Annotated in this window: 57 protein-coding genes (2 of these 57 running past the window's edge); 39 read left to right on the forward strand and 18 right to left on the reverse strand. The window is 56.7% G+C overall.

The annotated features are described in order from the left end of the window. The 4 genes from QGM61_RS11140 to rpoH form a co-directional block, all read right to left on the reverse strand. A protein-coding gene (locus QGM61_RS11140; protein ID WP_281133025.1) for a thiazole synthase crosses the window boundary here: on the reverse strand, positions 1-359 show its 5' end (the start). The gene continues 430 nt to the left of window position 1, outside the view; 359 of the gene's 789 nt are visible here — the first part of the coding sequence; the start codon lies at positions 357-359; its stop codon lies off the left edge, out of view. 20 nt (positions 360-379) lie between these two features. Then, positions 380-580, reverse strand: a complete 201-nt coding sequence (thiS, locus tag QGM61_RS11145; RefSeq protein WP_237132661.1) for a sulfur carrier protein ThiS — start codon at positions 578-580, stop codon at positions 380-382. Beyond that, complete coding sequence (locus QGM61_RS11150; protein ID WP_237132662.1) at positions 580-957, reverse strand: DUF423 domain-containing protein; 378 nt, start codon at positions 955-957, stop codon at positions 580-582. Before QGM61_RS11150 ends, thiS begins: the two co-directional genes overlap by 1 nt. 120 nt (positions 958-1,077) lie before the next feature. Then, positions 1,078-1,938: an RNA polymerase sigma factor RpoH gene (gene rpoH, locus QGM61_RS11155; RefSeq protein ID WP_237133411.1), complete on the reverse strand. Its 861-nt coding sequence runs from the start codon at positions 1,936-1,938 to the stop codon at positions 1,078-1,080. A gap of 191 nt (positions 1,939-2,129) precedes the next feature. Here rpoH and QGM61_RS11160 point away from each other — a divergent pair, with 191 nt between their 5' ends. After that, positions 2,130-4,238 carry a M13 family metallopeptidase gene (locus QGM61_RS11160; RefSeq protein ID WP_237132663.1) on the forward strand — a complete coding sequence of 703 codons (2,109 nt, stop codon included), beginning with the start codon at positions 2,130-2,132 and terminating at the stop codon, positions 4,236-4,238. Here the strand turns inward: QGM61_RS11160 and ftsX are convergent. Genes ftsX through ftsY form a run of 3 tightly spaced genes read right to left on the reverse strand, consistent with a single transcriptional unit; the run spans position 4,225 to position 6,989 of the window. Then, on the reverse strand, positions 4,225-5,190 hold the full coding sequence (ftsX, locus tag QGM61_RS11165) for a permease-like cell division protein FtsX (protein ID WP_281133026.1): 966 nt from the start codon (positions 5,188-5,190) through the stop codon (positions 4,225-4,227). The genes QGM61_RS11160 and ftsX overlap by 14 nt on opposite strands. Continuing rightward, the gene (ftsE, locus tag QGM61_RS11170; RefSeq protein ID WP_281133027.1) at positions 5,187-5,879 is read right to left on the reverse strand and encodes a cell division ATP-binding protein FtsE; all 693 of its coding nucleotides are present in this window, start codon (positions 5,877-5,879) and stop codon (positions 5,187-5,189) included. Before ftsE ends, ftsX begins: the two co-directional genes overlap by 4 nt. Continuing rightward, positions 5,880-6,989: a signal recognition particle-docking protein FtsY gene (gene ftsY / locus QGM61_RS11175; protein WP_281133028.1), complete on the reverse strand. Its 1,110-nt coding sequence runs from the start codon at positions 6,987-6,989 to the stop codon at positions 5,880-5,882. It lies immediately after the preceding gene. 218 nt (positions 6,990-7,207) lie between these two features. Here ftsY and rsmD point away from each other — a divergent pair, with 218 nt between their 5' ends. From rsmD to coaD, 3 genes are all read left to right on the forward strand, one after another. Then, positions 7,208-7,858, forward strand: a complete 651-nt coding sequence (gene rsmD, locus QGM61_RS11180; RefSeq protein ID WP_281133029.1) for a 16S rRNA (guanine(966)-N(2))-methyltransferase RsmD — start codon at positions 7,208-7,210, stop codon at positions 7,856-7,858. Then, positions 7,855-8,901 (forward strand): YheT family hydrolase, encoded by a 1,047-nt coding sequence (locus QGM61_RS11185; protein WP_281133030.1) that lies wholly within the window; start codon positions 7,855-7,857, stop codon positions 8,899-8,901. Before rsmD ends, QGM61_RS11185 begins: the two co-directional genes overlap by 4 nt. Before the next feature lie 79 nt (positions 8,902-8,980). After that, a complete protein-coding gene (gene coaD, locus QGM61_RS11190) occupies positions 8,981-9,469 on the forward strand; it encodes a pantetheine-phosphate adenylyltransferase (protein ID WP_237132669.1) in 489 nt (162 codons plus the stop codon). Here the strand turns inward: coaD and mutM are convergent. Continuing rightward, positions 9,466-10,281 (reverse strand): bifunctional DNA-formamidopyrimidine glycosylase/DNA-(apurinic or apyrimidinic site) lyase, encoded by an 816-nt coding sequence (gene mutM / locus QGM61_RS11195; protein WP_281133031.1) that lies wholly within the window; start codon positions 10,279-10,281, stop codon positions 9,466-9,468. The two genes, coaD and mutM, sit on opposite strands and share 4 nt — an antisense overlap. Before the next feature lie 90 nt (positions 10,282-10,371). Between mutM and QGM61_RS11200 the strand changes: the two genes are divergently transcribed. After that, entirely contained in the window at positions 10,372-11,775 is a 1,404-nt protein-coding gene (locus QGM61_RS11200; protein ID WP_281133032.1) for a hypothetical protein, read from the forward strand. A gap of 18 nt (positions 11,776-11,793) precedes the next feature. Here the strand turns inward: QGM61_RS11200 and QGM61_RS11205 are convergent, their stop codons facing one another. Beyond that, positions 11,794-12,183 (reverse strand): hypothetical protein, encoded by a 390-nt coding sequence (locus QGM61_RS11205; RefSeq protein ID WP_281133033.1) that lies wholly within the window; start codon positions 12,181-12,183, stop codon positions 11,794-11,796. On the opposite strand from QGM61_RS11205, the gene QGM61_RS11210 reads away from it, so the two are divergent. From QGM61_RS11210 to QGM61_RS11270, 13 genes are all read left to right on the forward strand, one after another. Continuing rightward, positions 12,170-13,336, forward strand: coding sequence for a hypothetical protein (locus QGM61_RS11210; RefSeq protein WP_281133034.1), 1,167 nt, complete (start codon positions 12,170-12,172; stop codon positions 13,334-13,336). The genes QGM61_RS11205 and QGM61_RS11210 overlap by 14 nt on opposite strands. A gap of 17 nt (positions 13,337-13,353) precedes the next feature. Continuing rightward, entirely contained in the window at positions 13,354-14,535 is a 1,182-nt protein-coding gene (locus QGM61_RS11215) for a hypothetical protein (protein WP_237132674.1), read from the forward strand. Then, positions 14,535-16,022, forward strand: a complete 1,488-nt coding sequence (locus QGM61_RS11220; RefSeq protein ID WP_237132675.1) for a hypothetical protein — start codon at positions 14,535-14,537, stop codon at positions 16,020-16,022. The genes QGM61_RS11215 and QGM61_RS11220 overlap by 1 nt, the downstream gene beginning before the upstream one ends. Positions 16,023-16,036: 14 nt before the next feature. Further along, positions 16,037-18,133, forward strand: coding sequence for a PEGA domain-containing protein (locus QGM61_RS11225; RefSeq protein ID WP_237132676.1), 2,097 nt, complete (start codon positions 16,037-16,039; stop codon positions 18,131-18,133). Beyond that, positions 18,130-18,426: a hypothetical protein gene (locus QGM61_RS11230; protein ID WP_237132677.1), complete on the forward strand. Its 297-nt coding sequence runs from the start codon at positions 18,130-18,132 to the stop codon at positions 18,424-18,426. Before QGM61_RS11225 ends, QGM61_RS11230 begins: the two co-directional genes overlap by 4 nt. Before the next feature lie 19 nt (positions 18,427-18,445). Further along, complete coding sequence (locus QGM61_RS11235) at positions 18,446-19,294, forward strand: MotA/TolQ/ExbB proton channel family protein (protein WP_237132678.1); 849 nt, start codon at positions 18,446-18,448, stop codon at positions 19,292-19,294. Then, positions 19,291-20,508: a hypothetical protein gene (locus tag QGM61_RS11240; RefSeq protein ID WP_281133035.1), complete on the forward strand. Its 1,218-nt coding sequence runs from the start codon at positions 19,291-19,293 to the stop codon at positions 20,506-20,508. The genes QGM61_RS11235 and QGM61_RS11240 overlap by 4 nt, the downstream gene beginning before the upstream one ends. Beyond that, positions 20,498-21,595 (forward strand): vWA domain-containing protein, encoded by a 1,098-nt coding sequence (locus QGM61_RS11245; protein WP_281133036.1) that lies wholly within the window; start codon positions 20,498-20,500, stop codon positions 21,593-21,595. Before QGM61_RS11240 ends, QGM61_RS11245 begins: the two co-directional genes overlap by 11 nt. Beyond that, a complete protein-coding gene (locus QGM61_RS11250) occupies positions 21,592-22,599 on the forward strand; it encodes a VWA domain-containing protein (RefSeq protein ID WP_237132681.1) in 1,008 nt (335 codons plus the stop codon). Before QGM61_RS11245 ends, QGM61_RS11250 begins: the two co-directional genes overlap by 4 nt. 83 nt (positions 22,600-22,682) lie before the next feature. After that, positions 22,683-23,297, forward strand: coding sequence for a hypothetical protein (locus QGM61_RS11255; RefSeq protein WP_237132682.1), 615 nt, complete (start codon positions 22,683-22,685; stop codon positions 23,295-23,297). 30 nt (positions 23,298-23,327) lie between these two features. Beyond that, entirely contained in the window at positions 23,328-24,017 is a 690-nt protein-coding gene (locus QGM61_RS11260) for a hypothetical protein (protein ID WP_281133037.1), read from the forward strand. Between the two features lie 37 nt (positions 24,018-24,054). Continuing rightward, positions 24,055-25,533, forward strand: coding sequence for a M48 family metalloprotease (locus QGM61_RS11265; protein WP_281133038.1), 1,479 nt, complete (start codon positions 24,055-24,057; stop codon positions 25,531-25,533). A 30-nt stretch (positions 25,534-25,563) separates the two neighbouring features. Continuing rightward, positions 25,564-26,661, forward strand: a complete 1,098-nt coding sequence (locus tag QGM61_RS11270) for an MBL fold metallo-hydrolase (protein WP_281133039.1) — start codon at positions 25,564-25,566, stop codon at positions 26,659-26,661. Positions 26,662-26,746: 85 nt separating this feature from the next. Here QGM61_RS11270 and QGM61_RS11275 read toward each other — a convergent pair whose 3' ends face one another. Continuing rightward, a complete protein-coding gene (locus tag QGM61_RS11275; RefSeq protein ID WP_281133040.1) occupies positions 26,747-27,739 on the reverse strand; it encodes a cytochrome d ubiquinol oxidase subunit II in 993 nt (330 codons plus the stop codon). Between the two features lies 1 nt (position 27,740). Next, positions 27,741-29,108, reverse strand: a complete 1,368-nt coding sequence (locus tag QGM61_RS11280; protein ID WP_281133041.1) for a cytochrome ubiquinol oxidase subunit I — start codon at positions 29,106-29,108, stop codon at positions 27,741-27,743. Positions 29,109-29,318: 210 nt separating this feature from the next. Between QGM61_RS11280 and QGM61_RS11285 the strand changes: the two genes are divergently transcribed. Continuing rightward, the gene (locus QGM61_RS11285) at positions 29,319-29,966 is read left to right on the forward strand and encodes a DNA-3-methyladenine glycosylase family protein (RefSeq protein ID WP_281133042.1); all 648 of its coding nucleotides are present in this window, start codon (positions 29,319-29,321) and stop codon (positions 29,964-29,966) included. A gap of 42 nt (positions 29,967-30,008) precedes the next feature. Here QGM61_RS11285 and QGM61_RS11290 read toward each other — a convergent pair whose 3' ends face one another. After that, positions 30,009-30,686, reverse strand: coding sequence for a class I SAM-dependent methyltransferase (locus QGM61_RS11290; RefSeq protein ID WP_281133043.1), 678 nt, complete (start codon positions 30,684-30,686; stop codon positions 30,009-30,011). 59 nt (positions 30,687-30,745) lie between these two features. On the opposite strand from QGM61_RS11290, the gene QGM61_RS11295 reads away from it, so the two are divergent. From QGM61_RS11295 to QGM61_RS11305, 3 genes are all read left to right on the forward strand, one after another. After that, a complete protein-coding gene (locus QGM61_RS11295) occupies positions 30,746-31,972 on the forward strand; it encodes an SGNH/GDSL hydrolase family protein (protein ID WP_281133044.1) in 1,227 nt (408 codons plus the stop codon). A gap of 146 nt (positions 31,973-32,118) precedes the next feature. Then, positions 32,119-33,627, forward strand: a complete 1,509-nt coding sequence (locus QGM61_RS11300; RefSeq protein WP_281133045.1) for a serine hydrolase domain-containing protein — start codon at positions 32,119-32,121, stop codon at positions 33,625-33,627. A 2-nt stretch (positions 33,628-33,629) separates the two neighbouring features. Continuing rightward, positions 33,630-35,264 (forward strand): hypothetical protein, encoded by a 1,635-nt coding sequence (locus QGM61_RS11305; RefSeq protein WP_281133046.1) that lies wholly within the window; start codon positions 33,630-33,632, stop codon positions 35,262-35,264. Here QGM61_RS11305 and QGM61_RS11310 read toward each other — a convergent pair. Both QGM61_RS11310 and QGM61_RS11315 read right to left on the reverse strand, forming a co-directional pair. Then, positions 35,261-36,223, reverse strand: coding sequence for a homoserine kinase (locus tag QGM61_RS11310; protein WP_281133047.1), 963 nt, complete (start codon positions 36,221-36,223; stop codon positions 35,261-35,263). The two genes, QGM61_RS11305 and QGM61_RS11310, sit on opposite strands and share 4 nt — an antisense overlap. Positions 36,224-36,232: 9 nt before the next feature. Next, the gene (locus QGM61_RS11315) at positions 36,233-36,928 is read right to left on the reverse strand and encodes a GDSL-type esterase/lipase family protein (RefSeq protein ID WP_237132694.1); all 696 of its coding nucleotides are present in this window, start codon (positions 36,926-36,928) and stop codon (positions 36,233-36,235) included. 205 nt (positions 36,929-37,133) lie between these two features. Between QGM61_RS11315 and QGM61_RS11320 the strand changes: the two genes are divergently transcribed. After that, positions 37,134-38,012: an alpha/beta hydrolase family esterase gene (locus QGM61_RS11320; RefSeq protein ID WP_237132695.1), complete on the forward strand. Its 879-nt coding sequence runs from the start codon at positions 37,134-37,136 to the stop codon at positions 38,010-38,012. Positions 38,013-38,034: 22 nt separating this feature from the next. On the opposite strand, the gene QGM61_RS11325 is transcribed toward QGM61_RS11320, so the two are convergent. Further along, entirely contained in the window at positions 38,035-39,411 is a 1,377-nt protein-coding gene (locus QGM61_RS11325; RefSeq protein ID WP_237132696.1) for an MFS transporter, read from the reverse strand. Positions 39,412-39,547: 136 nt separating this feature from the next. Between QGM61_RS11325 and QGM61_RS11330 the strand changes: the two genes are divergently transcribed. The 8 genes from QGM61_RS11330 (at position 39,548) to QGM61_RS11365 (ending at position 47,326) form a co-directional block, all read left to right on the forward strand. Beyond that, complete coding sequence (locus QGM61_RS11330) at positions 39,548-40,009, forward strand: GNAT family N-acetyltransferase (RefSeq protein WP_237132697.1); 462 nt, start codon at positions 39,548-39,550, stop codon at positions 40,007-40,009. Between the two features lie 44 nt (positions 40,010-40,053). Beyond that, a complete protein-coding gene (locus QGM61_RS11335) occupies positions 40,054-41,331 on the forward strand; it encodes an RNA polymerase sigma factor (RefSeq protein ID WP_281133048.1) in 1,278 nt (425 codons plus the stop codon). Positions 41,332-41,419: 88 nt separating this feature from the next. Then, on the forward strand, positions 41,420-41,794 hold the full coding sequence (locus tag QGM61_RS11340) for a DUF1428 domain-containing protein (RefSeq protein WP_281133049.1): 375 nt from the start codon (positions 41,420-41,422) through the stop codon (positions 41,792-41,794). Between the two features lie 43 nt (positions 41,795-41,837). After that, complete coding sequence (locus tag QGM61_RS11345; RefSeq protein WP_281133050.1) at positions 41,838-42,638, forward strand: VOC family protein; 801 nt, start codon at positions 41,838-41,840, stop codon at positions 42,636-42,638. After that, a complete protein-coding gene (locus QGM61_RS11350; protein WP_237132701.1) occupies positions 42,635-43,003 on the forward strand; it encodes a YciI family protein in 369 nt (122 codons plus the stop codon). Before QGM61_RS11345 ends, QGM61_RS11350 begins: the two co-directional genes overlap by 4 nt. A 77-nt stretch (positions 43,004-43,080) precedes the next feature. Continuing rightward, on the forward strand, positions 43,081-44,841 hold the full coding sequence (locus tag QGM61_RS11355) for a hypothetical protein (RefSeq protein ID WP_281133051.1): 1,761 nt from the start codon (positions 43,081-43,083) through the stop codon (positions 44,839-44,841). A gap of 32 nt (positions 44,842-44,873) precedes the next feature. Next, positions 44,874-46,442: a sensor domain-containing diguanylate cyclase gene (locus QGM61_RS11360; protein ID WP_281133052.1), complete on the forward strand. Its 1,569-nt coding sequence runs from the start codon at positions 44,874-44,876 to the stop codon at positions 46,440-46,442. Positions 46,443-46,483: 41 nt separating this feature from the next. Further along, entirely contained in the window at positions 46,484-47,326 is an 843-nt protein-coding gene (locus tag QGM61_RS11365) for an alpha/beta hydrolase family protein (RefSeq protein WP_237132704.1), read from the forward strand. Positions 47,327-47,336: 10 nt separating this feature from the next. Here the strand turns inward: QGM61_RS11365 and QGM61_RS11370 are convergent, their stop codons facing one another. Further along, a complete protein-coding gene (locus tag QGM61_RS11370; protein ID WP_281133053.1) occupies positions 47,337-48,131 on the reverse strand; it encodes a DODA-type extradiol aromatic ring-opening family dioxygenase in 795 nt (264 codons plus the stop codon). A gap of 120 nt (positions 48,132-48,251) precedes the next feature. Beyond that, entirely contained in the window at positions 48,252-48,698 is a 447-nt protein-coding gene (locus QGM61_RS11375) for a DoxX family protein (RefSeq protein ID WP_281133054.1), read from the reverse strand. A 154-nt stretch (positions 48,699-48,852) separates the two neighbouring features. Here QGM61_RS11375 and QGM61_RS11380 point away from each other — a divergent pair, with 154 nt between their 5' ends. Continuing rightward, a complete protein-coding gene (locus QGM61_RS11380) occupies positions 48,853-49,731 on the forward strand; it encodes a LysR family transcriptional regulator (protein ID WP_237132707.1) in 879 nt (292 codons plus the stop codon). A 97-nt stretch (positions 49,732-49,828) separates the two neighbouring features. On the opposite strand, the gene QGM61_RS11385 is transcribed toward QGM61_RS11380, so the two are convergent. Further along, complete coding sequence (locus QGM61_RS11385; RefSeq protein ID WP_281133055.1) at positions 49,829-50,263, reverse strand: DUF4920 domain-containing protein; 435 nt, start codon at positions 50,261-50,263, stop codon at positions 49,829-49,831. A 186-nt stretch (positions 50,264-50,449) separates the two neighbouring features. Here QGM61_RS11385 and QGM61_RS11390 point away from each other — a divergent pair, with 186 nt between their 5' ends. The 7 genes from QGM61_RS11390 to QGM61_RS11420 all read left to right on the forward strand — a co-directional run. Further along, complete coding sequence (locus QGM61_RS11390; protein ID WP_281133056.1) at positions 50,450-51,712, forward strand: MgtC/SapB family protein; 1,263 nt, start codon at positions 50,450-50,452, stop codon at positions 51,710-51,712. A 50-nt stretch (positions 51,713-51,762) separates the two neighbouring features. Further along, complete coding sequence (locus QGM61_RS11395; RefSeq protein WP_281133057.1) at positions 51,763-53,220, forward strand: FG-GAP repeat domain-containing protein; 1,458 nt, start codon at positions 51,763-51,765, stop codon at positions 53,218-53,220. A 102-nt stretch (positions 53,221-53,322) separates the two neighbouring features. After that, positions 53,323-54,306 carry a MipA/OmpV family protein gene (locus tag QGM61_RS11400; RefSeq protein WP_281133058.1) on the forward strand — a complete coding sequence of 328 codons (984 nt, stop codon included), beginning with the start codon at positions 53,323-53,325 and terminating at the stop codon, positions 54,304-54,306. Between the two features lie 132 nt (positions 54,307-54,438). After that, on the forward strand, positions 54,439-54,786 hold the full coding sequence (locus QGM61_RS11405) for a DUF3019 domain-containing protein (RefSeq protein ID WP_281133059.1): 348 nt from the start codon (positions 54,439-54,441) through the stop codon (positions 54,784-54,786). Beyond that, on the forward strand, positions 54,786-55,532 hold the full coding sequence (locus tag QGM61_RS11410; RefSeq protein WP_281133060.1) for a response regulator transcription factor: 747 nt from the start codon (positions 54,786-54,788) through the stop codon (positions 55,530-55,532). The genes QGM61_RS11405 and QGM61_RS11410 overlap by 1 nt, the downstream gene beginning before the upstream one ends. 7 nt (positions 55,533-55,539) lie before the next feature. Beyond that, on the forward strand, positions 55,540-56,862 hold the full coding sequence (locus tag QGM61_RS11415; RefSeq protein WP_281133061.1) for an ATP-binding protein: 1,323 nt from the start codon (positions 55,540-55,542) through the stop codon (positions 56,860-56,862). Between the two features lie 118 nt (positions 56,863-56,980). Continuing rightward, positions 56,981-57,054, forward strand: partial view of a hypothetical protein gene (locus QGM61_RS11420; RefSeq protein ID WP_281133062.1) — the beginning only. Its footprint extends 454 nt past the window's final position; only the first 74 of its 528 coding nucleotides appear in the window; its start codon is at positions 56,981-56,983; the stop codon falls past the right edge of the window.

Raw genomic sequence — 57,054 nt, forward strand, 5'->3', positions numbered from 1 at the left:
TCAGTAACATCCGGGTACAGAGTCTTCTGGTCGCCCAGCACTTCCAGTTTCACCAGTTTGTGCCCATCCAGCAGCTCGCGGGCCATGCGGCAGGTGCGCACCGCATCGGTGGCGGTGTAGCAGCCAGCCGTATTCGGCAGGATGGTGTAACGGTCAGGAGAAATGACTTCCAGCAGGTTTGGTTGATCCTTGTGCTGGCCAAGATTGACACGCCGGATCGCCACGGTGATCATTTCCGCGCCGCTGGCTTCCAGTGCCGCCAGATTCTCTTCAAAGCTTTTGTACTTGCCGCTGCCGATGATCAGGCGCGACTGGTAGGTTTTGCCGGCAAGTGTCAGTGGCTTGTCAGTATGGGACATAAAGCGTGGTTCCTCTGTGTTCAGCCGCCGCCGATGGCGTGCACAATTTCTATAATATCGCCGTCATGCAGCTGTGTTTCCCGGTGGCTGCTGCGCGGGACAATTTCACGATTGACTTCAACCGCCACGCGTCCGGTGGCCATATCCAGGTGCACCAGCAGATCCTGAATGGTGCAGGGTGCTGTGACGTCGATAGTGTCGCCATTAACTGTCAGCTTCATCAGCTGCGCCCCATTAGCATGGCAGCAGCCAGCAACAACCAGCCTGTCAGAAAAGCGACCCCGCCTATCGGCGTGATGGCGCCCAACCAGCGGATACCGCTCAGGCTGAGGATGTACAGGCTGCCGGAGAAGATGACAATACCAACCACGAAGGCCCAGCCGCTGGCGCGTAACAGGGTGGATTCACCGTACTGCATGCACAGCAGGCCAACACCAAACAGCGCCAGGGCGTGATACATATGGTACTGCACGCCAGTCTGAAAGACTGTCAGCAGATCCTCCGGTAACCGCGCCCGCAGGCCATGGGCGGCAAATGCGCCCAGCGCAACAGCAAGAAAACCATTGATGGCCGCGATGGCTACAAAGACTGCGGGCATGCTGACTCTCCAGGAAGAAAGACGTTTCAGTTAAACGCACATCCATGCGTCATAATAAAAAAGGCCGCTGTGATTAGCAGCGGCGCCTTTTTGCGTCGGGTTGGTAACGCAGGTGGCCGGTCAGGCGGTCAATACGCCCCGGACCTTGCTCATGGCATTCTGTTCAAGCTGGCGGATACGCTCTGCTGAGACATTATATCGCGCGGCCAGTTCGTGCAGTGTTGCCTTGGGTTCGTTCAGCCAGCGACTGGTGATGATGTCACGGCTACGCTCGTCCAGTTCGCTCATGGCCAGATGCAGGCTTTGAGTCTGACGCTCTTCCCACTCGTTTTCTTCCAGTTCGCGAGCCATATCGGAGCTGCTGTCTTCGAGGTAATACGCCGGCGACATGTAGGCGTCGTCATCATCGGCGTCCGGGTCTGCATCAAAGGCTTTGTCGTAGCCGCTCATGCGACCTTCCATCTGACGGACTACCGCAGCATCCACGCCCAGGTCATCGGCCACCGCCTGCGCTTCGTCATTGCTCAACCAGCCCAGGCTCTTTTTGGCGCTGCGCAGGTTAAAGAACAGTTTTCGCTGTGCCTTGGTGGTTGCGATTTTGACGATGCGCCAGTTACGCAGAATGAATTCGTGCATTTCGGCCTTGATCCAGTGCACGGCAAAGGATACCAGTCGTACACCCATTTCCGGGTTAAAGCGTTTTACGGCCTTCATCAGGCCCACATTGCCTTCCTGAATCAGATCCGCCTGGGACAGGCCGTAACCGGAATAGCTGCGAGCCAGGTGCACAACAAAACGCAGGTGCGCCAGTACCAGCTGGCGAGCCGCTTCAAGATTGTTCTCGTAGTAGTACTGGTTGGCCAGCTCGAGCTCCTGCTCGGCAGTCAGCACCGGGATGCTGTTAACAGACGCAACGTAGGCCGTAAGGTCACGCCCCGGGACGGCCGGGCCGACCAGTTGTAAACTTCTTCCTGTCGTCATATTCTCTGTACTCATATACGTTCAGTAGATCCTTGAGTAAATCCTGAGAGTCATCTGAATCAATGGCTGGATGATCGCACTGGCGTAGTGACCTGCAGTGGTAAAACGCTTGCGGCGATCACCTCGCCCTTGTCCGATCATCCTACTTCAGACCCTATTTTAGCACTATTTATTGCATGAGTGATGTCCCTATGTCCAGCCTCACATTAACACGCGCCATCCGTCTTGCCACACTGGGCATGGGCCTTGCCCTGTCGGCGGCAGCCTGCACACCAGAGTCAGGCGATACCCCCGCCAGTCAGGCGTCTGCTCCTGCCGAATCGGCAACTGTCGAGAGTTCACAGGCCGAGCTGGGTCTGGGCGTCAATCTCGATAACCTGGATCCTACGATGCGGCCCCAGGATGATTTCTACCGTTATGTGAATGGAGGTTGGGACGACCGCACTGAAATTCCAGCTGACCGTTCACGGTGGGGCAGTTTTGACGAATTACGCGAGACAGCCGAACAGCGCGTTCTCGACATCATTGCTGATGTAACCGCACCTGGTGGTGCGCAGACTGAAGAACAACAGAAAGTCGCCGACATTTACCAGTCTTTCATGAATCAGGCGCGTATCGAAGAGCTTGGTTTGCAGCCACTGCAGGATGACCTGGATGTTATCAGCGCCATCAGCAGTCATGAAGAGCTGATCGATTACTGGGCCCAGGCGCCGGCTGAAGGCCTGAATGCACCATTTGTATTTGGTGTAGGGCAGGACCAGCGTCAGTCAGATCAGTACATCACAACCATGTTCCAGGCTGGTCTGGGTATGCCGGACCGGGACTATTACCTCAGTGAGGATGCCCGTTTTGCCGAGATTCGCGCCTTGTACCGTGATTATATCGCCCAGTTGCTGGAGCTGGCCGGGCACGCCGATCCCGCGGGTGCCGCTGACCGCATAATCACGACAGAAACGCGACTGGCTGAGGTGCAGTGGACCCGCATCCAGAATCGCGATCGCAACGCCACCTATAACCGCATGACACCACAAGAGTTGAATCTGGCGGCTCCCGGTATTGACTGGCTACGCTATTTTTCAAGTTCAGATCTGCCTGAGATCGAGGCGCTGGTGGTTCGACAGCCTGCCTACCTGGAGGCCGTCGCCGATATGTATCAGGATGTCAGCATAGAAGCCTGGCGCGATTACCACACCTTCCAGCTGCTGAGTTCAGCCGCACCTTATCTGAGCGAAGATTTTGTGCAGGCACATTTTGACTTCTTTGGACAGGAACTGAGCGGCCAGCCAGAGCTGCGCGCCCGCGATCGACGCGCAGTTGACACCGTGCAGTCGCTGATGGGGTTTGCGGTTGGCAAAGTCTACGTGGAGCGGCACTTCCAGCAGGAGTCCAAGGACCGTATGGATGCGCTGGTGCGCAATCTGCTGGCGCAGTTTGAGGTGGCTATCAATGAACTGGAGTGGATGAGCGCCGAGACTAAAGTAGAGGCTCAGGACAAACTCTCCAAGCTCAATACAAAAATTGCCTACCCGGATGTCTGGCGTGATTATGAGTGCCTGGAAACGGCCGCTGACGATCTGGTTGGCAACATCATCCGCGCCACCCGCTGTGAATTCCAACGGGACATGGAGCGACTGGGTGGTGAGGTGGATCGCGACGAATGGTTCATGACACCGCAGACCGTCAACGCCTACTACTCGCCAACCATGAATGAAATCGTGTTCCCGGCGGGCATCCTGCAGCCGCCATTTTTTAACGTAGAGGCGGATGATGCCGTCAACTATGGCGCTATTGGCGCCGTGATCGGCCATGAGATCACTCACGCCTTTGACGACCAGGGGCGTCGTTCCGACGGAGAGGGCAACCTGCGCGACTGGTGGGAAGAAAGTGACGAAGAGCAGTTCACCGAGCGTGCCCAGCGCATGATCGATCAATATGACGCCTATGAACCAATCCCGGGTATGTTCATTCAGGGCGCTCTGTCACTGGGTGAGAATATCGCCGACCTGGGTGGTCTGACCGTTGCATTCCAGGCCTGGCAGCGCAGTCTGGAGGGCGAGCCGGCACCGGTTATCGAAGGATTTACCGGTGAGCAGCGTTTCTTCCTGGGCTATGGCCAGATATGGCGAACGCTGTTCCGTGACGAGGCAATGCGCCGCCAGCTGACGACCGGCCCACACTCACCAGGTATGTACCGCGTGCGGGGAACACTGTCCAATATGCCGGAATTCTATGAGGCATTTGGTGTTACCGAAGGTGATGGTATGTACCGTCCAGCAGCCGTTCGGGTCAAGATCTGGTAAGGGCACGCAGGTGGCGCGAAACAGAGAGTTTTGCGCCCAGCCACCCCAGGCCGGCGCTGCCCAGCAACAGGGCGGCGGCGCCGATACCACCCAGCCCGATAAGCTGATATTGCGGTCCGTAACTGGCCAGCAGGGTACTTGCCGACTCTCGCAGCAGTAGCAGCATGCATTGCAGCAGCAGCCAGGCTGCCATTCCCCCAAACAGTCCATACCAGAGCCCCATATAAAGAAAGGGTCGCGCCATATAGCTGCGTGTTGCCCCCATCAGATCCATGACACGGATCTCTGCCTGACGATTGGCAATCAGGGTGCGTATGCTGTTGCCGGTGATAAACAGCACTGCAAACGCCAGAATGATGACCAGTGTCATCACGGTACGATCAATCAGCCTCGAAATGCCAGCAAGCCGCTCCAGCCATCGTTGATCCACCTGAATCTGGTCGACTCCGCTTAGGCCATTCAGCAGCTCTTGCAGTGACACCAGTGTTCCGTCGTCAGCGCTGGTTGGCTGGACTACAAATGCAGCTGGCAGTGGGTTGTCGGCCAGGCTATCCAGCACATCACCCAGGCCCGACCAGCGCGCAAAGTCTTCCGCTGCCTGCTTGGAAGAAATGAAGCGCAGACTGCCGACCAGTTCACTGTTGTCCAGTGCCTCGCGGATCTCGCTGATGCTTTGCTCGCTAATGTCCGGCGCCAGGTATACCGTCAGTCGATTGGTTGCCTCGAGGCGGTCTGTAAACTGCCCCAGGTTACTGCCGGCCACGTACAGCAGAGCCGGTAGCAGTAAAGCGATGCCAATAACGGCCAGGGTCATCAGGGTCGCGACGGGTTGGGCCAGCATGCGGCGGATTGTATCGAGCGCGCAATCTCTGTGATTGCTGGCCCAGGCATTGATGCGGATACGACGATCGCGCTCGCGGCGCGCCCCTTTGGTGTTGGCAGGCCTGTTCATCCGGCAGTTGCCCCGCTGCGGCTGGGGTGGTGCTCGTCACGGATCAGCTGGCCGTGGTCCAGCGTCAGAATGCGATGTCGCAGCCTGGTGATCAAGGAAAGATCGTGACTGGCAATCAGCATGCTGACACCGATCTGATTGAACTGTTCAAACAGGGCCATGATTTCGGCGGCCAGTTGCGGGTCCAGGTTGCCGGTCGGCTCATCGGCCAGCAGTATCTGCGGGCGATTCACCACTGCGCGGGCGATGCCGATGCGTTGCTGCTCCCCGCCGGACAGAATCATGGGGTTGAGTTTTTCCTTGCTGAGCAGGCCGACCTTGTCCAGCGCGGCTCTGACTCGTCGCGCGGCCTCATGCTTGTCATAGCCGTCAATCTGCAGCGGCAGCGCGACGTTGTCGTATACGCTGCGGTCAAACAGGAGCTGGTGATCCTGGAACACCACACCGATGCGACGACGATAGTAAGGGATTTTGTTGGCAGGCAATCGGTGGATATTGCGGCCACCGACCAGAATCTGTCCCTGGTTCAGTGGCTCGGAAAGCATCAGAAGTTTCAGCAGGGTGCTTTTGCCAGCGCCCGATCGACCAGTCAGGAAAACCATTTCGCCGCGATCCATGTCGAACGAGACCTGCTTCAGGGCTTCGTGCCCGCCCGGGTATCGTTTACTGACATCATCGAAGCGAATCATTTAGCGTTCGACCGGACCAAACAGAGCTGCGACAAACTCGTCTGCGTCGAAGGGACGCAGGTCTTCAGCCTGCTCGCCAATGCCGATGAACCGGATCGGCAGCTGCATGGCCTTGGCAATGGCGAATACCATACCGCCTTTGGCCGTACCATCCAGCTTGGTCAGACAAAGGCCGGTCAGATTCACTGCGTCATTGAAGGCTTTTGCCTGACTGAGAGCGTTCTGGCCTGTGGTGGCATCCAGCACCAGCATGACTTCATGTGGAAGATCGGGATCCTGCTTCTTGAGGACCCGGACAATTTTCTCCAGTTCCTGCATCAGATTGGCTTTGTTGTGCAGGCGGCCCGCCGTGTCGGCAATCAGGACATCCATGCCGCGTGCCTTGGCAGACTGGTAGGCATCAAAGATGACTGACGCGCTGTCTGAGCCGGTTGCCTGCGCGACAACCGGTACCTTGTTGCGCTCGCCCCAGGCCTGCAGCTGCTCTACTGCTGCGGCGCGGAAGGTATCCCCGGCGGCCAGCATGACCCGGTGATTCTGGTCCTGAAAACGCCTGGCCAGTTTGCCAATGGTGGTGGTCTTGCCAACGCCATTCACGCCCACGATCAGAATGACATAGGGTTTCTTGCTGGTGTCGATGACCAGCGGTGCCGTGCAGGGATCCAGCAGCGCCCGCAACTCCGCACGCAGCTGGGTCATGAGTGCATCGGCGTCACTCAGCTGCTTGCGTTTCAGCCGCGCCGTCAGGGCGGAAATGACCTGTTCGGTTGCCTCGATGCCGACGTCTGCCGTCAGCAGCTGCATCTCGATGTCATCCAGCAGATCTGCATCAATTTCCTTGCGACCGCCCACCAGGCTGGCCAGGCCTTCAGCAAGGTTGTCGCGGGTGCGGCTCAACCCGAGACGCAGGCGGCCAAAAAAGCCTTCCGTCCTGGGCGGCTCGCCAGTGTCTTTTTTGCTGTTGGCAGCCGACTCTGCCCTTACTTTGGCTGCTGTCTCGGCCGCAGGTTCGATGTCGGGCTCAATGGCAGTTGAAACCGGCTTGTCGGCTTCATCACCGTTCTGCTTTCTGTCGTCGGCGTCTTTGGATTTCTTTCCAAAACCAAACATATGTACTTCCTGAAATGCGACTGTGTGCCATACACGGCAATTCGGTGTCTGACTAATTCTTGATTCGGAGCGGCAGCTCACCGCAGCGGGGCGCCTAGTTTAGCATCCCTGTGCACATCTGTGGGCTGAGTCAGTACAATGCAGGTTTAATTGCCTGCACCTGTAAGCGTGGAAACCCCGGTGCAGTGTGGGCTGACACTGAAATGGAATAGCAGATAATGGTTCGGCAATTCGGCGGTAAACAGAGGGCACGAGGACCCAGTGTAAATGGCACGGGGTCGCTGCGCATCATTGCTGGTGTCTGGCGGGGGCGTCGTATCACGTTTGCTGATGCGCCGGGATTGCGGCCGACGCCTGACCGGGTTCGGGAGACTGTATTCAACTGGCTTCAGGCGCTGGTGTCCGCGGAAGATTGCCTGGACCTGTATGCTGGCAGCGGTGCCTGCGGGTTGGAGGCGTTATCACGGGGTGCTCGCTCGGTCACCTTCGTGGATGCCGCCCGTGTAGCAACCGATACGATCCGCCAGCATCTGGCCACGCTGGAAACTGCGCCCGGTTTCGAGGGTCGCTATCAACTCGTTAACGCGCGTGCCGAGCAATGGCTGGTGACACAGTCTGCTGCAGCGCAAGGCACCAGTTTCGGGCTAGTGTTTCTGGATCCCCCGTTTGCGGATAACGTGCTGGTCGCGCAGTGCCAGGCGCTGGAGCAATCAGGGCTGTTGAAACCCGTCAGCCATGTATACCTTGAGTCTGGCGATCCATTGCCCGCGCCCGGCATCACGGAGCAGTTTCCGGAGAACTGGCAGCTGACTAAAAGCGGTCGTGCCGGAGCTGTGCATTTTGGCCTGTATCGGCGGGAGGCACCGTGAGTCCGCTTAATGTCAGAGAGCCACTGCAGTCTTCAGATCAACGTATCGACCTTGGCGATGAGTATCAGTCACCCTGGTGGTTGCCGGGCGGTCACCTGCAGACTGTCTGGCGAAAATTCGGCGCTCAGCCGCCGCTGTCCCGGCGTCGCCAGCGTATTGAGCTGAATGACGGCGATTTCATCGATGTCGATATCGCCGAGCCGCAGCCGGGGACCGTCGGCAGGTATGCAGGTGATCTGCCGCTGGTTTTGTTGCTGCACGGACTGGCAGGTTGCTCTGGTTCTCCTTACATTCTGGCCATGCAGGCGCTTTTGCAGCAACAGGGAATTCGCAGTGTTGCCATGAATCTGCGTGGCTGCAGTGGCGAATTCAATCGCCTGCCGCAGGCTTACCACTCTGGTTGCTCGGACGATGTGGAGCAAGTGGTTACTACGCTGTTGGATCACGAAAATAATGATTGTCGGATCTGTGTTATCGGATACTCACTGGGTGCCAATGTGTTGATCAAATGGGCGAGCGAGACCCCTCTAGCATCGCGTCTGCAGGGGATGGTCAGCGTGTCCAATCCGTTCTCACTTGATACCTGCTGTAGGCGCATGGACTCGGGTCTGGCGAGTCTCTATGGACGATACTTTCTACGCCGCCTGCGCAGAGACCTGATTGCCAAGTATGAACACTTTAAGGCTCAGGGCTATCATGAACACACTGCACAGATAGATGCTCTGGGCGATCTGTCACAGTTGACGACCCTGCGTGAATTTGATGATGCGGTGACTGCGCCGCTGCACGGTTTTGACGGCGCAGAGGATTATTATGCGCGCTGCAGCAGTCGCCAGTTCCTGACGCGGATCAAAGCTCCCGTATTGCTGGTGCATGGTTTGAATGACCCGATTATCCCTCCCCAGGCGCTGCCGGATCCGCACGAACTGCCCGTCGGTGCTATGTGGGATCTGCATCCCGCCGGCGGACATGTAGGATTTGCGGTGAATCGACAGAAAGACTGGCTGGAGCGGCGCGTACTGCGATTCATTGAGCTGACATAAGTTGATACGTGGTGTACCTTATCGTCTCCATTACAGGTCGCCTTCTGAATAAGGCAGACGCAACAGGACCCGTGTCTGTATGAAAACAGCCGTTTACCCAGGAACCTTCAATCCAATCACCAATGGACACACTGATCTGGTCGAGAGAGCCTCGCGCCTGTTCGATCACGTGATTGTCGCGATTGGCGTAAACAAACAGAAAAGCACGTCACTGTCGACTGAGCGGCGGGTGGAACTGGCCCGCAAGGTGCTGGGGCATCTCGATAATGTCGAAGTATGCTCGTTTGACACACTTCTGATCGACTTTGTCCGCGAACGTGGTGCCAAAGTCATCCTGAGGGGGCTGCGCACAGTGGCGGATTTTGAGTACGAATTTCAACTGGTGGGCATGAACCGGGCACTGGATCCCAAGATCGAGACCATTTTCCTCGCCCCGGAGGAACACCTGTCCTACATTTCATCAACGCTGGTGCGCGAAATCGCGTCATACGGTGGTGATATTTCCCGCTTTGTACACCCGCTTGTCAATGAGGCGATGATCCAGCATCTTGCCGAGCAGTCCCGCTAGCGCTGGCATCGACGGCAGAACACAGTGCTGCGCTGACCGACCCGCAGTTCGGTGAGTGTCCCGCCGCAAACCAGACAGGGCTGTCCGCCGCGGCCGTAGACATTCAGGGACTGGCGAAAATAGCCTGGTTGTCCGTCCCCACCCACGAAGTCCCGCAGCGTCGTGCCGCCAACCTCAATTGCTCTGGCGATCACCAGCTTGATTTGTTCGGCCAGACGATCGCATCGCATTCGCGATAACTTGCCAGCCTCGGTCAATGGTCGTATTCCCGCCAGAAACAACGCTTCGTTGGCGTAGATGTTGCCCACCCCCACAACAACCTGACTGTCCATAATAAAGCTCTTGAGAGGAACCTTTCGGCCGCGGCTGCGTCTGTATAAATAGGCCCCGTCGAAATTTATTGACAGTGGTTCGGGTCCAAGATGGCTCAGCAGTGCGTGTTGCATTGGGTCGTCTGCGGTCCACAACATGGCACCAAAGCGTCGAGGATCGTGGTAGCGAACTGCAATGCCGTGTTCGAAAATCAGGTCTATGTGATCGTGGACACGCGGTGGTTCCTGGGGATCAACTATTCTGAGGCTGCCTGACATACCCAGATGCACAAGCAAAGTTCCCGCATCGGTATGAATCATCAGGTACTTGCCACGCCGTGAGGTGTGGGTGATCTGAAGTCCTGGCAGGACAGTGGTGATCTGTTCAGAAACAGGCCAGCGTAAACGATTCTGACGCACTACCGTGCGAATCACGCGGCGCCCACTGATGTGGGGATCGATGCCGCGGCGGCTTGTTTCAACTTCGGGCAACTCGGGCATGATGTCTACACTTGCAAATTTGACGGGACATTATAGAGTTAAGTCAGGCTTAGTCCACCGAACGCCCAACAATAAGAAACGGAGTGCATCATGGCTCACCGATATGGCTCAAAAGGTGTATTGTTAGTCGCGCTGGGCATCTGCATGCCTGGTCTTGCAGTTGCTCAGGACGAGGTCGATGCAGGACTGGCACTGGTGTCCGATCATGAACAGATGATGGCTCGCGTGGAGCAGCTGCAACAGGAGGTGTCGAATCGCGAGTTGCCAGGCAACAGCTGGAATGCAGATGTTGCAGAGGCCCTGATTACGCTCGGGCAGGCATTGCAGGAAGCCAACGATCATCAGACAGCGCTGGAACACCTGGAGCGCTCGGTTCACATCAACAGAATCAATCACGGTCTGTTCAGTCTGCAGCAGGTACCGGCGCTGACGCTGCAAATCAAAAGTCACGAGGCGCTGGGTCAGTGGGAAGATGCGGATGGCCTGCGCCAGTATGTTTTTTATGTGCAGAGCAAGTCTCATATAAACAACAACCCGGAACTTATACCCGCCCTGGTTGACTACGCGAACTGGCACCTTGATGCATTCGCTGACCGGCGCGGCACCGAACCTACCACGCGATTACTGGATGCTTACCAGTTGTACGCTGTGGCGCTGAGCACCATCGAGAAGCAGCCAAACCCTGAGGCGTATCCGAAAGAGGAATACCTGCAACAGCTGGCATTCATTTCGTGGCTGATGCATCAGACTCGCACACTCAGCCGAATGGAGCTGCTGTATCACGAAGAGCGCAAAGTAGATGACAGCTGGGCTGATCTGCGGACTGACAAGCAATACCATGGCCGCAACAACGCCTATCTGCGCGGGGAGCTGGCGCTGCAACAGATCATCGATATCAAAGCCGCTCATCTTGCCGAGGCAGATCCTGGTTCTGCCGTTCATGATGAGCTGTTGAAGCAGTACGTAGAGTCAATGCTGGACCTGGCAGACTGGAATTTGTTGTTTGAGCGACGCAATGGCGCGTCCCGTCAGTATGAGGCGGCCTGGGATGTCCTCGCAGACACGAACCCTGAGCTGGTTTCCGAGGTCTTTGATCGTGTTGTGCTGCTGCCGCGCTTTGAGCCGCGCGTCGGGCCCTCGCAGTCCCAGCCGCAGCAGGCAACAAGCAGCGTGGCGGCAGCAACAAGCAGCTATGCGTCGACCTCATTCGCGCCCACCTACAATGACGTGGTGGAAGACCGCATCGCGCAGCAGGACGAATTCGGCTACGTCACAATCGAATTCGACATTAATCGTTTTGGTCGTGCCACCAACATCTCCTTGCTGGAGTCAGATGCCAGCGACGCGGATGACGAGATCAGTCGCAGAATGGTCAACGCCCTGCGCTATAGTAAGTTGCGCCCGCGCATCCGGGACGGCAAGGCCATCTCTGTCGAGGGACTGGTCTATCGTTTCCCATACGAGATAGCAAGTGACGAGGCTGCTGCGCAATAATGGTGACAAGGCTCAGGTCTATTTAATAGTGCCTGACGATACACGTACGTCCAACTGCCTGACATGGCTGGAGTTGTAGAAGATGGACAGAACGGTGATTAAGACATTGACGACGCTTGCAGCGGCAGCATTGATTCTGAGCGCCTGCGAAACCACGCAGCAGACCCAATCGAGCATGCCGCAGATGCCCTCGATGCCATCGAGCAGTTCTTCCATGCCTTCTTCCAGTAGTTCCAGCGGTTCAAGCGGTTCCAGTGGGCCATCAATGCCTTCTTCAGGAGGTTCCAGCGGTTCCAGCAGTGCCTCGATGCCTTCAGGTGGTTCCAGTGGTTCAAGCGGATCTTCCATGCCCTCAATGCCGTCCGGCGGCGCCAGCGGCGGTGGCAGTGCCTCAATGCCCTCGGGCACAGCTGGAACATCAGGTGCCTCGTCGTCCTCCGGCTTGCCTGATTTTTCCAGCGGACGCCGCCCGGCATCGTCAGGCGGCAGTTTTCCCGGCGGACAGACTGCCGGTGGGGGTCAGGCCAGTGCCGGCGGCCAGGCAGGTTCAAGTCAGGGCGGAACCTCAGGACAGGGCAGCGGCCAGAGTGGCAGCGGGCCAACCTTCCAGGTGGGCACCAGTGGTATGGGTTTTCCTGACGTAATTGGTGGTTCCATGCCCGGCGGTGGCAGCAGCGCTGGCGGCAGCATGCCCGGTGCGTCCTCAGGCAGTGGTATGCCAGGATCAGGCTCAATGCCGGGCTCAGGCAGTATGCCTGGCGCAGGTTCAATGCCGGGTTCCGGCAGTATGCCAGGTTCCGGTTCAATGCCAGGTTCCGGCACTATGCCGGGTTCGGGGTCCATGCCAGGTGGAGTTGCAGGATCAGGCAGTAGCGGCACCAGTGGTGGCATGGGCACAGGTACCATCGCCGGCGGTGGCACCGGCAGTCGTGCAGGTTCGGGGACCGGCGCGGGCACTGTGAGTGGCACCGGACAGGGCGCAGGAACCGGCAGCAACCCGGGTTCCGGGGGTGGCACCGGCAGTTATGGTAGTGGCTCGGGAGGCTACGGCAGCGGGACAATGACTGCCAGTGAGCGAGTCGCTGTGCTCGACGGTCAGCTGGGCAGCGCCTATGAAGATTTTGACGGCATGATTCTGGCTGAGCGCGGGCGCGCTCAAAGACAAAGCAACGAAGCAGGCGCTGATCCTGCCGGCCTGTATGACGAAGGTGGGCAGGGCGCTGGCGGCGGCTCGCAGACCGGGCCTGGTGGCGGGGGACTGCCAGGTGTGGTTGCAGCCGGGCAAGGCAGCATTACAGAGGGACAGGGTGGTGTGATCGCCTCGAATGGCGGCGGCCAGGGTCCGCAGTCGGGAGGCTCCGGCGGATCGGTTGGTGGTCTGAACGGTGGCAGTGCGGGGGAGCAGGGTGAATATCCAATTCCTGACGATATACCCCCCACTGACCGTGGCGACGATGTGGTCGCGCGTCAGATTCGCGAGGCCGCGATGCGGGAGCCCGATCCGGAATTGCGCGAGGCGTTGTGGGATGAATATCGCCGCTACACAGGTATCGGCGAATAAGGGGAGAGGTAACAGCAATGCGAGCACTGAAGTCCGTTATGGCGCTTGGCGCAGTCATGATGCTGGCGCTAACTGGTTGTGCGACCACATCAGTCAAATCCACTGAGTTTGTCCCGATTGAGCAGGGCGTGCTCCCCGCCGACGACAACCTGATCATGGATGTCGCTGTCAGGGTTTTCGACCCCGGTATTGATGAAGTGGAAGAAGATGAACTCGACCGGACCAACTTTGAGATCCGCCGTGCCGAATCACGTTACGCGCCGTATTTGATGGCTGAGACACTGCAACGCTCCGGCAACTGGGGCGTGGTGCGTGTTGTGCCCACTGAGCGCAGCGTCATGGATGTCATTGTCGAGGGCCAGCTGCTGCTGTCTAACGGCGAAGGCATGATCATTGATGTCACGGTGACAGATGCGACCGGCCGGCAGTGGTACAGCCGCGAGTACGAAGAGCACATCAGCCAGTACAACTACGATCCCACGCAGCGGCAGTCACATGACCCCTTCCAGGTGATCTACAACACTATTGCCAATGACATGCTCGAGTTCCGGCGCCAGAACCTGAGTGCCGAAGAAATTCGCAATATACGCACAGTGGCCGAGTTGAAGTTTGCCGCCGAGTTTGCCCCCGAGATCTACGGTGACTATCTGGCGACTGATGAGCGCGGCATCACACGTCCGGTCCGGCTGCCAGCCGACAACGACCCAAACATGGCGCGTATCCGCGACATCCGTGAGAGGGACAATCTCTTTGTTGACACAATTCAGGACTACTATGCCACTTACGTGCGCGAGATGCGTGGCCCATACGATGCCTGGCGTGAAGTCAGTTACCGGGAAACGCTGGCGCTGGAAGAAACCGAACGCTCTGCACGACGTCGCTTTCTGCTGGGTGCCGCTGCCATAGCCGGTGGTATTGCGGGGGTCAGCCAGAACAGCGCTGCGGCCCAGACAGCCGGCATCGTTGGCGTGGGTGCAGGAGCCTATCTGGTTCGTAGTGGTTTTGATCGCTCAGCCGAGGCCAGCATGCACATTGCGGCCTTGCAGGAGATTGGTGAATCGCTGCAGAATGAAGTGGCACCCAAGGTGATCGAACTGGACGACCGCACTGTGATGCTGAATGGCACTGTTGAAGAGCAATATGAACAGTGGCAGGACATCCTGATGGAGATTTATCGAACGGAGACAGGCGGGATCTGATGGCAGTAACGAACAAGGATAGAATTTCCCCCTGGGTGTGGGTCGCTCTTGCAGTCCTGTTCCTCCTGGCACTTGCCGTTATTTTTGTTCTACCCAGAGTTGTCGAACAGTACGAGCTGCCGCTGACCGCGCGAGTGGAGCAGACGGCTGCTCCTGCGCCCGCCAACGCCCCGTCACGTCCTGCCGGAACCAATGTTTCCCCCTTCGAGGAAGCGCAGCTGGCGCGACAGCGCCGCGAAGCGCAGGACATTCTGGCTGAATTACTGCGCAAACAATCCGAACTCGAAATGCTGGGCGTCGAACAATGGGCGCCAGACCGCTTTGCATCCGCTCTGACAACGGCTCAGGAAGGCGATACCTTCTACCGAAACGGCGAATTTGACGCGGCGACCCAGTCGTATCAGCAGGGTGATCAAGCGCTGGATGCGCTGCTGGAACAGGTCGATGATGAATTCGCGCGAGCGATGGAAGCCGGCAATGCTGCGCTGGCCGCCGTTGATTCAGGCACTGCCCGCGAACAATTCACCCTGGCCGCAACCCTGGATCCAACCAGTGAAGAAGCTGACCAGGGCCTGCGTCGTGCTGAAACGCTGGATGAAGTCCGTGGCCTGCTGGACCAGGGAATTGCCCTGCAGCAACAGGGTGATCTGACGGGTGCTCAGGATTTGTTTGAACAGGCCATCGCGCTGGACCCGCTGCATCAGGAGGCAGACAGTCTGTTGGCAGACAACCAGCAGCGCCAGACGGATGCCCGCTTTACGGCCATCATGTCAGAAGGTTTTGCCTATCTTGAGAACGACCAAGCTGATGCCGCGATCGCGGCCTTTGAGCGTGCCCTGCAGGTCAGGCCCGGATCAGAACAGGCCGCCGAAGCCATTCGCCAGACTCGTGAAGAATTGACACTGGATTCAATTGCGCGACTGCGCAGCCAGGCCGAAACTGCCGAAGAGAATGAACAATGGCAGCAGGCCATTGATCTCTACACGCAGGCGCTGGCACTGGATGCCAACCTGGTGTTCGCCACCGAAGGTAAGGATTATTCAGAGCGTCGTCTGCAACTTGATGTGCTGCTGCAGACGAACCTGGACGAACCACTGCGTCTTTCTGATCCGGCAGCGCACCAGGAAGCCATAGATGTGTATCGCATTGCATCCGAATTGGCGGCTGATCTGCGCGCCGACGGCGTGGATCCTGGTGAGCGCCTGGAGGCACAGATTGAGCAGACCGGCCAGCTACTCGACATGATGCAGGAGCAGCATCCGGTCACTCTGGTATCTGATAATGCGACCGCTGTGACGATCTACCAGATTGGTGAGCTCGGTACATTTCAACAGACCTCGGTAATGCTTCGCCCGGGCCGCTATGTGGCTGTGGGTACCCGCCCCGGATACCGTGATGTCAGACAGGAATTTGTTGTAGGATTTGGACAGGCACCTGGCACGGTCACCGTCAATATTCAGTGCAACGAGCAGGTCGCAGGCACTTAGCGAGCGTTAACTTCATGCAGGATTCGCGCAATACCCCTGATCACGATGATGATATCGATATCATCACTCCGGTCGACTTTACACCGCCGCCCGCTGCCGGGCGCCGTATTGGGTTGCGCCTACGCTGGTATCACGTAGCTCTCATGGTGGCCCTGCTTATAGTGGCTGGTGCGGCCTGGTTCGTGCTGACTGCGCGTTCTGTCTTCATCGATACAACACCGCCCATGGCAAGTGTGGAAATAACTGAAGGTTTCGCTGTACGAGTCGGACCCCGTTACCTGATGCTGCCAGGCGATTACGGTGTGACCCTGAGCGCCCCTGGTTACCATACCAGCGACACCAGCGTGACAGTGGGTGAGCAGCAGGCGCAGACACATCCGTTTGAACTGCAGCCCATGCACGGCTTCGTCAGTATCAGTGTCAGCGGGGAACAGCAGCAGCCACTGCCGGGTGCGCGCGTGACACTGGATGGTGTTGATATCGGTGAGACACCTCTGATCAACGTAGAGATCGAGCCGGGCGAGTATCAGTTGCAGATCCGCATGGATCGTTACCTTCCCTACGATCAGCCTATTCAGGTCACTGGACGCCTGGTGGAACAGTCACTGACTCCAACGCTCGACCCGGCATGGGCCAGTATCAGCTTTAATACCACACCAGCAGGCGCAGACATCATTGCCAATGGTGAGCTGCTGGGTGTTACACCCGCTACCATAGACCTTCTGCAGGGTGTTTATGACGTAACGCTGAAGCGCGCTGGCTTCAAGGCCTGGCAGGACGACCTGCAGGTCAGTCCCGGCGAGGATGTTGCCCTCCCCGATGTAGCGCTGGAAGCCGCTGATGGGCTGGTTTTCATTCGCTCGGAGCCAGGCAATGCCAATGTCACGATCAATGGAGAGTATCGCGGGCAGACGCCACTGGAAGTCTCTTTGCCGCCCGGTGAGACACATGAGGTCCGGCTGTTCCGGACCGGGTTCGAGACGGCCGTTCGCCGTGTCACAACCAGTGCTGAACAGGAAAGCGATATCACCATCGCTCTGGAACCGGTAACCAGTCTGGTAAGAATCATCGCCCAGCCTGCTGATGCTGAACTTTACGTGGATGGTGAGTATCGGGGCAGTGCCAATCAGACAGTCGAACTGCTCGCCGCCAGTCAGCGCATCGAAATTCGTAAAGAAGGCTACGTCGCCTATACCAGCAATTTCACCTCGCGCCCCGGTCTGGATCAGGAAATTCGCGTCCAGCTGAAAACCGAAGAACAGGCCCGGCTGGAGTCAATCGAGCCCGTCATTACCACGGTCGCCGGACAAACCCTGGATCTGCATTACCCGTCGCGATTCACGATGGGCGCTTCGCGCCGCGAGCCGGGTCGTCGGGCCAACGAGACCCTGCGTGATGTTATTCTGGAAAAACCATTCTACCTTTCGCGCAACCTTGTCACCAACGAACAGTTCAAGCAGTTCCGCCCGGACCACTCCTCCGGTGTGATCCAGGGTCAGTCGCTGGACTTGCCGCGCCAGCCGGTTGTGCAGGTCACCTGGCAGGATGCGGCACTGTACAGCAACTGGCTGAGTGAACGTGAAGGGCTGGACCCGTTTTACACGGTAGTAGACGGGCAGGTAACGGGCTTCAATCCGCAGTCCACCGGATATCGCCTGCCTACCGAAGCGGAATGGGAATGGGCTTCGCGCACTGATGAGCAGGACAATAGTTTTCGCTTTCCATGGGGCGATGCCTGGCCGCCCAGCGAGCAGATCGGCAACTTCGCTGACGAATCGACCAGCGCGTTCCTCGGGCAGTACCTGCGTGGCTACAACGACAGCTATCTGGCTTCCTCCAATGTCGGCTCTTTCCCGGCCAACGCGCGTGGTCTGTATGATATGGGTGGCAACGTGTCAGAATGGATGCACGATGTATACGGGGCGGTCAGTGGGCTCAGCTCTCAGGTTGACGTCGATCCACTGGGGCCTGAGGAAGGCCGCTACCGCACCATCAAAGGCTCAAGCTGGATGCACGGCTCCATCGTGGAGCTGAGGGCGTCGTATCGCGATTTTGGTGAACAGGCTCGCAATGATCTTGGCTTCCGGGTGGCGAGGTATCTGGGCGAATGAACACAATCTACACTGGTCTTAAATCCCTGACTGCGCTGGCCTGCTTATGCCTGCTGCTGGTCACGGCAGTTAATGCCCAGCAGCAGCCTGCGCAGCAGGCGGAAGGCCAGGATGATTCCCAGTCCTCGCAGCAGGCTTCAAGTGACGGGGATGTCGCCGATGAACCGAACGCCGAGATGCCGGACATTGATAGCCAGCCAATAGAACCGGCAGAGGGCGGCGGGCCAGGACGCTTTATTCCCTCCGAACAGATTTCTCAGGACCTGGGCGTCTCGTTTCCGGTCGACATTTAACTGACTGCAGGATTGCTGAATGAAACAAAAATACCTGTCTGAAATTATCTACCAGATCTTTGCCCTGATCATTGTGGTGATCGTTGTGCATGCCGTCTATGTGGCGGTCATCAGACCCAACGCCGACATCATTCAGCAGCAGCAGACCATGATGCAGGAGGCTGACGAGGACTACGTGCCTGAGCGGTCTTTGTATATTGTTCTGCGCGATTTTGAACAGGAAACCTGTATTATCCTGTTCCTCTGGGCCCTGTCCATTGTGGGCATGAAAATGGTTCGCACCATGCGGGAAAGAGCTCTGCTGGATCGCGAGATGCTACAGGTCAGCGACGGGACCAGTATCCTCCCCGAGGACGCGCGGCAGTATGCGCGACCTGTTCAGGCGCTACCGGACAGAGAAAAGGGATACCTGCTACCCAGGGCTTTGCTGGCGGGCCTGCACCGCTTCGGCACAACGCGCAATGTCCAGGATGTTTCAGCAACCATTCGAGATGTCTGCGACAGCGAGGCTGAGCGACTGGAAAGTGAACTGGCCATCGTGCGCTACATTGCCTGGGCCATCCCGTCCATCGGCTTCCTCGGAACGGTGCGCGGCATTGGTACTGCACTGGGTCAGGCGCACCAGGCTGTCAGCGGCGATATCCTGGGTGTAACTGTCAGCCTGGGTGTAGCGTTTAACTCCACCTTCGTTGCATTGGTGACCAGCATCATGCTGATGTTTGTGCTGCACCAGTTGTCGCTGATCCAGGATCGCCTGGTGCTAGACACACAGACTTACTGTGACAACCACCTGATCAACTACCTGCAAGTACCGGGTCGCAACAATAGCCGACCACTTGCTGGTGATGAAGTGCTGGAGCCTGCATGAGTGCAATTCTGGAGCTGAATGACCAGGCGCTGAACCTGTACCGTGATGGCCAGCTGGTGGCCAGCAGTCCAGGGTATGCGCTGGTCCACGGCAAAGTTCCAGTTTTTGGTGACGAGGCGGCCGCCCGGAGTCGTCTGCACCCAGTCAACAGTTACAATGAGTTCTGGTATCGGCTGGGCATGGATCCACTGCCGCGGCAGGTCGCCAACTTCCGGCACCATGCCGACATGGCTTATGCCCATCTGATGCACCTTTCGGAACTGAGCGGTTATCAGGGCGAGCTGGTGATCGCAGTGCCGGGCAGCTTCTCGCGCGAGCAACTGGCCGTGCTGTCCGGAATCGCCCAGCAAAGTCCATTTGCCCCCCAGGCAATGGTCGACACTGCTATTGTGGCCGCCACAGCAGCGCCGTCAGATAGTGAGCAATTGGCCTTTATTGATCTGCAGCTGCATCAGGCCACGATCACTGTGATTCGTAACGCAAATGGTCGCTTGCAGCGAGACCAGGTGGTTCGCGTGCAGGGCGGAAGCTGGCACGGCATGGCAAACTCACTGGTACAGACAGTCAACGACGCTTTTATTGAGCAGTGCCGATTCAATCCGCAGCACAGCGCAGAATGGGAGCAGCAGCTTTACAACGAAGTGCCGGACTGGCTGCGTGCCATTAATTCCGCAGCACCGGAAATATCCATCGAAATAGAGACTGACAAGGCACGTCACAAAGCAACGGTGCAGACGGCAGATATACTGGGTGACCTGCAGATGATGCAGTCGCGTATTGAGCAGCAGCTTGCTGGCCTTGCGTCGAGCATGGGCGGTTCACTGCCGGTTCTGTTGTCATCGCGAGCGGCATTGATGCCGGGGTTGAAGTCAACATTACAGGCCGGCGGCTACTTGGCCGCCACAGCAGTCGTGAGCGGCGAGCAGCTTGCCGAGGCAGCCTTGCGTCTGGCAGCCAACGCTCCTGGAGGCCAGTCGGCTGTACCTTTCATCCAAAGTGCACGGCTGCAGCAGTCGGCTTCTGAAAATACGGCCACCCACAGACACGAACCAGCCACCCATGTATTGCTCGATGGCCTGGCATGGCCGCTGTCGCATCAGACATGGATTGCCGCCGCTGAAGTTCCGGCAATCATCGCAGACAACCCACCGGGTACAGTGCTGGAGAGGGCTGGCAAGCGCCTGCAGTTAATCAGGGTGCGAAATGGCGGGTAAAAAAAAACGCGGCTCATTTAACCCCCTCAGCCTGGCCTTTCTGGATGTGATGTCCTGTGGCTTCGGGGCCGTCGTTTTGCTGTTTCTTATTCTTGACCATACCGCCACCGAGGCGCGCAACGAGGCAGACCCCAATCTGACGGCAGAAGTGAATCTGCTGGAAGACGAAATCGTGGAAGGCCAGGAAAACCTGTTCCAGATTCGCAATACGCTGGATCGCGTCAGCCTGGAAGTGGTTGAAGCACAGGGGCTGGCGGACCGGATTCAAAGTGAGATTGATGACTTTCTAGCGCAACTGGCTGCGCTGGAAGGTGACTCAATGGCCACCGAGGAAAGCGTCGAAGCCCTGCGTGCTGATATTCAGGCCCTTGAGGAAGAACTGTTGCGGCTGCAGTCGACGGCCGAAGCCGAACGGGGCCAGAGCAACCGCCAGTTTCTCGGCGACGGCGATCGTCAGTATCTGTCAGGGATGCTGCTGGGGGGCAATCGTATTCTGATTCTGCTGGATACGTCAGCCAGTATGCTGGATGAAACACTGGTCAATGTGATACGTACCCGCAACATGTCGGATACTGTGAAAAAACAGACTGCGAAGTGGCGCCGCGCCACGCGAATCGTCGAGTGGATCAGCGCCCAGTTGCCGGTAATCAGCCAGTATCAGGTGCTGGCATTTAACGAAACCGTACAGCCGGTTTTGCCTGGCAGTGAGAACATGTGGCTGGAAGTAGCCGATCAGGACCAGCTCAATGAGGTCGTACGGCAGGTGCAGGAACTGGTTCCCGAGGGGGGCAATAACCTGCAGGCAGCGTTTCAGGCGGTCGCCAGCATGAACCCACTGCCCGACAATATTTATCTGATTACCGACAGTCTGCCCACGCGCAACAATCGTGAACCGCGCGGCAGCACCATTTCGGCGCGCGACCGGCTCAATCTGTACGCCGAGGCAATTGAAAGTTTACCCCGGAATATTCCGGTCAATACTATACTGCTGCCGATGGAGGGTGATCCCGCTTCGGCGGCCGCATTCTGGCAGCTCGCTCATTTGACGAGCGGTTCATTCATCACACCGGCGCGGGACTGGCCATGAGCAGACGCAGAAAAAGAAGCGAAGAGGACAGCTCCAGCATCTCCTTTCTGGACGTGATCTCATGTGGCTTCGGTGCCATCATTCTGCTGTTGATGATTACCGAGAGTTCCGCTCCGGTCAGTCTGGAAGTCACTATGGACCAGCGTGATCAGCCGGTTGCGGATCTGCAGCAGACGCTGTTCGAAATCCGCGGCGAAACCGATGTGGTCAACCGGGAATTGAACGCCAGGCGAGAACAATTGTCCGCCTACCGTGAGCGAATTGCCCGGCTGGAGCGTGAAATGTCCAATATTCGCGGCCGCTTTCAGACCTCTAACGAACTGTCTGAGGATATGAACGAGGAGGAAAACCGGCTGGCCATCGCACGGCAATCCCTGACAGCTGAAATGCAGCGACTGCTGGGGCAGAATTTCGAGCGCAGCAATAATGTGATAGGTGGCATTCCAGTCGACAGCGAGTACATCGTTTTTATCATCGACACCTCAGGCAGTATGTTCTACAACGCCTGGCCCAGGGTGCTGGAAATGATTACCGAAGTGCTTGATGTGTACCCCGAAGTACGGGGCATTCAGGTGATGAACGATATGGGCGACTATATGTTCCCTGCCTATCGCAATCAGTGGATTCCGGACACGCCAGCACGCCGCCAGGCCATCATTTCGACACTGCGCAACTGGTCGCCATTCAGTAACAGCAGCCCGGTAGAAGGCATCACCCGGGCGATCAGCACCTTCTACCAGCCAGGCCAGAAAGCGAGTATCTACGTATTTGGTGATGACTTCCTGCCTGGAGGGTCGATCACACAGGTCGTTCAGACGGTCGACCGTATCAATCAACCGAACGCAGATGGCGATCGACTGGTGCGTATTCATGCGGTAGGTTTTCCGGTATTGTTTGATCTGGACCCGAGATTTCATGAGAGTGTCTACCGTTTTGCCACACTGATGCGCGAGCTGGCTGAACGCAATGGCGGCAGTTTTGTCGGGCTTAACGCTTATCAATAGCGGTGACATCCAGATGACACATTCATGGATGCTCCCATAGGTTATGCTAGGGGCAGTTTTGCAAGTTTAAGAGAGGTGACAAGGTGATCGGCAGCATTAACCCAGTTCGCGTCCTGATAATGATGATGTTGGCCACACTGTGTGCCTGTGCCGCCAGTACGGTGGAAGTCAGAGGCAGTTACCCCAGTCCGACGATTCAGCGCATTCCTTTGACCCTTGGCGTCTACTATAGCGACGCTTTACGCAACTATACGTACACAGAGCGGTCTCAAACAGGAGATGATGAGTATTATGTGGAGTCTGGACAGACCCACATGGAACTGTTCAATACCGTACTGCCGGCGATGTTCGAGAATGTTGTCCTGCTGGACGACCCGGCGCAGGCTGATGCCATGGGCGTAGACGCGATATTCATGCCCAGCATCGACGAATTCCAGCTGGGAATGCCGCAAAAGACCAGGCTGGAGGCGTATGAAGTCTGGGTCAAATACAATATGCGTTTGACCGGAACGGATGGTTCTTATATCGCTGATTGGGTAATGACAGCGTATGGAAATGCCACGGTAGGTGGTCTGAGTACCGCTGAGAGTGGTATCAATGATGCAGCGGTCGCAGCACTACGCGATCTTGCATCGAATTTCTCGATCAGCTTTACAGCTGTACCAGATGTCAGGGACTGGCTGGCGCGGCGCACGTGAAATGGCGTAACTGATACTTCAGGAGTCAGCATGAATACAATTAGAAAAGGGTGCACGCTGGCGCACTGCCGAATATGGCCAGCACTATGTGTTTTGCTGTTGGCAGGTCTGAGCGCGTGTACCAGCACGACAATCGATGAGTTCCGTCAGGCAGAAACCGGCATAAGTCATGACGAGACGGTCGTCATCCTTGGGCGACGTCAGGGCGCAGGTTATGAAACCGCTGCCGACTTTGTGCAGTGTGTAGGTGACCGCATGGGCCGCGGCAGAGACGGGTTAAGCGTTGTGCCCGAGCAGCAGTTCGTCGATGCCCTGTTCCCCTGGTTTGAGCCGCGCACCGCCCCTTTGCGCAGTGACGACCTGCAACAGCTGATGGCGCAGCCGATGGTCAGCGAGAAAATGAGCCAGTTTGGTATCCGTTACATTGTCTGGCTGGATGGGCAGACAGAAACCACCAATCGTATGGGGTCAATCTCCTGCACGGTGGGGCCGGGTGGTGGCGGCTGTTTCGGGTTTGGTTCCTGGGAAGATGATTCAAGTTTTGAGGCTCGCATCTGGGACGTATCCTCACATACCGCAGTAGGCACCATCAGTGCAGACGCCAATGGTCAGTCCTACATGCCGGCGGTATTTGTTCCCATTCCGTTGCTTGCCAGGGTTGAGGCTAACGCCTGCAACAGTCTGGCGGATCAATTGAAACTGTTTGTGCAAGGCGGCTGAGGCGCCACAAGTCAGTATTTACAGGACGGGGCAGTTCATGAAGCCATTCGCAGTAGTTGGCAAGACAAAGATAGCAATTCTGGGGGCTCTGCTAGCAGCGGCAAGTCTGCAGGGCTGTGCCATCAACCCGGCGACGGGTCAGGGCAACCTGGTTTTGATGACTGAAAACCGGGAGCTGGAAATTGGCAAGGAAGAGCATGAAAAAGTGCTGGCCTCCATGCGTGTCATGGAAGACGAAGCTCTGAACGCCTACGTCACCGAAGTCGGGCAGCGTGTCGCCGCGACCAGCCACAGGCCAGACCTGGAATATACCTTCACTGTTATCGACAGCCCGGAGATCAATGCCTTTGCCTTGCCGGGTGGCTACGTTTACATCAATCGCGGACTGTTGCTCTATCTGAAATCTGAAGACGAGCTGGCTGCAGTCCTGGCCCATGAGATTGGACACATCACGGCGCGGCACGCCATTCAACAGCAGGCACGCGGCCGGCTCGCAAACACTGCCGCAACAGTAGGTGGCGTCGTTGCTGCGGTTGCCACTGGCAGTGGTTACATCGGCTCGGAACTGGCGCAGATTGGTTCTATCTGGGCGGCAGCCGGTGTCAGTGGCTTTGGCCGCGAGAACGAACTGGAGGCCGACAGTCTGGGTGCCGAATATCTTCGCAATGCCGGCTACAATCCGCGCGCCATGATCGATGTACTTTCCGTGCTCAAGAACCAGGAAGACTTCAATGTGCGGGTGGCTCAGCGCCAACCCACCTACCATGGTCTGTTTACCACGCACCCGCGTAATGATATTCGACTGCAGCAGGCGGTTGCACAGGCCGGAACGGTGGATGATGCGCAGCTTCGCGAAAGTGATCCCTCGGTTTTCCGCCAACAGATAGATGGCCTGCCGTTTGGTGAAAACACGGTTCGCACAGGCGATCGCAATCGTTATTACCAGGATCTGCTCAGCTACACCATGGTCTTTCCCGATCAGTGGGAGATTCGCGAGACACCTACTACAGTGCAGGCAAGCGCCGCTGACGGCTCAGCCAGCATTCGTGTCGAAGCCCAGCGTATGCAGGAGAACAAGGAGCCACGTCTCTTTATCCGTGAGAATTTGGGCATTGAAGACCTGCAGCGTTCTGAGGCGTTGTCGCAGTATCGGCTGCTGGGTTACACCGGTACGCATACCAACGAATCAGGCCATCACGAGCGGGTTGCAGCCATTTATCTGGGGCCACGAGTATTCGTCTTCAGAGCACAGGTGACAGACCCTGAAAAAGTCGATGAACTCGACCGGCTATTACTGTCCTCTATTCGTACGTTCCGCGCCATACAGATGAATGAGCGTGCCGGCAGTACCGGACTGCAGGTCCGCTACGTACAGGTGACCACTGGTTTTGACTGGGCGGCACTGGCGGCGCGCAGCCCGATCAGTCAGTATCCCGAAGAGACGCTGCGGCTGTTGAACGGTTACTATCCGATTGGTACCCCGGAGCCGGGCGAATGGATAAAAATTCTGCAATAAAAATGGTTCTTGAGAGCCAGGGATTTGACAATGACAACAAGAAACTGGATTAAGGCATCGCTATTCGGCACTTCGGCAGCAGTATCTTTGCTGGCATTGATCAGTATCAGTACTGCACAGGATGGCTCTTCGACTGGAGCCATTACCACCCGAACGCACACATTCACTCCCGTCAGGGATGACATCTATCACGTAGTTGGCACGGGCACAGTAAACGTGATGAGCCATGCCATGCTCATTGAAGGTGAACATGATTTGCTGGTCGTGGACTCTCATGTCACACCCAATGCCGGCATGGCGCTTCTGGATGCGATCAAGTCGGTCAGCGACAAGCCGGTGCGCTACCTCGTCAATACCCATTATCACTTTGATCACGCACACGGCAATCAGGTATTTCCGCAGGAAGTGGAAATAATCGGACACCCCTATACGCGACAGAAACTCTCCGGCGAACTCGGCAATGTGCTGGAAGAGTCTACCTTCCTGAGTTTTACTGAGAGCGTGCCGGACCAGATTGAAAACATGCGCGCTGAGCTCGCGCAGACAAGCGACCCGGCGCGTACCGAGGAGTTGCGTGCTCGCATTTCCATGCAGCAGGCACACTATGAATCGTCTCAGGAGATAGTGCCAACTCCACCGAACATTACGGTTGACGACAAAATGACCATCTACCAGACCGTCGATGGTGGCGGGCGGGAAATCCAGATCGTTCACCTGGGTCGGGGACACACAGGTGGCGATGTTGTGGTGTTTCTGCCAGATGAGCGACTGGTTTACACAGGCGATCTGATGGTGCCGGGTATTCCTTATATGGGTGATGCCTACCTCAATGAGTGGCCGGATGCACTGGAGCGTCTCAAGGCGCTGGATTTTGACACCATACTCCCCGGTCATGGGCCGGTTGTTCAGGGCAAGGATCGCATTGATGATCTGCAGGCTTACATGCGCGATCTCTGGCAGCGAACTGCCGAACTTAAAGCCCAGGGCCTTACGTTCGAGGAGGCCGCAACTGCCATCGACCTGACGGGACACAGCAACAACTACCCGCAGTTGCGCGAGCCCGGTGCGGACCCGCGCGCGATACGCCGTATCTATCAGCTGCTGGATGAGCAGGATGGCCAGCCCTGAGAATATTGCAGTATCAGGTGTAGCCTCTGTAAACAGGGGCTACACCTGACACCTGCTGTCCAGTTGCACCTCTGTTCCGTGATGGCTATTCGTAGGTGAGCTCAGAAGTTTTTCCGCGAAAAATTCGGTAGACAAAGAATGTGTAGCCAAGAATAGCTGGCAGCACGATGGCAGTTCCCCAGAACGTGAATAGCAGCGACGGAGTGCTGGCGGCCGATTCCCAAATCGTCATCTGGCCGATAATGATGTCGGGCAAAATGCTGTAGGCCAGTCCAAGTGCGGCCAGCAGACAGAGTACGATCAGTCCCGCGAACAGTAGCCATTCGCGGCCCTCACGCAGTGCGTGTTGTCTATACAGCAAAAACATCATCCAGCCATAAGTCAGCGTACTCAGCACCGGAATGGGCAGCAGCATCAGTCCATTGGGGTAGCTGAACCACTTGTCAGCGATTGTCTGGCTGACGAGCGGTGTTGCGATAGACACCAACAGCAGCGCAACACCCATCGGCAGAATGGCTCGTGCTGCCCAGCGCATGGCCTTGTCAAACAGTTCGCCTTCCGTCTTGATCAGCAGCCAGGCAGCACCCAAAAGCACATAAAGCGCGGGCAAGGTAAGTGCAATCAGTATCGAGAAAAGCCAGCTCAGGCCGGTTTCAGCCAGTCCAGTGATATAGGTGCCCAACATCCAGCCTTGTGAGCAGGCAGTGATAAGTGAGCCAAATGAGAATATAAGGTTCCACATCTCTTTTTTATCAGAGACCGCCTTGGCACGAAAGTCGAAGGCAATGCCGCGCAACACCAGGCCCATCAACATCAGAGTCACTGGAATGTACATGGCCGTGAGTATCTCGCCATGTGCCTGTGGGAAGGCAATTAACAGAATGCCAATGCCCAGTACGATCCAGGTCTCATTGGCATCCCAGAAGGGTCCTATTGAAGCAATCATCAGATCTTTTTCACTATCACTGGCCAGCGGCAACAGCAGGCCTATGCCCAGGTCATAGCCATCCAGGATTACATATATCAGAAGGGCAAGGCCCATGGCACCTGCAAAGAATAAGGGCAGCCAGGTTTCCATATTACGCCTCCTGTCTCTGTTGGTTGGCTTCGTATCCACCCAGTTGCCTGAGTGCCAAAAGCGAGGCAGCAGGTTTGGTAGCCATATACCTCAAGGTGGCGATGTAGGAGATCATGACGAAAATGTAGAGGGCCATGTAACCCATGAAAGTGCCAAGCATGACACCGCTGCTGTGGTCTGCAACCAGGTCGGCGGTGTTCAGCATCCCGTAGACAATCCACGGTTGCCTGCCAATTTCGGTGACATACCAGCCTGCGAGAACAGCTACCCAGCCAGAAAATGTCATTACGGATGTTGCTGTCAGCAGAGCGGGGCCAGGAGAGCGGCGCTGTTTGAACAGCACCCACCCGGCCCACCAGGCAACTAGGATCATCAGCACTCCCATGCCCACCATGACGCGAAACGCCCAGAACACGGGTGCCACTGGCGGGTGTTCGCCAGCAAATTCATTGAGCCCCAGGATCTCGCCGTCGAGGTCGTGCGTCAGAATGTAGCTGGCGGCTTTGGGGATTTCGATGGCAAAACGTGTGCTGCGGGTTTCTTCATCTGGAAAACCGAACAGTGTTAACGGCGCGCCACGCTGTGTCTCCCAGATGCCTTCCATCGCTGCCACCTTGGCCGGCTGGTGTTCGAGGGTATTGAGGCCGTGCAGGTCGCCAACAACAACCTGAAGCGGTGCCAGGATCATCGCGGTTGCCACCATGGCGCGGAAGATCTTGGCGGTGGCCGGGCCGTCAACTTTCCGCTTCATGCGCCAGGCGCTGATCCCCATCACCAGGAAGGTGGCGGTCAGCATGGAGGCGACCATCATATGCGCCAGGCGATACGGAAACGAGGGATTAAAAATGACAGCCATCCAGCTCTCGACATGGAAGACGCCATCAATCATCGTGTAACCGGTCGGAGTCTGCATCCAGGAATTCAGGCTGAGTATCCAGAACGCCGACAGCGTAGTGCCGACGGCTACCAGCGCGCAGGCAATGACGTGCATGCGATTGGAAACCCGGCTCTTGCCAAACAGCATCACGCCCAGGAAGGTTGCCTCCATAAAGAATGCCGTCAGTACCTCGTAACCCAGCAGTGGCCCGGCAATGTTTCCGGCACGTTCCATGAAGCCGGGCCAGTTGGTGCCAAACTGAAAGCTCATCGTGATACCAGACACAACGCCGATGGCAAACGACAGGGCAAATATCTTGACCCAGAAGTGGTAAGCGTTCTCCCAATGCTGGTCGCCCGTGTATGTGTAGCGCAGGCGAAAGAACAGCAGGATCCAGCCCAGGCCGATGGTGATGGAAGGGAACAGGATATGAAAGCTGATATTAGCCGCAAACTGGGCTCTGGCTAGCAAGTATGGGTCAAATTCAATCATACGCGTCGCCTTCGGTGTGCGTCTGACATGCCTGCCAGACGTGTGAGGGAGGTCTCTTGGTGAGTATGCCAATAATTCTGGCGATATGAAATTCAAAGACAGCTTGCGGTGTAGATGTAAAAGCTGCGGAGCCACACAATAACGGTGTACGATCCCATGAGAAAACCGACTGGTGACTAAGCGACAGACACGGACATCCGGTATTCCTTCATGAAAGCAACCATCAACGCGCAGGCAGCTGTTCGTCACCTGAAAAAGGCCGACCCGGTCATGGCAGGCCTGATCAAACTGGTAGGGCCGCTGCGGGTCCCGGTCAAGCAGGTGGATGATCTGTTTGGTACCCTGGTCGATGCGATCACCGCACAGCAGCTGTCAGTCAAGGCGGCAGCGACAATCTATCGACGCTTCTGTGAGCTGTACGGTGACCCGGATCAGGCACCGGATCCCGTGCGTGTACTGGAAACACCCGAAACCTCGCTACGTGCCGTCGGCCTGTCGCGAGCGAAAGCACTGGCAGTGGTCGATCTTGCCCGCAACGTAGTGACCGGTGCGCTTCCGCCATTGCCCGAGCTGATCGACATGGACAATGAGCAGGTCGTGCAGTCTTTGGTCAAGGTACGTGGAATCGGGCGTTGGACGGCAGAAATGTTTCTTCTGTTTCAACTGGGCCGGGCCGATGTGCTGCCGGTGGATGACCTGGGTGTCCGCAAAGGATTCATGCTTGCCTATCGATTGGCTGAGATGCCTTCCCCGCGGGATTTGCTTGAGCACGGGGAATGCTGGCGTCCACATCGCAGCGCATCAACATGGTATCTGTGGCAGGCGACGCGCCTGAATGAGCTAAGGCAGCCGGGCTGAGTCAGTCGCCTTTTGTTCGGGAACTGACGCGTAACGCGCTCTTCACCCAGTTCGCTGCGAGGTGAGTATCAGTGATGCGGGCAGGCCTGTCTCGGGGTTTAACGGCTCGCGCACGGAAACCAGTCTCAAGCCGCCCGTATTGACCAGCGCGACCCAGCTTTCCAGGGTGCGGAAATACCAAGGTGCCGGGTCCGTGAAGGTCTTATCAAAGCCCAGCCATGAACCCTCGCGCCAGCCATCCTGATAGGCGGCATCGCCGCAGGCCATCAGCGGATGCAGAGTCTGTATCACCAGATGCCGGCCAGGTCGAAGCAGCGTCTGAGCGGCAGTTACGACTGCACTGCCTGACTCCTTGCCAAGCAGCGAAAAGTTGCAGACCATCAGGTCTACCGTGAGCTCCAGGGCTCCGCTGGCCAGTTCATCATATGTCATGACCTCAAAGCGATGGGCAGAGTGACGTCGTGCTTCTGTTATCAGTTCGGGAATGGCATCAATGCCGGTAACGCTGCCAACCAGCGGGCTGAGCTGGCGTGTCAGCCAGCCTTCGCCGCAACCTGTGTCCAGTACCGACGTCGGCTTGCAGTCCAGCACCGCACTGATCACGGCATCATTTGTCACCAGGCGGCGACTGGCGATCGTCTGTGCTTGCACCGCACGAGCCCACGGCGTAGCATTTTTGCGCCAGGAGTCGATAATGCGGGTTTCGTGAGATTCCTTCATGCGTGGCACTATACCACCAAAAACAGCACCAAAAATAAGAGCAAAAAAGGAAACCAGTGATGACTCGACGCCACCTCATGACCACCCTGTCTGGCCTGTTGCTAACGCTGGTCGTCACATTGACGGCGGTGGCGCAGCCCCATGATGCACACTGGGTGACTGCCTGGACAATGAGTCCAAGCACCCTGCTGCCGTCACCAGATGCGGAAGATGCTTTTCATAACCAGACCCTCAGGCAGATTGTCAGGGTGACTGCTACGGGTGAGTCCATCCGCCTCCGTGTGTCGAATGCGCATGGCAATAAACCTCTGGCGATTGGTGCGATGACCGTCGCCCTGCACGCGGGCGATGGCGCGTTAAGGCCCGGAACCTTGCAAGAAGTGACCTTCTCGGGAAACTCTCATTTTAATGTGGCACGTGGTGCGGTGGCGATCAGTGACCCGGTTGGGCTTAACGTGAGCGATCTTGATGAGCTGGCGGTAAGCATCTATTTGCCGCAGGGCTCAGGCAACGCCACCACCCATCGCGTAGGCCTGCAGACCAACTACCTGCTTGCGGGTGATGCCACCACAGAACTGCAACTGCCCGATGGTGCAGAAACCTTTGAAGTCTGGCATTTCCTGAGAGCGATTGACGTGCTTGCCGATGAATCGGTCAGCACCATTGTCACCGTCGGCGATTCGATTACTGATGGGGTTGGTTCAACACTGGATGCCAATCTGCGCTGGCCGGATCAGTTTCTGGCCCGCCTGCGAGCCGATAGCGACATGCCGCAGTATGCAATTGCCAATGCCGGCATTAGCGGCAATCGAGTGTTGCATGAGCGCGCTGAAATATTCGGTGAAAACCTCCAGGCAAGATTTGAACGCGATGTGCTGGCGCTCAGTGGTGTCAGCCATATTGTCTTGCTGGAGGGCATCAACGACATCGGTATGTCAGTCAGTCTTGCCACGGATCAGGAAGTTACCCCGGAACAGATCATTGCCGGTTATCGTCAGATCATCGCGCGTGCCAAAGCCCGTGGCATAATCATTATTGGCGCAACGCTGACACCGTTTGCCGGAGCCGGGTATTACACGGAAGAGGGCGAGGCCAAGCGCCAGCAGGTGAATGACTGGATTCGCAGCTCCGGCGCCTTTGACGCCGTAATTGATTTTGATCGGGCGATGGGAGACCCGCAGAATCCGGGTCGATTGCCCGCCAGCTTCACGTCGGACAACCTGCACCCCAATGATGCAGGGTACAAGGCGATGGCCGACAGCATCGATCTGGGCATTTTCAGGTAAAGGCTCGTTTGTGTTTACCCAAAGGGCACTTGTACCCCAAGGGCACTTGTACCCAAAAGGGCACAGGTACCCCCAGGGCACTTGTACCCCCGGGCGACACAGGGTAACTTGCAGATATTCCTAAAATAAAAGTCGGAGAATTGTCTATGCGCAACGCCTATCCAGGACTGACACTCTTGTTGGCCGTCGGGCTTGTTGCCTGTTCGGAGCCAACGGAGACAGTGATCTCAGGCAGCGAGGAAACAACTTCAGGTGCTGTCGATGCTCTGCAGGAGGCCACGCAGGAAGCGGCCTCAACTCCCCAGATGGCAGCGCAGGAAGCGTTGAATGTAGAGATTTCTCTGGGCAGTGCCGTCAAGCGATTGTGCTCATCAGTGCTGGTCGGTGGAAGAGCCATTGAACATGTGATGGCGCAGGAGCTGAGCAATGCTTCTGCCGCAGGTGTGGATTTTACTTTCTCGATTGATGGCGACCTGGTGACGGGTGCGGGTGCAGGACAGACTGTACAGGCACTGTACCGGGAACACCTGGGTTGCACGCTGGTTAAAAATACCTCTGTTGAAGTACTGCAGGCGCAATTCGACCCGGCACTTTATCCCGAAAAACCTGCCGCCTCGGACGCTGAATGGCCCCTCGGTGATAGCGTGGTGCTGCCCACAGCGCTGCCCGGGGTGGATCTTGACGCCATCGATGCCGCCGTTGACCAGGCCTTTGAGGATATCGAGGCGAATCAGAACATCAATACTCGCGCCGTGCTGGTCATTCACGAAGGCAAAATAATCGCCGAGCAGTATGCCGAGCCGTTTAATGCACAGATGCCGCAACTGGGCTGGTCCATGACCAAGACTGTCACTGCAGCACTGACCGGAATGCTGGTTGAAGAAGGTATTTTTGATGTTGATGCGCCCCCGGGCATTCCAGAATGGCAATCCGCAGATGACCCGCGCCGCCAGATCACGCTGGAGAATCTGCTGCAGATGTCCAGCGGTCTGGAGTACTCCGAAGTCTACACTGCCGGATCAATGTCTGACGTCATTCTGATGCTCTATACAACAGGTGATACGGCAGCTTATGCAATCGATCAGCCACTTGCACAAGAGCCCGGTAGCACTTTTTATTATTCCAGCGGCACAACCAATATCATCGCACGTACACACCGCCAGGCCTTCGATGGCTTTCAGGAGTATTTCAACTTTCCCCAGGAGCGACTGTTCAGCAAACTGGGTATGCGCTCGGCGGTGATTGAACCCGATGCCAGTGGCACCTTTGTGGGTTCGTCCTACATGTACGCAACACCTCGTGACTGGGCCAAGATAGGCCTGCTGTATCTGCAGGACGGGCGGTGGAATGGTGAGCAGATTCTCCCCGAAGGCTGGGTCGACTATAGCGTGACACCTGCAAGTTCAGCTGACCAGGGGCAGTACGGTATTCAGCTTTGGCTGAACGCAGGCGCGCCCGATGACCCGGCGGACCGACCCTTACCCAATCTGCCGGCCAATACCTATTATCTGTCCGGGTTTGAAGGACAGAATGTAGTCGTGGTCCCGGATCACGATCTGATTGTTGTGCGCATGGGGGTGACCACCAGCGGGCCCCGTCCCATCTGGCAGCTGACCGAGTCTGTGCTTGATGCAGTTTCTCAGGGGGCGCAATAATCTTGATCAGCTCGCTTCCCCGGGAGTTGCTTGCAAAACTTCCACCATTCCTTGTGTACTGGGCTGTCAGTCTTCTGGCATGCCTGGTGTTTCTGCCTTTTCTGTCCTGGGTCGTTTTCTCAGGTGATGACTCCCACCTGATGCGTGTAGCGCTGGACTACGGTGGGCTTCAGCCATACCTGCAGCCCGAAGTCTATCGGGAGCTGTCCGTGGCAAACTACACGCCCATCCCGATGACAATTTATCGCTGGGTATCCCTGCTGTTTCCAATGCGGCCCTTGTTCTTCCTCGCCTTCATGGTGGCCTGTATGAGTCTGGTTATCGCATTGGCAGCTACGTTAGCGTCACGGCTCACACATAATGTTGAAGCTCAGTCTGATGGGCACAACACACAGGCAGGCTGGTTGACGATTCTGCTGATGACATCCTTGCTGTCACTGCCCACCCTGCTGAGTCGTTTCTACACCATGCACTACCTGATCGGGGGAATATTTGCGCTGCTGGCTCTGCTTGTTCTGATTAGAAAACCAGCGTCTGAAAAATCCGACTATCTTTCGTGGCTGGCGGTCTGTGGATTGCTGTTTCTTGCGCTGCTATCCAAAGAAGTCTATCTGATGCTGTTGCCCGTCATACTGCTGCTGGCCTGGCAGCGCAAGCAGTGGGTCCTGGCGGGCGGCGCATTGATGGTCACACTGATTTACTGGCTGTGGCGCGGGCACATGCTGGGCATGCAACTGGATGTTGGCGGAGAGGGCAGTTACTTTGCAGGCTTCTGGAATATCGGTGCGGGTGCCTGGCTGGAATTTATTGGTTTCTACCTCAGCAGTCGCTGGCTCATCCTGTTGGCATTGCTGATTGCTTTCATCAGCGATGCACGGCTGTCATTAAAGCTGGTGGCGCTGGCTTTGTTATTCGGACTGCCAGGTCTGGCGGTAACCCACGGCATCGCAGAATACCAACTGCACTCTGATCGAATTTTCTTTGCCATGGATGTTGCTCTCGGAATTGTCGCTGCGGTTGTCATCTGTCGTGACCATCGCGCACGAAACCTGTTTAAGCTGGAGTATGCAGCTGCAGCATTTGTGTTCGTATTTTTTATTCAGGTGCTGGCGGTACGAGACTATCGTCAGGAAGTTGTGACGCAGACTGACTACAAAATTACCCGTTATCTGCTTGACCGCTTTGCGGCCGTGGCAGATCAGACTGCGCTGGTACCGATGAACTATATACAGGGCGATCTGATGCGGGTCAGTGAGCGTCTTGGCCTGAACTGGGTCTCGTTGACACAAAACTGTCTGGACGCGCAGCAGGTTCCCGGCGATCAGCTGCTGATCTTTAATGATGCTGGTGAGCTGATGTCACGAGATGAGCTGCAGGCGCAGTGTCAACTAGCATCAGGTCTTACAGTCAATGCGGAGATTGCACCGCAATACGATAGCGGCCTGCTGAGTTGGCAGCTTTCTGCCGCGCCAGACGTTCAGACGGGGGTACTGTTTGTTGACCGTGCATTCGCTGTTCCACTGCCAGCCTTCAACAGTCAACTGGTCAAGCCCGCACCTGACGAGCGGTACCAGCTGTTCGCACGCCAGGGCAATCAATGGTGGTTCTCTGAGCCGCGCCTGATCGAAATCCGCTAAGAGGCGTGCAGTGAGTGAAGCTGAAAAAGCGTCCTGAAATAGCCGGGGTCCTTGATCAGCACATCTGACTGCGCCGGATGTGTGCGAGCGTATTGTTCCCTCGATACCCAAAAACGCAATGCCGCCAGCTGCAAAACCTTTGGCCAGCAACGTGTTTCTATAGAGCTGAGCGGGCGTATGCGCGAATAGGCATCAAGCATCGACTGCACATGCAATGGCTGGAAAATCAGTTCGCCTGAATCGAGCGCTCTGGTGCACCAGTCGTTGGCGCAGATCGCCAGATCCATGATCATCCACCCGGTGGCTGCATTGTAGAAATCGATCACGCCCGTTATCTGATTATCGATCAACATTGCGTTGTCACGAAACAGGTCACCATGAATGACAGTCTCGGGCAGTGTAGGCGCGGAATTATACCAATGCTGCAGCTCCGTCAGTACGGGCAGCAGCCAGGGCGTTTCGTTCTTCCAGTGGCTGACTGCCAGTTTGCCAGCCTGTTGCAGCACCCAGCGCGGTCCGCGGTCGTTATCGCGCTGCAGAGGACATTGCGATGTCGCCTGATGCATGCGCGCCACCAGCTCGCCCAGCGCGGCGCATTGCAGCGGCGAAGGCTGCGAGGGGTGTTCGCCCGGCAGGCGTGGCTGCAATAGCGCCGGGCGATTTTTCAGGCGGTGCAGTGCGCTGCCATTGCGATCTGCTACCGAAAACGGTACGGGCAAACCGGCCGCCTGCAGGCAATCCAGTAGTTCGACAAAGAATGGGAGCTCGTTGACCGGGCCACGCTCTACAAGTGTCAGGACAAAATGGCTGATTTCGCCATCGTGCCCGCGGGTGTCAACAAAGTAGTTGGTGTTTTCACTGCCGCCCCTGATGCCCTTAAAGTGTGCCAGTTCGCCCACGTTAAACGGTTCAAGAAAGGAACGTATATCCTCTTCGCTCAGCGGCGTGAAAACTGACATTCAATCGCTCTACTCGTACTGCGCCTCTATGTCCATCAAGGCCTCGCGAATCGTCGCTGCCCAGATGTCATATCCTGTCTCATTCAGATGCAGATTGTCTTCCACAAAAATGTCAGTGCGCACGGTGCCGTCCGCTTTCAGGAAGGGAGTCGCCACATCCACAAAGTGTATGCGTGGGTCACTGGCAGCGAGAGCGCGATAGCGCTGATTCAGTTCCGAGGCAATCTGCCAGCTGTCGACCCGTGCCACACTGGGTTTGACAGACAACACGTAGATCCGGGTGTCCTCGCGCTGCGCATGAATGCGATCAATGATCGTCTCCAGTTGCTGCATGATCTGCTCATTGGGGATGTTGTTGCGGCCGGTGTCATTGTCGCCTTCGTAAATCAGCACGGCGCGGGGCTGGTACTTAAGCACCACGCGATCCAGGTAATGCACGACGTCGTTCATGACGCTGCCGCCGAAACCGCGCGGGATGACAGTCAGTGGCGCCAGGTCAGCTGGTGCATCCTCGTTCCAGTACATGATGGACGAGCTACCAGTCAGTACGATGGCATCCTCGGGAGGAGGGTTTTGCGCATCGGCTGCTTCAAAACGTTCGATGGCCGCTTCAAAGCGGGTCGGGTCTGGCAGTTCCTGTGCCCAGCCATTGCTGGCAAACAGCACGGCAAACGCCATCAGGGCGGACTTACAGGTTTTTGTCACTAGGGTTCCTGGCACGGGTGCATCCTCGCTTATTAGTTTTTTATGATTGTAGCGCGTCTGCCAGCTGCCGCCTATGCCGGGCCGCAAGCAGTCATGTGTCAATTCACAGATCATGAGCTGGCTGCCATTATCCATCTCCGTTATGATTGTTCGCTCGATCCTTATTCAAAGTAATAACGCTCAAAACAACAAGGAGCTCCCTGCTATGCCTCGTCTGCCCAAATTTGTGCTGATTGCGGTTTCCGTTCTGATGACCGCATTGACTTCCTCCCTCGCGACTGCCCAGAGCATCGACCTCGGCCGAGGAGAGCTGCCAGTCACTGTGCCCGAGGGCTACTCGTCAGACACTCCCGCGCCCCTGATCGTGCTGCTGCATGGCTACACATCCAGCGGCACCGTCGCCGACCGCTATATGGGGCTCAGCGCGATTGCTGATGACTACGGTTTCCTGCTGGTCGCACCTAATGGAACGCGTGAACCGGGTGGTGACCAGAACCCCTACTGGAACGCTTCAGATGCCTGCTGCAACTTCTTCAGTACGGACGTCGACGACAGCGGCTACCTTATGTCCGTCATCGAGCGCATGGAGTCAGAGTACAACGTCGATCCCAAGCGCATCTATCTGGTGGGCCACTCCAACGGTGGTTTCATGTCCTATCGCATGGCCTATGAGCACTCGGACAAGATCGCGGCTATCGTCAGCCTGGCGGGCGCCAATCATCTGGAACAGCGTCCGGCCCCCGAGCATGCGGTGAACATTCTGCAGATCCACGGCACCGCGGATCAGACCATTGCTTATCAGGGCGGTGAGATTCAGGGCAATCGCTATCCGAGCGCCATGGGTTCCGTGCAGCGCTGGGCCAGCTACAACGGCTGTATCACCCAGGGCCGCGCCCGCGAACAGCGAGATCTGGATGCCAGCCTGCCGGGTCATGAAACCGGGGTGATGACTTTTGATGTTGGTTGTCGTGCCGGCGGCGCAGTAGCGCTGTGGACGATTTCTGCCGGTACCCACGTGCCGAGCGTGTCAGATACTTATGGCGCGCAGCTGGTGGAATGGCTTTACGACCATCCCAAGCCCTGATGGTCGAAGCCCGGGGCGGTCATCACTGACGATGCAGCCGCCCCCGGGCGAGTGAAAATGCGATGCCGGGCAAACAGACCAGTCCGGCTATCGCAAAACACACATCGATAGCGCGCGACAACTGAGGGATGCTGTCCTCGTTAATGACGGTATTTCCCACGATCAGGCTCACCACCAGCGCTACCAGCACCATGCTGTTCAGCTGACCCACCATTCGCGTCGTGGCGACCGCCGCCGATGCGCTGCCATAGTGACGTCGTTCGACAGAACCCATAATGGCATTCACATTGGGTGACGAGAACAGCGCAAAACCCCCGCCAGTGAATAACAGGGCGATGACCACACGGGCCGTGCTGCTGTCCGGGTGCAGTGTGGCCAGAATGAACAGGCCGCAGGCAGTCAGCGCCATGCCGGCCGACGCCAGCCAGCGCGGTTCAATCCGGTCCGAGAGACGGCCCATCATCGGTGATCCGATGGCCATGGTCAGCGGCTGCACCATCATGATCAGGCCAGCCTGACTGGCACTCATGCCTTTTACCGACTGCAGATACAGACTCATAAGCACCACGTTAGCGTAGGTGGCGCTGTACATGATTAATGCGGACGCGGCCGACAGCGTAAACGTGCGATTGGTGAAAAAAAGGTTCACGTCCCACAGTGGATGCGGTGAGCGGCGCGCATGTCGCAAAAACAGGGTGATGGTGACGGCACTTGCGGCCAGCAGGGCGACGCTGTCCCAGGCCGGCAGCCGGGAGATGGCCAGGCAGAACAGACCAATACTGGCGATCCAGCCCAGTGCTCCGGGCACATCAAAACGGGTGTCCGTCTCACCATGCCATTCGTCGTGTACAAAAAACAGGCCCAGTCCCAATACGGCCAGCACCAGAGGCAGATGAACCAGAAACGAAGCCCGCCAGCTGACATGGTCAACCACCAGACCACCCAGTAAGGGACCCACTGACAGCCCGATATAGATCGATGCGGTCACCAGGCCGATGTAGCGCCCTCTCTGATTGGCGGGGAATGCCGAGCTGACAATGGCCATTTGCGTTGCGTTCAGCGCCGCTGCGCTGACACCCTGCAGAAAGCGCGCCGCCAGCAGCAGTTCCCCGGTTGGCGCCAGTGATGTCAGTATCGAGGACGCAATGACAGCCGCCGTGCCGATCATGAAAATGCGCTTGCGACCCACGCGGTCGGAGAGGCGACCGAATATCAGTACAAACATCGTACTGGCCATCAGGAAAGCCATCGGCACCCAGCTCATTGCGACAGCTGTCATGGTCAGATCTTCACCCATGGCCGGCAGAGCGACGTTGGCAGCCGATAACATCAATGGCACCGCAAAGGAGTTAAGAAGGACCATGGCCAGGATGGCGCGTGACTGGGGGTGCTGTGACAAAACGCGGATTCCCTGCTGTCGGGCGGATGGCGGCAAACTGCCAGCGCGTATCATAACACCTCTGCCAGTACAGTCGATTGCAGCGCGCCTCGCAGACAGCGTGTTATAGTCCTGCGCAAAGAAAAACGGAGTTATTATGGAAATCATTTCTCTCAAGGATCGCCCGGAACATTTGATGACGCTGGCAAAATGGCATCATGCCGAATGGTCCTACCTCAATCCGGAACGTTCTTTCGAAGCCCGTGTCGAAGAAATGCAGTGTGACTTGCGCGGTGATGTCATCCCGATCACATTCGTCGCGGAGCGCGACGGTGAATTGTTGGGTTCCGCCTCCATGCTGGCCGAGGACATGAGCACGCACCCCGAGCTGACACCCTGGCTGGCCAGTGTTTTTGTGGCACCGGCACATCGCAAACAGGGTATCGGTAGCGTTCTGGTTAAACGAATAATGGATCATGCGCGCGACAACGGCGTGAAGAAACTGTATCTGTACACCCCTGACCAGGAGCAGTTGTATGCCGGGCTGGGCTGGCAGATACTCAGTCGCGAGCCATACAACGGTACGCCAGTAACCATCATGAGTGTGGAATTTAACTGAGCTGATATCGCGCCAGGTCAGCAGACACAGGCAGCTTGAGTGAAATGGACCCTCACAACATCGCCCCGCAGGCTACCGCATATGTGATTGAACAGGTTTATCGCCGCGAGCGACGGCGGGCAATGGCAACATTGATCCGCCTGCTCAATGGTGATTTTGATCTGGCAGAGGATGCCCTGCATGAAGCGTTTACTGCTGCGGTCGCACAGTGGCCTGCTGACGGAGTACCCGAAAACCCGCGTGCCTGGCTGGTGACGGCGGCAAAGTTCCGCGCCATCGACCAGATTCGCAAGCGGCGGCGGCATGACGATGCCAGCGACGAACTGGTAAGAATGCTTGATGTTGCTGATGATGAGCAGACAGACGACCTTTCTATTGAAGACGATCGGCTCAGACTCATCTTTACCTGTTGCCACCCGGCCCTGTCGCCTGAAGCGCGTGTGGCACTGACGCTGCGCGAAGTCTGCGGTCTGACGACTGAGCAGATCGCAGCGGCCTTTCTGATACCCACGCCCACACTGGCGCAACGCATTGTGCGGGCCAAGAACAAAATCCGCGACGCCCGCATCCCTTACGAAGTACCCCAGACCCGCGATCTGCCAGACCGGTTGGGCGCAGTGCTGCAGGTTATCTACCTGGTTTTCAACGAAGGATACCTGTCATCGCAAGAGGATCCCGATCAAAGTCGGGAAGCGCTTGCGGTCGAAGCGATTCGCCTGACCCAGTTACTGCAGGACCTCATTCCGTCCAGCGAGGTGACAGGTCTGCTGGCGCTGATGTTGTTGCATGAGGCCAGGCGCGCATCACGCTACAAAGAATCAGGCGAACTGGTGCCACTGGACGAGCAGGACCGCAGCCGCTGGGATAAACACCAGATTGCTCAGGGTTGTATGCTGGTCCGCAAGGCACTAACGCAGGGGCCGGCTGGGCCTTATGCAGTGCAGGCAGCCATCGCTGCGCTGCACGCCGAGGCCCCAAGCTCTGAAGATACCGACTGGCATGAGATCGCGGGTCTGTACCGTGTACTGCTGGCGCTGCAACCGTCGCCTGTGGTTGCACTCAATCACGCTGTAGCTATCGCGATGCGTGACGGTGAGGCGGCCGGGCTGGCACGCATAGACCAGTTGTGCGCAGATGGAGCGCTGGACAGTTATCACCTTCTGCATGCCGCGCGGGCCGATTTACTGCGTCGTCTGGGTCGTCATGATGAAGCCCGGTTGTCCTATCAGTCAGCCATTGAGTTAACCAATGCCAGTGCAGAAAAACGATTTTTACAGCGCCGCCTCAATGAACTGGGCACTCCTGACAGTATTTTGAAATAAACACAGTGTTAACTGTCGAATCGGACAAAGCTGACACGACAGGCATATAAAGACACATCAAAAACACTCAAAACAGGAGCACGTGTTTATGTCATATATTGACGGGTTTGTTCTGGCCGTACCAAAGGCCAATCGCGAGAAATTTATTGCTCATGCCAAGACCGCTGATGAAATATTCATTGAGGCGGGGGCCATTCGTGTGCTGGAGTGCTGGCAGGACGATGTTCCAAAAGGCAAAGTCACGGATTTTTATGGCGCTGTGAAAGCCACCGAAGACGAGGTCGTCTGCTTTGCCTTTATCGAGTGGCCCGATCGAGATGCCCGCAATGCCGGGATGAAAAAAATCGAACAGATCATGCACACAGACCCCCGCATGGATCCTGAAAAAAACCCGATGCCTTTTGACGGCAAGCGCCTGATTTTTGGTGGCTTCGAGACTGTCGTCAAACTCGGTAAAGATTGAGACGTTCCGGGCTCGATTTATCAACTAAGGAAAGGAGCAGAAAATGCAGAACAAACACGGAGATTTTGTCTGGTATGAATTGCTGACACCTGACGCAAACGCCGCGCAGGCGTTTTACGGGCCGATGCTGGGCTGGGAGTTTGTTGACAGCCAGATGCCGGATATCAGCTATCACCTGGTGTCAGCCGCCGATGTAGATGGTAATGGTCGACATGAGGTGGCAGGCGTTATGACCCTGACTCCTGAAATGGTAGAAGGTGGCGCCCGTCCTGTTTGGCTGGGTTATATCGCTGTAGAAAATGTTGATGAAACAGTTGCCAGCATGCAGGCCAGTGGCGGACAGTTATTGATGCCGGCTCAGGATATTCCCGGTGTGGGGCGCATGGCCATGGTGGGCGATCCCGATGGCGTGCCGTTTTACGTGATGACAGCTGCCAGCGACACACCCAGCTTCGCCTTTGCAGCAGACAAGCCGCGCCCCGGCCATTGCGCCTGGAATGAATTGTGTGCTGGAAATCAGGCGGGCGCCTGGGACTTTTACGGAAAGCACTTTGGCTGGAAGAAAGACGGCGAGATGGATATGGGCGACATGGGCACTTATGACTTCATCCGACATGGTGGCATGATTGGCGCCATCATGCAGAAATCACCTGACATGCCCATGCCGACCTGGAGCTACTACTTCCGTGTGGTTGATATTGATGTCGCAGTGAAACATGTGAAGGCGGCGGGCGGACAGTTGATGCATGGCCCCGAGGAAATCCCGGGTGGCGAATACGTGATTGTCGGTGCCGACCCACAGGGCGCCGTGTTCTGTCTGATAGGCGTGAGGAACGCGGCATGAAGTACCTGTGCCTGGTGTATTACGACGAAAACATCATGAATCAGATGTCGCAACAGGAATGGGATTCGCTTAATCAGGAATGCATTGCCTGTGTGGGATCATTGACGTCGAATGGCCATTTCCTGGATGGAGCGCCTCTGCAATCAGTGAATACCGCTACCACTGTCCGGGTTCGCAACGGCAAGGCGGCTTTGACAGACGGCCCTTTCGCCGAAACCAAGGAGCAGCTGGCCGGTTTTTACATGCTGGAGGCGCGCGACATGAATGAGGCCATCAGGCTGGCGGAAAAAATCCCGCCGGCCCGCTATGGCAGCATTGAAGTCCGCCCTGTACGTGAGCTCAGAGAGGCGGAGAATACCCGCTAGTCACTGGCTTGGCTGGCCTGCAAACTAGGGTTATAGTGCCTCAGCTACCAAACTGACTTGCTGCAGGTAACTGAAAGATGACGCAACACTCGGTATTTACCCGGATGCGGCTGGCCGTCCCGCTGGCCGCGACACTTCTGTTGATGGCGTGCGGCAATGAAGAACCACCGGCACCAGTCGAGGTCCGCGCCCCCATCCAGGCGATTTCGCAAATACCCTTGCAGGACATGGTGGCCTGCGCCGAAGACGCGGCACCGCTGGTCAACAATACCGGCACCTTCAGTCGCTCCATCAACACCGGCATGGAGCTGGCGCAGGCTTATTTTGACCAGGGGCTACGGCTTACCTACGGATATTATTTCCCTGAAGCGATCGCCTCTTTTAATGCGGCACTATGCCTCGATCCCAATAACGCCATGATTCACTGGGGCAGGGCACTGGCCATGGGGCCCAACCCCAACAGCCGCTATGCAGGCGTTACTGACGATCCGGCCGGCGCTGGCAAGGCCGCCATCGATCGTGCCATGGCCATGGCTGACACGCTGCCACCGCCAGAGCGCGGGCTGGTGGAGGTTTTGGCGGTCCTGTTTGATTCAGAGACTTACCCGGATGCCATGGCGCGTACCAACGCATTTGTAGAGGCGGCTGAAGCCAACTACCAGACTCACAGCGATGATCTGGAAGCTGCCTTTCTGGTGCCGCACGGCATCATGATGACAACGCCCTGGACCTATTTCTCAGCAGAAGACGGCAGTGCCTCGCCCGGTGTCGCCCGCGCTCGCGATGTCATCGAGCAGGGCATGGCACAGAATCCCCGGCACCCGGGGCTGACGCATCTGCATATCCACCTTCTGGAGGCTTCATTTGAGCCGGAGGCAGCGGAAGCCTCTGCCGATCGGCTGGAATCCCTGACGCCCATGATCGGGCACATGGTGCACATGCCCGGCCATATTTATATGCGGCTGGGTCGTTACAATGACGCTATTGCTACCAACCAGCGCTCGCTCGAGGCAGATGAATTCCTCCAGCAGGCCTGGGGCAATCGAAGCCTGCCGCGCAATGGCACCTATTTTCTGTCAGCAACCAATCACGGCGGCCATGCGCGCATGTTCATTCACTGGGCAGGCCTGCTGCAGGGGAGTTTTGAGCGTGCTACCAGCGTTTCTGCGCCAATGGCGGCAATGGTTGATATAGAGGCGCTCAATCGCGGTTCAGGCTTGAGAGCACCGGTAGCGCACTGGATGACACTCAAAGCCTTCGGTCGCTACGACGATTTGCTGGCGCTACAGAATCCGGCTCCCGAGCAACCCTATCTGGCCGGCATGCTGCACTGGGTGCAGGGTTCCGCACATGCTGCTAACGGTGATCTTGCTCAGGCGCAGCAAGCATTGACGGCCCTGCAATCGATCAGACAGTCAGCTGCAGGGCTGGATACCATGCGTGCCAGCGTCAACACAGCAGAAGATCTGCTGGCCATCGCCGAGCACGTGCTGGCAGGCGAAATTGCCAACGCACAGGAAGACTATGCGCTTGCTGTGGGTCACTTTGAGCAGGCTGTTGCTCTGCAGGATGCGCTGCGATACATGGAACCACCAGACTGGTTGCAGTCGACCCGCTTGTTCCTGGGACAGGCGCTGATCAACGCAGGCCAACCTGAACAGGCCGTTTCCGTATTCGAACGTGATTTGTTAATGTTGAATGAAAACGGCTGGGCGCTCCATGGGCTTGCACAGGCTCTGGATATGGTCGGGCGCAGTGACGAAGCAGAGGCCGCGCGTGAACGGCAGGCGCAGGCATGGGCAGACGCAGATGTGATGTTAAATGCGGCTCACTTTTGAAATACAAAACGTATTCTTATGAGAGTACACCGATGAGTAATGCAATTGAAAAACTGGCGGAACAGGTTTCTGATGCCAGTAACCTTGAAGAGCTGACACAGCCCATTCTGGATGTGCTGCAACGTGTTACCCACCTGGAAAGCACCTACGTGACAACCATCCACGAGCAGGAGGGTGTGCAGCGCATTCTCTATTCGCGTAACAGTGGTGAATTGCAGATCCCGGAAGGCCTGGAAGTGCCATGGAGTGACACGCTGTGCCGGCGCGCACTCGATGAGAAACGTTTTCTGACAACTGATGTGCCCAGCGTCTGGGGTGACTCTGAAGCAGCTGCCGCGCTTGGACTGAAAACCTACCTCAGCAATCCCATCTACACCGATGAAGGTGAGCTGTTCGGCACCTTATGTGGCGCCAGTGCCAACACTGTTGAAGTGAGTGACGCTGCCCTGGAAGTGCTGGCGCTTTTCTCGCGCATGATTGGACACCAGGCAAGTCGTGAGCAGTTGGCGCGTGAAGCGACGGCCCGCGCGCATGCCGCCGAAACGCGCGCCAGTGATATGCAGTTTGTGGCTGAAATTGGCGCCTTGTGCCTGTCGGGGGAAGAGCCTGATCAGGTACTTAAGGCAGTCAGTCAGAGCTTCAAGTCGCGTCAGGCATGGCAGTACGCGGCGCCATTCCTGTTACCAGAAGTCAGTCCCATTTCCCTTGATCAAACCGTCAATGGTATCGACGCATCACATCTGACAACACCGGAAATGCTGGCCACCGAAGATGGCCCGATGCTGCCGCTGCTGATAGAAATGTTAAACATGGCTCGTTACAGCGAAGGTTATGCGCCCACATTTTTAAGCCCACAACACAGCTCGCCAGAACTGCGTGCAGAAGCCGAACGCAGTGGTATTGGTAATGAGTGTGAACTGTTCGTATTGACACTGGCACATGGCACTGACCTGATGGGGGGCGTGCTATTGATCAGTCAGCCCGGCGGTCTGGACGCTACCGAAAAAACCATGGTGCAGAGCTGCTGGCAGACACTGACTCTTTTCGCTGAACGGGAAGTTGAGCATGAGATGCTGGAAGTGGCCAATGCACAATTGACCCTGCACGCGCGGCATGATCCGCTGACTGGCCTGCCCAACCGTCGCTACCTGGTTGAGGAAATGCGACGTATGTTGTCTCATGCACAGCGTGCTGGCGAAGTGGTCTATGTGGCATTTATTGATCTGGATGGTTTCAAGAAAATCAATGACCAGCATGGCCATGATGTCGGTGACGATTTTCTGGAGGCGATGGCACACTGTCTAAAAAAATCCGCTCGCACCGGCGACCTGACTGCTCGCTATGGCGGGGACGAATTTGTCATGGTGGCGGTTAACGATGAGCCGGCTACTGAACAGGCACGACAGGCAATTGCAGTTCGCATCGAACAGGCCATGAGTGGCGTGCTGAAGTTGCCAAGCTTGACGCTTGATTACCCGGGCCCCAGCGTGGGTGTTGTCGCGTGGCAGGGCGACACAGTTCCCGACGCCGACGAACTGATCGCCAGGGCCGACAAGGCAATGTACGTTGTTAAACAGGCGCGTCGCGCCGAGCGTGCCTGATACGTAAGCTTTTAATACGGGCATTTAGTGTGTGGAGGTCTATGCAAGCATTCAAACGCCGCACCCTGGCGCCCACCAGCTTGTTCGCGACCCTGATGTTGGTAATCAGCGGCTGTGCCTACCAGCCGCCGCCTGAATTGGTCGGACAGGATCTGCTGCGCAGCTATTTTCAGCCTGGTGTCTATGCAGGTATCGAGCAGACCCGCATCAGTCGCGACTGCGTCGCCTTTCATCCCATCAATATGAACGATGAACGACACCCCATTGTGGTCTGGGGCAACGGCACTTATGCCAGTCCTGCCTCCTATCGCCTGATGCTGGAGCACTGGGCGAGCTGGGGGTTTGTAGTTGTTGCAGCGATGACGCCCAATGCCGGCAGCGGCCGTGAAATGCTTGAATGTCTCGACGATATCCGCAATGAATATTCGCGCCGCGAGAGTGTTTTCTTTGGCAAAGTGGACACCACACGAGTCGCAGCAGCAGGCCATTCGCAGGGCGGCGGCGGTGCTCTGATGATGGGTCGTGATCTGCGTGTGGATACTGTCATTGCCATCCAGCCCTACACGCGTGGTCCGCGTTTTGTTCCCCAGGTCATCAGCGATCTCAAGGGGCCATTGCTGCTGTTGTCCGGTGCCGAAGATGTCACCGCTGCACCGGATATCCATCAACAGCCCGTTTTTGAGCAGTCGCCGGTCGATACAACATGGCTGAACCTGCGCGGCGCCACACACCTGGCACCCATGCAGACCGGCGGCAGCTATCTGGGGCCGATGACGGCCTGGCTACGCTGGATCCTCTGGGATGACCCGGTGCCGGCGCCGCTTTTTGAAGGTGACAACTGTGTCCTGTGTCAGCAGGATAACTGGACTGTCGAACGAAAATAGTCAGCCAGGCTTAGAGCCAGTGGAACATGCCGGCCGATTTACCCAGCACCTCGATTGAAGCGTTAGAGTCACTGGCACGACCAGCCATCGCGACACAGACATGCAAGGGCAGCAGGTGCTCCTCACGCGGGTGGCAGAACCTGGCATAAGGTGCCTGCTCCCACTCGATCAGCTGCTTCCTGCGTTCGCTCTCGCTCAGTTCCTCAGTGCTGCATATTCTTGTCAGCCACTGTTCAAATGCGATGTTCATTTCTCTGGCTGACCTGTCATACGGCGCCCGGAATGCCGTCATGTTGTGAAACGAAAAGCCTGAACCAATCGCCAGCAGCCTGTCGACCTCCAGTGACCGCAGTGCCTCGCCGATACGCCAGTGCAAAGCTGCATCCAGGGTATTGACCAGCGACAATTGCACGCAGGGTATATTGGCCTGTGGGTACATCAGCTTTAGTGGCACAAACACGCCATGGTCCAGCCCTCGCTCGCCATCCATGTGTGCGTCGATGCCTGCCTCCTGCAATGCCTGTGTGACCTGCTGCGCCAGTTCGGGCGAACCGGGGCAGGGGTAGGCAATTTCGTAGGACTCGCGTGGAAACCCGTAATAGTCGTAGATCAGTTCAGGTTGCAGGGCGGAGGTTACTGTTGGCGAGTCTTGCTCCCAGTGTGCGCTGATGACCAGAATCGCGTCTGGCTGGTTCAGCTTGCCCGGCAATGCCTGCAGGTAGTCCACCAGCTCCCTGTGTCCAGGGTCGCCCAGCAGTGGCAGTGGGCCACCTCCGTGCGACAAAAATACAATCTGTTTTTCCATGGGTTTCTCTCCCGCTCAGATCTGAACCTTGTGACTGGTTGAGCAGACAATGGCGTCTACCCGGCCACTGCCACCCTTTGCGTTATACAAGTTAGTGGCAGAGTGGCGATGGTCTTCATCTCACACCAGCCTGTTCAGCAGCGCACGGTCCAGGCTCAATGTACCTGCACCCTGAATCGCAAGTGCCAGCGTGGCTGCGAGCAGTGTCAGCGCATATTCATAACCGTTGTTGGACATAAAAAGACCGTTGCCAATGTGTGCGCTGAACATCGCTACCGCCATCGTGAATGCCGAAACCACGGCAGCGGGGCGTGTCAGCAGGCCCAGCAACAGAGCGAGCCCGCCGAAAAACTCGGCACTGCCGGCCAGCAGCGCCATCAGATAACCGGGCTCCAGCCCCAGGCTGCTCATGAACTGGCCGGTTCCCTCCAGGCCATAGCCACCAAACCAGCCAAACAGTTTTTGTGCACCGTGGGCCAACAGGATAATACCAACCGGTACTCGCAGCACCAGTGCCGCCAGACCGGCGTTGCTGTTCAGTGTTCGTTGAATCAGTGCGTTGTCCATGTCATGCCTCCATATCAGTCACTAATGTCGCCTGCCCGATGCAGGCGCGATGTTTATGATGTTTACTTTACTGTGAACAGATGTGGAGATTAAGATGGCATATATTGCCAAACTATCAACGCAGTGTTGATAATAAGATGGAAGGTCACAGAACTTGGACAAAATCGATACCATGCGGGCGTTTGTGTCCGTTGCCCGGCACAGTAGTTTCAGTCAGGCGGCTGATCGACTGCAGCTATCGCCACAGCTGGTCAGTAAATACGTATCCCGGCTGGAAGAAACCCTTGGCGTGCGCCTGCTAAACCGCAGTACACGGCGGGTCAGCCTTACAGAGGCTGGCCGAGTCTATCTGCTGCGCGCCGAAGAGCTGCTGGAAAGTTTTGATGATATTCAGTACCAGCTCGGCGACCTGCAGACTTCGGCCCGTGGTGAATTGCGCATCAGCGCCCCGGTATCTTTTGCCAGCCGGCACATGGGGCGATTGATTGCCAGCTTTCAGGCAGCCCACCCAGGGGTAACGGTAGACCTGCAACTGAATGACCGCAAAGTGGATATTGTTGATGAAGGGTTTGACGTCGCGATCCGCATTGGCCGGCTCAAAAGCTCCTCGCTTATTGCCAGATACCTGGCGCCGGTGCAGCTGGTGTTTTGTGCATCACCCGACTATTTGAAGGAGCATGGTCAGCCGGAGACACCGGTTCAATTGCAGACCCACCGCTGTCTGGGCTACAGCTATATGGAGCAACCACCGGATATATGGCCGGACGCCGGCAACGTTATCAGGTCCAACAATGGTGACCTGCTGGTGCAGTGCGCGATTGAGGGGGCCGGCATTGCACTGCAACCCACCTTTATCGCTGGCGATGCGCTGGCCGCTGGGCAACTGGTATCGATTCTGGATGAATTCAAACCGGAACCGTTTGGACTGTATGCGGTATACGCGCACCGCACCTTGCTGGCCAGCAAGGTGCGCACCTTTGTAGATTTTATGGGTGGTTACTTTGGCGAGATACCTTATTGGGATCGTTACTGATAACTGCTTCTGTAGCTGCCAGGCAGCCTCAGACCGGGCAACTCACAACACGGTCAACGCCTCGATATCCAACAGTGGATAACGTGCTATCGCTGCTTTATGACAGAACCTGAACACCTGACGCGACAAATTGATATTCCACAATCGGCTCGGTGACCGTCGCGGGATCGCCGCCAGCGTCTTCAATCAGGTGTTTACTGTCCTCCAGGCTCAGCTCAGTTTTTTCCATCGTTCCTTCGACACGCACCTGCTTGCCCCGGATAGAAAACGGTACAAAAAAGCCGTAGTCCTTAAAGGTCACCCGGACGTCGCCAGCATCGCTGGAAAAGCCCAGCCAGCAGCCTTTGGCCTGGCAGACCGAGGTTACCTCAGCCTCCAGCAGCATGACATCCTGACTGCCAGCGTCGACAGCAGCGATGGCGTCAGGGACGGATTTAGCGGGACCGCTACCGACAGCGGCGCCGTATTGCTCCGCATGCGAGAAGCTCGAGCAAAGGAGTAACAGACTTGCAATAACGACCAGATTTTTCATGACAGCCTCCAGAATGTCCGGATTACAAATTGCCATTCTATGGCGATGTTGTAAACAATTATCATTAGCGGCCAATACACCGACGACACTCACGCAATCACTCAGGTGCAAGCAGTCACGTGGCGCTTTGTGCATGCAGCAAGTTTGATATAGTGCGACGACAGCACCCATCGGAAACCTTGTCCCATGATTCTTGCCGACTATCAACTGGCACTTAATCTGACCGCCGCCCTGGCCATCGGTCTGCTGGTAGGGCTGGAGCGCGGCTGGCGCAACCGTAACGACGAGGAAGGCAGCCGTGTCGCCGGTTTGCGCACATTTTCAATCATCGGCCTGTTGGGTGGCGTGTCGGCGCTGATGGCCGATCTATGGGGGCCGGTGATTGTTGTCATTGTGTTTCTGGCAGTTGCCTTGCTGGTCGCTGCTTCGCACGTGATGGAAGTCAGAGTCAACCAGGACAGGGGCACCACCACCGCCTTTGCGATGCTGTTGACCTTCATGCTGGCAGCCTGGGCCGCCTCGGGCCAACCAGTTACTGCACTGGCGGTAGCAACGGTACTTGTCGCCATTCTGGCCTACAAACGTGTGTTGCACGGCTGGCTGCGGAACGTCACCGAGCAGGAAATATCCTCAAGTATTACCTTGCTGTTGATCTCCGTGGTGATGCTGCCACTGCTGCCCAACCAGGGCTATGGGCCCTGGGAGGCGCTGAACCCCTACTGGATCTGGTGGATGGTCGTTCTGATTTGCGGTCTGTCCTTCGTTGGTTACATTGCGGTCAAACTGACTGGCGCACATATGGGTGTCCTGATCACGGCACTGGCCGGGGCACTGGCGTCATCCACAGCCGTTACCGTGACGCTGGCCAATTTTTGTCGACAGGCAACTCGCAAGCATCTGTATATCGCCGGCATTCTGCTCGCGGGTAGCGTCATGTTTGTGCGGGTGCTGATCGAAGTGTTTGTAGTGAACGTAGCGCTGCTGCCGCTGGTGGCTCTGCCACTGGGTCTGATGGCTTCCGGCATGGTCATCACGGCGGGCATCTTCTGGCGCAACCACAAGCAGGCGCCCGCAGATATGTCAGAAAAATTTAACCCGCCGAATCCACTGCAGCTGATAACCGCGATCAAGTTTGGCCTGTTGCTTGCTGTGATACTGCTGCTGTCGCGCGCGCTGGTGGACTGGTTCGGTGACAGTGGCATTTATCTGCTGGCGCTGGTGTCCGGGCTGATGGATGTGGATGCGATTACCCTGTCTCTTTCGCGGATGGCGCAGGGGGATATTGCGCCTGAGGTGGCGGCCACAGGCATACTGATCGCTGCAGTCACGAACACACTGGTGAAAGGCGCCATCTTTGCGTTTATTGTCGGATTCAAACAGAATCTCTGGCTTATCGGTGTGCTGCTGATGGCTCTGGCTCCGGGCCTGCTGGTGGGGTTATTGCTTTAGCTGAACGTTGTTATCGACACAAATAAACCAACAAAAATAAAGAGAGCGCCATGGACAATCGACTCACGCCACGTAATGCTTTTGCACTGACATGCTTGTGCGCGAGCCTGTGCCAGACCGCCCTGGCCCAACCTGTAGCAGAACTGCCTAGCCAGGCGCAGGCCGCAGACGCCACTTACATCACCTGGCGTGAGCACCTGATTGACGATCCGGCGAATGTTGATTTTGTCCTTAGTGGCGGCGATGGCCTGGTCATGGCTGACATTGATGGTGACGGTTACAACGATTTCATCTCCGTTCACGAATCCGATTCCAGTTACGACTCGGCCAGTTTTACGCCGGGTTTTGAGGCGCCACCAGAGGGCTATGTTCGCATAGCGTTCGGTGCCGCCGATGCTCAGCAATGGCAAAACATTACTGTCGCCGAAGGCCTCGATGCCGCCGCCCCGGAGGACGTCGCGGTAGCGGACATCAATGGCGATGGACATCCCGATCTGGTGGTGGCTGCTGAACTTTCACATATCCTCTATCTGCAGAATCCAGGTGGCTCTGATAGCCGCAGCACAGTCTGGCCACGCCTGAAACTTCCCATGACCGAAGGGCGTGGCAGCTATATCCGCGTATTTGCGGCTGACCTGGATGATGATGGCCAGCCCGAGCTGATCGCACCCAACAAGGGCGCCCAGATTCCCGGACCGGATGATTTTGCAGTCTCACATCCGGTGTCCGTATTTAAAGTGATGGGTGACCCGTTACAGGGAGAGAACTGGCAGGAGATCGAACTGGGTCGCTACAGTATCCCGCAAAACTCGGAGCCGGTTGATCTGGATGGTGACGGCGACCTGGACATTGTCATAGGCACCCGTGGCGAGGACCGACTGGCCTGGTTCGAAAACCCCGGCGATGGCTCGCTTGATTTTACCGAGCACGCCATTGGCATCAATGGCGCGCGCATGGCGGGGTTCAATCTGGCCTACGCCGACCTGAATCAGGACGGCCGACTGGATATCATTGGTGCAGGTGTTGGCAGCGTCGGCAACGGCCTTGTCTGGATCGCCCAGCCGGCGCGTAAAGGTGATGCCTGGAACGCGCATTTTATAGGTTCGATCGCACCGGATACATTGATCAGCGTGACCGCCGCTGATATCAACAACAACGGGTCGACCGACTTTCTGGTTGGCAGTTACAGCCGCGGTGCCCGCGAGTCGGATGATGCCAACACCACTGTCAATGACCCGCTTGGCCGACTGGCCTGGTTTGAGAGCCCGGAAAACGTGAACGATCGATGGATCCATCACGACATCTCACGCAGAAAACGTGGCATGTTTGACAAGTTCATTCCAGTCGATATGGACAATGACGGTGATGTCGATTTTGTCGGCACGCGCGGTAACAGTTATCCCTACGACGGTGTCTTCTGGCTGGAGCAACAACGCGCTGCGTCGCCTGCGCAACGCTTTGTTCAGGCGCGCGAGCAGGACAGTGATGAAGTGGGATTGCCGGACTGATTACACTTGATAACAAATCAGCATAAAATCCCATACAAATTCGGGTAGCCAGAGTGGATACACTGTGCCCGTGATCCATTATGCCTTCGCAAGTGAGCCATCTTGACACGATTTTTGTTCTTGTTTGCCCCATCGGTACTTTGCTGCACGCTTGGCCGCTGTGCCACATTCGTATGGCACAGCGGCGTTTTTTGCGCGCTGAGTCTGGCGCTGCCAGCTGCCGCACAGACTGCGGTCGATGGCGCAGGTATCGATACCGACAGCCCGTGGACGCTTGGCGTTGCCGCAGGTTACGGGCGACGTGACAATCCTTTCGTTGGCTCTGACGATATCAAACTGAATGCCATTGTAGACCTGGCCTGGTATGGAGAGCGCTGGTTCTTCGATAATGGCGATATCGGCTTTACGCTGAACCAGACAGAACAATTCTCCGCAAATCTGCTGACCACCTTCGACAACGAGCGCAATTACTATAGTTACCTCAGCAATGGCAGCTCGGGCCTGGATCTGTCCAGCCTCAGAGAGCTGGCAATTGATAAGGGCTTCGGGATGATGGGCATCGCCGGTGGCGAGGGTGAAGACATTGAAGCACTGGATACTGAAGAACTGGAAGAGCTTATCTTCAAAGATCAGGACACTGCACTGCCCGAGCGAGACTTTGCCGTAAACTCAGGGATTGAGCTTCTGTATATCAGCCGATGGGGTGACCTGCAGGCACAACTGCTGACGGATGTCAGCGGCACTCACCACGGGGAGTCAGCCTGGCTCGCCTACTCCTACCCATGGATAACACGTAACGGCGAATTCAGCCTGACACTGGGCATGGAATGGAAAAGCCGTGACCTGGTGGACTACTACTATGGTGTGACACGCGATGAAGCGATAGATGGCCGCCCAGCCTATACAGGTCGCGCAGAAATAAACTCAGTCATTCGTTTTTCCGCCAGCCGCGCCTTGAGCAAACGCTGGCGACTGGTTGGCGTTGTTGAGCAGGAATATCTCGGCAACCACATAAGGAACAGCCCCATAATCGAGCGAGGTCGCGTGAGCACGGCGTTCATCGGCATCTATTACAAATTCCTGTAATCCTGCTTCAGCATGATGAGCATATTCACATGTCGCAGGGTAAGTGCAGACACGGTCAGCAAAACTGTGGGGGCTGGCACGTCTGCAAAAACACTCAGCGTATTGTGTGCCTGGCTTTTGATACTTGTATCCATGCCGGCAGTAACAGCAGAAGAAGATGTGACACTGGAAGCACAACCACAGTTATGCGTGATTGCACCAGGGGAAGAGCTGTGTGTTGCACAGATGCATCTACAGTGGACAACAGCAATAGAGCGAGATGTCTGTATTGGTTTTGCCCACCAGCCAGATTTTCTGCAATGCTGGGTGGGGCAGCAACGTGGCGACCATCGTGTTGACCTGGCACACGATGACAACATTACGGTGCGCCTGCATGATGCACAAAGCGGGCAGATTCTGGCGGAGCTGGATATCCCGGTTATCAAACGCGACCTGCGCGACACTCGTCGCCGACGTCGTCATGCCTGGAGTATTTTCTGATGAAACCTGACAGCCTTGAAACTCAGGTACCTGCCTTTGAACATTCCTCTTCGGTCCGCCTGCTATTGATCGAAGATGATCTGCGACTGGCCAGTCTGGTTCGCGACTATCTGGCGCAGGAAAACTTTGCAGTCACTGTGTATCACCGGGGTGATGCGGCGCTGGCAGCTTTTGACGCCAGCCAGGTTGATATTGTGATTCTTGATTTGATGTTACCCGGCATGAATGGTTTGCAGATCTGTACCGAGTTGCGAAAAACCTACGGCGGACCAATTCTGATTCTTACTGCCAAGAGCAGCGACATTGATCATGTGATGGGACTGGAACTTGGCGCCGACGACTTTGTCACCAAACCCATCGAACCACCAGTGTTGCTTGCTCGCCTGCGCGCGTTGCTGCGACGCGCATCGAAAACCAATCAAGCAGCATCGCAAAACGTTCTGGTGTTCGGCACACTGCGGATTGACCTGCAATCTCACCGGGTCGTGCTGGCCGGTGAAGATGTCGACCTGACCACTCAGGAGTTCGAACTGCTTTGCTACCTGGCAAGAAATGCCGGAACAGTGCTCAGCCGCGACGACATTTACACGCAGATTCGTGGTATCGACTATGACGGCCTGGATCGTACGGTCGATGTGCGCATTTCAAAGTTGCGGAAAAAACTGAACGACAACGCAGACCAGCCATTCCGGATCCGCACGATCTGGGGAAAGGGCTACCTCTTCGTCGCTACTGCCTGGGCGTGAGCAGGATATGAAACAACAACTCACATCCTGGTATCTGATCCGCTCCTACAGTGTGATCGCTGCCGGTATCCTGATTATTGCACTGGCACTGGACAGTCTGATGTTGTGGGTATTGCCCGATACTGAGCAGAGCAGCGAAGAGCGCTATGCCGCAGAGTTCGCGCTGATTGAGCTGCTGTTGACGGAAACAGGCAGTGAGGCGACTGACCTTGCAGAACGTTTTGCTGAATTGTCGCAACAGATCCAGTCAGCTTCTGACATGCCAGTCCAGTTGTATGAAGTGTCTGAACTCGCGGGCCAGGCAGCGTTTCTTGACGCACTGCGTGACGGTTCAGTTCAATCATTCCTTGATGGCGACTCGCGCGAGATTCTTTACCGGATGCTGTCAGAGAATGGCCCCATCATTGCGTTGGGGCCATTGCCACAGAAAGCCGGTTCGACTGCTTTCATCGAAACGATGGTGATTGTCAGCTATTACGTACTAATTGCTCTGCTGTTGTTCCTGTGGATTCGCCCCTTCTATCGTGACCTGAGTTCATTGCGCCAGGCTGCCAGCCAGTTCGGCCGCGACGATTTCCAGACACGCGTGGCTGTATCCAGCAAATCCAGCATTCTGCCAGTTGCAAACTCCTTCAACAAAATGGCGGAGCGCATACAGTATCTGGTGACTGCTCACCGGGATCTGACCAATGCCGTTGCGCATGAATTACGCACGCCGCTGGCGCGCTTCAAATTTGGGCTGGAAATGATCCCGAAGATGCCCGCTGGTGAGCGCCAGGCAGAGCACCTCGACGGTATGAAGGCAGATGTGCAGGAGCTCGAGACGCTGATTGATGAGATGCTGTCTTACGCAAAACTGAGTGAGGACAATCTGCAATTACCGTTACACGAAGTTAACCTGACGGCCTGGCTGCAACAGCAGGTTTTGCCGTATCGGGACGCGCAGCCAAAAGTTGTCCTGATCAAAACACCCGACAGCGACTCAGGACCAGTGGCGTTTAATCCTGACCTGTTGTCCCGGGCGCTCAACAACGTCATCCGCAACTGTCTCCGGTATGCGGAAACCCGGATTACCGTTTCCTGCCAGATCGATTCGCAGACTGCCACCCTGCGCGTTTGCGATGACGGTCCCGGCATCGCCGAGAGTGACCGCGAGCGGATCTTTGAACCCTTTGCGCGCCTCGATACCAGTCGCGACCGTCAGTCCGGTGGCTACGGTCTGGGGCTGGCCATCGCCATGCGCATCATGCAGCGCCACGGTGGCCAGATTCACGTGGAAAGCAATGATCCACATGGTGCCTGTTTTGTCCTGTGCTGGCCGTACAATTGATCACAATTTCAGTACAAACCATCAACAGCTAATTCTCATGCCTGCTTGCAAACTACACACAATTTCCGGCAATCGTGCCGGAAAGCATCGGAAGCATTTAGCAGGAGAGATCAGGATCATGAAATTCAAAGCACTGAAACTGTTTGGCGCCCAACTGATGGTATCCGGCCTGATGGCCAGTATGCTGCAGAC

Source organism: Pseudohongiella sp. SYSU M77423, assembly GCF_029911965.1.
GTDB lineage: Bacteria > Pseudomonadota > Gammaproteobacteria > Pseudomonadales > Pseudohongiellaceae > Pseudohongiella.

Bases quoted from the DNA above. Each gene is read 5' to 3' on its own strand.
- QGM61_RS11340 (WP_281133049.1), top strand. From the start codon at position 41,420: ATGTCATATATTGACGGGTTTGTTCTGGCCGTACCAAAGGCCAATCGC.
- coaD (WP_237132669.1), top strand. From the start codon at position 8,981: ATGAAAACAGCCGTTTACCCAGGAACCTTCAATCCAATCACCAATGGA.
- QGM61_RS11280 (WP_281133041.1), bottom strand. From the start codon at position 29,108: ATGATTGAATTTGACCCATACTTGCTAGCCAGAGCCCAGTTTGCGGCT.
- QGM61_RS11390 (WP_281133056.1), top strand. From the start codon at position 50,450: ATGATTCTTGCCGACTATCAACTGGCACTTAATCTGACCGCCGCCCTG.
- QGM61_RS11385 (WP_281133055.1), bottom strand. From the start codon at position 50,263: ATGAAAAATCTGGTCGTTATTGCAAGTCTGTTACTCCTTTGCTCGAGC.
- QGM61_RS11215 (WP_237132674.1), top strand. From the start codon at position 13,354: ATGCGAGCACTGAAGTCCGTTATGGCGCTTGGCGCAGTCATGATGCTG.
- ftsX (WP_281133026.1), bottom strand. From the start codon at position 5,190: ATGAACAGGCCTGCCAACACCAAAGGGGCGCGCCGCGAGCGCGATCGT.
- mutM (WP_281133031.1), bottom strand. From the start codon at position 10,281: ATGCCCGAGTTGCCCGAAGTTGAAACAAGCCGCCGCGGCATCGATCCC.
- QGM61_RS11200 (WP_281133032.1), top strand. From the start codon at position 10,372: ATGGCTCACCGATATGGCTCAAAAGGTGTATTGTTAGTCGCGCTGGGC.
- QGM61_RS11265 (WP_281133038.1), top strand. From the start codon at position 24,055: ATGAAGCCATTCGCAGTAGTTGGCAAGACAAAGATAGCAATTCTGGGG.
- QGM61_RS11360 (WP_281133052.1), top strand. From the start codon at position 44,874: ATGAGTAATGCAATTGAAAAACTGGCGGAACAGGTTTCTGATGCCAGT.
- QGM61_RS11225 (WP_237132676.1), top strand. From the start codon at position 16,037: ATGCAGGATTCGCGCAATACCCCTGATCACGATGATGATATCGATATC.
- QGM61_RS11395 (WP_281133057.1), top strand. From the start codon at position 51,763: ATGGACAATCGACTCACGCCACGTAATGCTTTTGCACTGACATGCTTG.
- ftsY (WP_281133028.1), bottom strand. From the start codon at position 6,989: ATGTTTGGTTTTGGAAAGAAATCCAAAGACGCCGACGACAGAAAGCAG.
- QGM61_RS11310 (WP_281133047.1), bottom strand. From the start codon at position 36,223: ATGTCAGTTTTCACGCCGCTGAGCGAAGAGGATATACGTTCCTTTCTT.
- ftsE (WP_281133027.1), bottom strand. From the start codon at position 5,879: ATGATTCGCTTCGATGATGTCAGTAAACGATACCCGGGCGGGCACGAA.
- QGM61_RS11355 (WP_281133051.1), top strand. From the start codon at position 43,081: ATGACGCAACACTCGGTATTTACCCGGATGCGGCTGGCCGTCCCGCTG.
- rsmD (WP_281133029.1), top strand. From the start codon at position 7,208: ATGGTTCGGCAATTCGGCGGTAAACAGAGGGCACGAGGACCCAGTGTA.
- QGM61_RS11235 (WP_237132678.1), top strand. From the start codon at position 18,446: ATGAAACAAAAATACCTGTCTGAAATTATCTACCAGATCTTTGCCCTG.
- QGM61_RS11410 (WP_281133060.1), top strand. From the start codon at position 54,786: ATGAAACCTGACAGCCTTGAAACTCAGGTACCTGCCTTTGAACATTCC.
- thiS (WP_237132661.1), bottom strand. From the start codon at position 580: ATGAAGCTGACAGTTAATGGCGACACTATCGACGTCACAGCACCCTGC.
- QGM61_RS11245 (WP_281133036.1), top strand. From the start codon at position 20,498: ATGGCGGGTAAAAAAAAACGCGGCTCATTTAACCCCCTCAGCCTGGCC.
- QGM61_RS11275 (WP_281133040.1), bottom strand. From the start codon at position 27,739: ATGGAAACCTGGCTGCCCTTATTCTTTGCAGGTGCCATGGGCCTTGCC.
- QGM61_RS11335 (WP_281133048.1), top strand. From the start codon at position 40,054: ATGGACCCTCACAACATCGCCCCGCAGGCTACCGCATATGTGATTGAA.
- QGM61_RS11290 (WP_281133043.1), bottom strand. From the start codon at position 30,686: ATGAAGGAATCTCACGAAACCCGCATTATCGACTCCTGGCGCAAAAAT.
- QGM61_RS11300 (WP_281133045.1), top strand. From the start codon at position 32,119: ATGCGCAACGCCTATCCAGGACTGACACTCTTGTTGGCCGTCGGGCTT.
- QGM61_RS11415 (WP_281133061.1), top strand. From the start codon at position 55,540: ATGAAACAACAACTCACATCCTGGTATCTGATCCGCTCCTACAGTGTG.
- QGM61_RS11375 (WP_281133054.1), bottom strand. From the start codon at position 48,698: ATGGACAACGCACTGATTCAACGAACACTGAACAGCAACGCCGGTCTG.
- QGM61_RS11150 (WP_237132662.1), bottom strand. From the start codon at position 957: ATGCCCGCAGTCTTTGTAGCCATCGCGGCCATCAATGGTTTTCTTGCT.
- QGM61_RS11330 (WP_237132697.1), top strand. From the start codon at position 39,548: ATGGAAATCATTTCTCTCAAGGATCGCCCGGAACATTTGATGACGCTG.
- QGM61_RS11220 (WP_237132675.1), top strand. From the start codon at position 14,535: ATGGCAGTAACGAACAAGGATAGAATTTCCCCCTGGGTGTGGGTCGCT.
- QGM61_RS11345 (WP_281133050.1), top strand. From the start codon at position 41,838: ATGCAGAACAAACACGGAGATTTTGTCTGGTATGAATTGCTGACACCT.
- QGM61_RS11230 (WP_237132677.1), top strand. From the start codon at position 18,130: ATGAACACAATCTACACTGGTCTTAAATCCCTGACTGCGCTGGCCTGC.
- QGM61_RS11295 (WP_281133044.1), top strand. From the start codon at position 30,746: ATGACTCGACGCCACCTCATGACCACCCTGTCTGGCCTGTTGCTAACG.
- QGM61_RS11240 (WP_281133035.1), top strand. From the start codon at position 19,291: ATGAGTGCAATTCTGGAGCTGAATGACCAGGCGCTGAACCTGTACCGT.
- QGM61_RS11365 (WP_237132704.1), top strand. From the start codon at position 46,484: ATGCAAGCATTCAAACGCCGCACCCTGGCGCCCACCAGCTTGTTCGCG.
- QGM61_RS11285 (WP_281133042.1), top strand. From the start codon at position 29,319: ATGAAAGCAACCATCAACGCGCAGGCAGCTGTTCGTCACCTGAAAAAG.
- QGM61_RS11260 (WP_281133037.1), top strand. From the start codon at position 23,328: ATGAATACAATTAGAAAAGGGTGCACGCTGGCGCACTGCCGAATATGG.
- rpoH (WP_237133411.1), bottom strand. From the start codon at position 1,938: ATGACGACAGGAAGAAGTTTACAACTGGTCGGCCCGGCCGTCCCGGGG.
- QGM61_RS11405 (WP_281133059.1), top strand. From the start codon at position 54,439: ATGCCGGCAGTAACAGCAGAAGAAGATGTGACACTGGAAGCACAACCA.
- QGM61_RS11210 (WP_281133034.1), top strand. From the start codon at position 12,170: ATGCCCTCGGGCACAGCTGGAACATCAGGTGCCTCGTCGTCCTCCGGC.
- QGM61_RS11270 (WP_281133039.1), top strand. From the start codon at position 25,564: ATGACAACAAGAAACTGGATTAAGGCATCGCTATTCGGCACTTCGGCA.
- QGM61_RS11370 (WP_281133053.1), bottom strand. From the start codon at position 48,131: ATGGAAAAACAGATTGTATTTTTGTCGCACGGAGGTGGCCCACTGCCA.
- QGM61_RS11160 (WP_237132663.1), top strand. From the start codon at position 2,130: ATGTCCAGCCTCACATTAACACGCGCCATCCGTCTTGCCACACTGGGC.
- QGM61_RS11320 (WP_237132695.1), top strand. From the start codon at position 37,134: ATGCCTCGTCTGCCCAAATTTGTGCTGATTGCGGTTTCCGTTCTGATG.
- QGM61_RS11350 (WP_237132701.1), top strand. From the start codon at position 42,635: ATGAAGTACCTGTGCCTGGTGTATTACGACGAAAACATCATGAATCAG.
- QGM61_RS11250 (WP_237132681.1), top strand. From the start codon at position 21,592: ATGAGCAGACGCAGAAAAAGAAGCGAAGAGGACAGCTCCAGCATCTCC.